Consider the following 57,671-nt stretch of genomic DNA (forward strand, 5'->3'; position numbering starts at 1 on the left):
GGGTGAACCGGCAGGGGTAACGGCTGGAGACATTATCCGTGTATTGGAAGGTCCGATTTCTCCGGTGGATTTCACTGAAGAAGACGATCCGGCGAAGCGTCAGCTATGGCTACGGATTCGTGACAGTATTGCAGAAGTGCTGGATTCCACTACGCTCAAGGACTTGATCACATACCAGGAACATGATGAATTGGATAACTACATGTTCTACATTTGAGGTGGATTGACATGAACAGAATTTATCTGGATCATGCCGCATCGACTCCTATGCATCCTGAGGCTGCGCAGACTATGATGGACATCATGACCGGCCAATTCGGCAACGCTTCAAGCGTTCATGCCTTTGGCCGAGATGCCAAGCGCACCGTCAGTGCTGCGCGGGATGCCGTTGCGGCCTCTTTGGGCTGCAAGCCCGAAGAAATCATATTTACAAGCGGAGGGACAGAAAGCGATAATCTGGCCCTGTTCGGGGCGGCTACGGCAGATGGCCGCACTTCGGGCCATATCATTACGACAGCCATTGAGCATCATGCGGTGCTTCATGCTTGCGCTGAACTCGAAAAAGCGGGTTACGAAGTGACCTATGTGCCAGTCAATAGCTTTGGGCGCGTCAATCCAGCGGATATAGAGGCTGCGATTCGGCCGAATACTTTTTTGATCAGCATGATGTATGCCAACAATGAGGTAGGCGTAATTCAACCGATCCATGAGGTGGGGCAGATTGCCGGAGAACATGGCATTGTATTTCATGTGGATGCGGTTCAAGCTTACGGACATATACAGATAGATTGCCAGAGCCTTCCGGTTGATTTGCTTAGCGTATCCGGTCATAAGATCAACGGCCCGCAAGGCGTTGGAGCTTTGTATATCCGTCAGGGTACACGTATCCAGCCTTTGATGCACGGGGGACTTCAGGAGAAAAAACGCCGTGCAGGGACGGAAAACATTGCCGGGATTGCAGGCTTGGCTAAAGCAGCTTCTCTTGCCAACACCTCTATAGAGGAACGTTGGACGCTCGATATGAATCTTCGCCAAACGCTACTCAAAGCACTGGAAGACACTTTGGGTCGAGACGCTTTTGTAATCAACGGCGACCCTGAGCATTTTTTACCGAATGTTCTGAATCTCAGCTTCCCGGCTATCGGTACGGAGACCATGCTGATGAATCTGGATATGGAAGGAATTGCAGCAGCCAGCGGTTCAGCTTGTACATCCGGGTCCTTGGAACTGTCGCATGTATTGCAGGCGATGGATCTTCCTGAAGATGTTTTGAAATCAGCGATTCGGTTTAGCTTCGGTTTGGGTAATACTACGGAAGAAATGGAATACACGGCCAAGAAAATTGAAACCATATGGAAGCGGCTGCGTACTAGGTACTAGGGATTTCTCCGCACTTTAATAAGAAGGGAGGGGCGGTTTTCCATTTCATTGCATGAACGGAACCAAGGTCTGACACGCATGAAGGAAAAGGCCCGCACCTCCGTTCGGATTGCAGAATGAGGAGGCACCCTATTATGAAGCTTCAGGATATGATCGGACTTGCCGTTTTTGATGTTGAGGACGGGAAGCAGATCGGTAAAATACACGATTTTATGGTGACGGCTGATTGGAAAATTACAGGGATCGAGTTGGAGGGCAAGGGCCTTTTTTCATCTCAAGTAAAAATGGTGGCTTGGGATGATATCGTCGCTTATGGCGAAGATGCAATTATGATTCGCAATCAGCAGGCTGTTCGTAAAACGGAGGCCAATGATATACAACATACGTATTTGCTTGGACCCGGTAAGCTGAAGGATTTATCCGTGCTTACAGAGGAAGGGCTTATGCTCGGACATATTTCGGACGTTTATTTTGACCAGGAAATGGGCAATAACATAATAGGCTTGGAAATCAGCGATGGTTTTGTATCGGATATTATAGAAGGGCGGAAATGGCTGCCCTGCACCGAAGAAATGTCCATCGGGGAGAATGCTGTTATGGTGCCCCCGTTAAGCGAGCAGCGTTTGGAAAAAGCCATATATTCTGTTAATGGATAGGGTGAGTTTATTGAGATGTCCGAATTGTAATTCCAAAGATATCGGCAAAATCGGCTCCCATCAATTTTATTGTTGGGGATGCTTCATCGAACTTCAAGTGAATGGTGAAAAAATGTCCGTCTACCAAGTGGAAGAGGACGGTACGCTTAGTTCACTGGACGACCTGTTCTTTGGAGATGACATGGCACAGCAGGACCTGCCGCAAATCCATGCTTCTTCCTAAGTTCACTCTGGAGTAGGGACAGGCAGTCCATCTAATGTGGTGTGGACTATACCGTTCGGCAGATGAACGGATAACAGATTGGACCATACTTGATGAATAACGAAGAGGGTGATTCCCGATGGCTATAATAGCCCGGGAGTCACCCTCTTTTTCATATAGATTCCTGTCTGGATAGATAGCATGCTGTTTATCTGTTTTTTTAAGCAGCAGCAGTGTTTTATAGCTTAAAGCGTTTGACCTCTTCCAGCAGCAGGTCTGCGTGCGAGTCGAGTTTGGCGGAAAGCTCGGCAATATTGTTCATGGAGTGCCCTTGCTCCTGTACGGAGGAAGCCACTTCCTCGGTGGAAGCTGCGCTTTGCTCAGAAACGGCGACTACGCTGGAAATGACATCGGAAATATGTCCGGCGTTTGTACGGAGATGACCAGCCGCAGCGGATACGTCCTCAATCTGGGTAAGCATATGCTGAGAAGCTCCTCGTATGGACTCGAACGCTTGTCTCGTAGCGGTAGCCGCACGTTCCTGTTCTACTGTTACAGCGAGAGCCTTCTTCATTTCCTCTGCGCTCCGCAGTCCCGCAACCTTGATTTCCTCCAGCTTGTGCATAATGCTGTCACTGGAGCTTCCTGCTTGTTCAGCCAGCTTGCGTACTTCCCCGGCAACGACGGCAAAGCCGCGTCCGTGTTCCCCGGCACGGGCTGCTTCAATGGAAGCATTTAGCGCAAGCAGATTTGTTTGGGCTGCAATATCATGGATGGCCCCCGCCAGCCGTTCAATATCCTGTGTTTTCAACGTGAGCGAGTCTACAGCTTCACCTACAGCGGTTGTGGTTTGTCTGGACTCGGCTGCAAGTTTCGCTTGACGCTCCGCTGTTTCGTACCCGGCCAGCACGGCAGAGTCCGTTTCCAGCACGGCGGCTTGGGTTCGCTTGACGCTTTCACCGATCTGGTCGATGGATCCAGTCATATTCGACAGCTTTTCAGAGCCGGAATATACAGCCTCGGCCTGATCACTTGCTCCTTGGGCAAGCTCCTGAACCGCACTGGATATTTGTGATGCAATGGTACCGGTATCCTTGGCGTGCTGGTGCATATCATGAGAAGCTGAGCTGACCTCGCCAGCCGTATCTGCCACTTTGCGCAGCAAATGAGAGAGATTATCCGACATGATATTAAAATCCGTACCCAAGCTGGCAATTTCATCTTTGCCCTTAATATCCACACGTGCTGTCATATCCCCTTCAGCCACCCGCTTGACGTTCGCTTGAAGCCTCCGAATCGGCTTGATAAAGCTGTTCGCCGCCCAAACCGCCAGCAACATAGCAACAACAAAGATGATAGCAACAGTAATGAGTAACTGATTGCGTGTAGAGTAATACTCCTGAAAAGCAATATTTTTTGAAATAGACAAACCTACGATCCAGCCTGTGCTGGGCATTTTCTTAAAATAAAGCTGGCGATCACTGCCATTGTAGCTATAGTCGGCTTTTCCCGAAGGGGCGCTGAGCAGTGCCGCTGTTGATGAACCCAACTCGGGCGTATCCTTGAGGTTTTTACCAGCCAGCTTGCTGTCCGGATGCGCGACGACAACTCCATTCTGGTCAATCAGAAATGCGTAGCCCAAACCGTTCAGGTTTATGTTTTTTATGATTTTTGTCATGTCGTTTAACATAATATCTTCACTGATCACCCCAGTGATAGAGCCATTGGAGTCCTTGAGAGGCTTTGCAATGGAAATGGTGAAGTCCTGGCTTCCTGCATCAATGTATGGTGAGGAATAATACAATTCCCCCTTGGTTTTGGCATCCTTGTACCACGGACGTGTGCGAGGATCGTAGCCCGCATCAGACCAGCCGGAGCCATCCCAGTAGGCTCCATCCTCAAATCCTGCATAAATGTTAGCGATACTTTGATCCTTATAGTTTTGAAAGGCCACCTTTAGAGAAGCTATTTTGGCATCAGAGGTAATATCACTGGATTGCAGTCCGGCAGCCAGTGTTTCGATAATTTTGGCGTTTCCGCGTGTCCATCCGTCGAGCTGGTTGACAGTCTCGGAGGCTTTGCTGTTCATAAGCTCTTGGGTATCATGGTTAGCCTGATTTTTAATGCTTGTCATGCTAATTACGGACAAAGGTCCTGCTGAAACGACAACAATGCAGGTAAAAAGGAGAATAAGTTTCATTTTCAAATTCATAAAAATACCCCCGATGGTTCAGAAATGTGAAAATTAAGGTAGTTCTTTTTATTTATATCGTCAGACGGAATCACTTTGTTAATCATTTTCAGCCGTTTTCATATTTCTTTACAATGGTTATTTTTGGGTGCCGTCAGATCTACAGGAAGGATTAAAGTAAAGGTACAGGCATATACTGAATAGAGGCTAGTCCGGTAAGGGGGCACGGTATGGAGCAATTAACGAAAAGCAGGCTGTTCCGATACGGAATATGGACACTGCTGGGACTCGTCATTCTATATTTTATCTGGTTGCTGCGGCCTTTGTTTTTGCACCTGTATGATTTTCTAAAAACGATTATTGCGCCATTTGCGGTGGCGATGATTATTTCCTATGTGCTTAATCCTGTGGTCAATATGCTGGGCGGACGCAAGGTACCTCGAAGTGTAGCCGTTCTGCTCATTTATGCCGTATTTTTGGGCAGCCTCGTCGTTATTCTGATGCACCTGATTCCGATGTTTATTGATCAACTGGATGAACTGAATGAGCACCTGCCCGAGCTGACCATGCATGCACAGGGATTAATGACGAATATGGACGGGAGTATTTTACCCCAAGGGGTACGCTCGGGCATGAATCAGTGGTTTTTTCAACTTGAAAACCGGATGGCTACAGGCATTGCCGCTTTTATGGACAACATCGGCGGGATGATCAATATGTTGTTCAATGTGTTCATTGTGCCGTTTCTCATTTTTTATATTTTAAAGGATTTCGATGTGTTTGAACGGGCCATTGTGTCTTATCTCCCGCGATCCCGCCGCAAGGCTATTGTAACGGTGCTCAAGGAAATTGATCAGGCGCTCGGTAACTATGTGCGCGGACAACTGCTGGTGTGCGTCATTATCGGGGTGATGGCCTATATCGGATATATGCTGATTGGCATGCCTTATGCGCTGCTGCTGGCAGGAGTGGTGGCTGTGTTCAATATTGTGCCTTATTTAGGCCCGTTTTTGGGGGCTGCTCCGGCGGTCGTTATGGCTTCTACGGTTTCTTTTAAAATGGTGCTGCTGGTCGTAGTCGTCAACACCTGTATTCAAGTGCTGGAAAGTAACGTCATTTCTCCCCAGGTGGTTGGACGAACCTTGCATCTACATCCGATTGCCATCATTTTCGCACTGCTGGTGGGCGGGGAAATAGCGGGAATAACCGGGTTGATTTTGGCGGTTCCGGTGATGGCGGTCTTGAAGGTGGCGCTCCAGCATTTTTTTGCTTATTACGTGAAGCGCAAAACGATCTGATTTCGTCCATATCCCCGTCTGAAATCGCGTTGACACGGCTAAATGACACGGATATACTGAATTGAGTATGTTTAAATGTGTTTATCCAGTAGGGAAAGCTCATTTCGGAGTGCGGGCTGAACCCGCCGGGATGCTCCCGTTACCAGTGAAAACAAGGCGATCGCTCGTCCGTTAATCAGATGTTGGGTGCGCAGCTTGCGCATGTAGCATTTCGTACAGAGGGGACGACGATAACCAGGGTGGTACCGCGATACAATCGTCCCTGATCCGTTCAGGGGCGTTTTTCTGTTTTTATGGCCTGTGCCAAGTACAAGTGACACCATAATTAGGAGGCTACTTATATGAAAGCTAGTGAAATCCGCTCCAAATGGCTGGAGTTTTTTGAAAGCAAGGGACATGTGATTGAACCAAGCGCACCGCTTGTTCCACATAAGGATCCTTCCCTGCTGTGGATTAATGCGGGGATGGCACCGCTTAAGCCTTATTTTGACGGACGTGTGAAGCCTGAAAATCCGCGTATCGCCAATTCGCAAAAATGTATTCGCACGAATGACATTGAAAATGTCGGCAAAACGCGCCGTCATCACACCTTTTTCGAAATGCTCGGTAATTTTTCAATTGGCGACTATTTTAAGGAAGAAGTCATTGTGTGGGCATGGGAGTTTCTGACTGATCCGAAGTGGATCGGCTTTGACCCGGAGCGTCTGGCTGTAACCGTGTATCCTGAGGATGAAGAGGCATACAAGCTGTGGAACGAAAAGGTAGGACTTCCTGCTGAACGTATTATCAAACTGGAAGATAACTTCTGGGATATTGGCGAAGGCCCTTGTGGACCTTGTACGGAAATTTTTTATGATCGCGGTGAAGCTTACGGCAGCGACATGACGGACCCTGAAATGTATCCGGGCGGGGAAAACGAGCGTTATCTGGAAGTATGGAACCTCGTATTTTCACAATTCAACCATAACAAGGATGGCAGCTACACGCCGCTTCCGAACAAAAATATTGATACAGGCGCCGGATTGGAGCGTTTTGCATCCATTTTGCAAAATGTGGATTCCAACTTCGATACGGATATTTTCCAACCGATTATTCAGAAAACAGCCGCTATGGCAGGGGTTAAATATAACGAAAATGTGGACAGCGATGTGGCACTCAAAGTGATTGCCGACCATGTTCGTACCGTAGCTTTTGCGATTGGTGACGGTGTGCTGCCTTCCAACGAAGGCCGTGGTTATGTTATCCGTCGTTTGCTGCGCCGTGCTGTACGTTACGGAAAAATGCTGGGTATGAACCGTCCATTTATGTTTGAACTGGTGGAAACGGTGGGAGATGTCATGGGCGTGTACTACCCTGAGGTAGTGGACAAGCGTGATTTCATCATCAAGGTAATCAAAACGGAAGAGGAACGCTTCCACGAAACACTGACAGATGGATTGACAATTTTGTCCGATATCAGTGCTCAGGCGAAAGCGGAAGGTCGCGATGTCATCAGTGGAGCGGACGCTTTTAAACTGTATGATACGTATGGTTTCCCATTCGATCTCACCGAGGATTATGCGGACGAGCAAGGCTTAAAAGTAGACCGTGAAGGCTTTGATGAAGCGATGCAGGAGCAACGGCAACGTGCGCGTGACGCTCATCAGGACAATGCCAGCATGAAGATTCAGGGTGGAGCCTTGTCTGACCTGGCGGTTAAAAGCGATTTTGTTGGATATAATGACCTCGTAACCGAGTCTAAAATTGTGGCTATTGTATATGAAGATGTGCTGGTGGACAGTGTTAGTGAAGGACAGACTTGTCAGGTCGTGCTGGACGTGACTCCTTTTTATGCTGAAAGCGGAGGACAGGTCAGTGACCATGGCTTGCTGCGCGGGGGTACGGTAATGGCGAAGGTCGAAGGGCTGTTCAAGGCACCGCAAGGCCAGCATGTACATCAGGTCGTCGTGGAAGCCGGTGAGCTGAACATTGGCGATACGGTGAAAGCGGAAGTGGACCAAGCATCTCGCGGTGAAATCGAAAAAAATCATACGGCTACGCATTTGCTTCACAAAGCTCTTAAGGAAGTACTGGGTGACCATGTCAATCAGGCAGGTTCACTGGTGGAGCCTGGGCGTCTGCGGTTTGACTTCTCCCATTTTGGAAGCATTACGCCGGAAGAACTGGCGGATATTGAGCTGCGTGTAAATCGCGCCATTTGGAGCCAGCTGGATGTAAATATTGAACTGAAACCGATTGATGAAGCCAAGGCTCTCGGAGCGATGGCGCTGTTCGGTGAAAAATATGGAGATATCGTACGTGTCGTCAAGGTAGGCGATTACAGCATTGAGCTGTGCGGCGGCTGTCATGTGAGCAACACCTCACAAATCGGACTGTTCAAGCTTGTCAGCGAGAGCGGCATCGGATCGGGTGTTCGCCGGATTGAAGCGGTGACCGGACGCTTTGGCTTTGAATATATGGAGGGCCAGTTGGAGTTGCTAAAAGTATCGGCAGGTCTGGTGAAGTCCAAGCTGTCCGAGGTGCCAAAACGCATCGAATCCTTGCAGCAGCAAATTAAAGACCTCAGTCGTGAAAATGAATCGCTGCAAAGCAAGCTGAGTGTTATTGAAGCGGGCCAGTTAACCGATCAGGTCGTACAAGCTGGCGGAGTACAACTGTTGGCTGCACGTGTACAGGCTTCCAGTATGGATGCGCTGCGTGCAATTGCCGATGAACTGAAAGGCAAGCTTCCGACTGCTGTGCTGGTGCTAGGGGCTGCGATGGACGACAAAGTTAATTTTGTCGTAGCTGTACCGGCAGAGCACACCAAGGCCGGGCTTCATGCAGGCAAGCTTGTGAAGGAAATTGCTGCGGTATGCGGCGGCGGCGGTGGCGGCCGTCCGGATATGGCGCAAGCCGGAGGCAAGGATGCCAGCAAGCTGGACGAAGCGCTCGTGCGTGCCCGTGAATTGGTAGTGGCGGCTTCTCAAAGATAAAGTTCGATAATTTTTGCGGAATTTTGGAAAAAACCGAACTTAGACATTTCCTTGAAGGGCTCTGCTTATGGTATGATGTATAAGAATAAGCTGGCATAAACATGTACACATGTTTTGTGGAAGCGAGGTGTCAACAGTGGATTCCATGGACAAAACGGTCAAATTTAATGTCAAGGCGGATGAGAAGGAAGCTTCTGCTCAGGAGATTTTGTTGACCGTATATGATGCTTTGGTAGAAAAAGAATACAATCCGATCAATCAGATTGTCGGGTATTTGTTGTCAGGTGATCCGGCTTATGTGCCACGGCATAATAATGCCAGAAGCTTGGTACGCAAAAAAGAACGCGATGAATTGATTGAAGAGCTGGTTCGTTTCTATCTGGCCAAGCACCGTTAGGAGACAGGCATGAAAGTAATGGGATTGGATTACGGGGACCGCCGAATCGGGGTCGCCGTAAGTGATGCCTTCGGCTGGACCGCCCAAGGATTGGAAGTCATAGAACGACGCGGTGACGACAGCGAGTTCGGTAAGATTGCAAATCTGGTCCGTGACAATGAGGTCGGCGAGGTTGTAGTAGGCTTGCCTAAAAACATGAACGGTACCGTGGGTCCACGCGGTGAGATTTGCATTGAGTTTGCGAACCGACTCAAGGAGTTACTGGGTTTACCCGTTCACCTTTGGGATGAACGGCTGACGACGCGTTCGGCAGAGCGCACGCTCCTGGAGGCCGACGTCAGCCGAAAAAAACGCAAGCAGGTGGTAGACAAACTGGCCGCAAGCCTGATCTTGCAAAACTATTTGGACGCACACAGTACAAGGTGAGGGGGATTTCGTAATGGCTGAAAATCAAGTGGGTATGGAAGAAGAGCCGGAAATTATTTACATTGCCGATGACGAGGGCAACGAGGAAGAGTTCGAGGTCATTATGAAGTTTGAGGTAGACGGTTCCGAAGCGAAGTACATGATGGTTGCGCCAGTGGACCCTGAAGCCGACGAGTCCGATGTGTACGCCTTCCGTTACGAGGAAGAAGGCGATGATATTAAATTGTTTGTGATCCAAGACGATGCCGAATGGGAAATCGTTGAAGAGACCTTTAATACATTTGTGGAAGAAGAGGACGAGGAAGACGGGAAATGACGAACTATTCACGTGAAGACCTGAGCTGGACCTCTGATTTGAAGGAAGCGTTCGGCGGCGATGTAGAGCTACAGGATGAACAGGGCCGTGCGGTACGCATGGAACTGGAAGCAGAGTTCAAGGTAGGAGAGCAACGGTACGCCGTATTGCGCAAACCTGGAGCTGCTGAAGGCGAGCATGAGTTGTATCATGTGAGCCCATCCCCGGAAGGTGATATTTCCATCACCACGATTGAGGATGACGATGAGTGGGAAGATATTTCCGAGCTGTATGATGAATGCACACTGCCGGAAGAGCTGTAAGGTCTGGATAACGAGGAGATCAAACCTGAAAGGGCGGACCAGTCCGCCCTTTTTGGCTGTGAAGGAGTTGGGTGGAATTGAAGCGAAGGACGACATTGGTTACGTTGCTTCTATTGTTTGTGATCATAGCAGGCGGAGCAACTCTATATATTTGGAATGCCATGCAGCCTGTCCAGACGAAGACGCAGCCGGTTGCATTTACAGTAGTGAAGGGAATGGGTACATCCGCTATAGCAGATACGCTGGAGCAAAAGGGACTCATACGTAATGCGCTCGTGTTTAAGGCCTATCTTAAATTCAAACAGCAAGGCAGTGCGTTTCAGGCCGGAAAATATGAGGCACAGCCTGGTGCTACCTTTGATCAGTTGATTGCCAAGCTATCGGCAGGGGACGTTGTGAAAGAGGAAATGATCCGTTTTACGATACCGGAAGGATTTACGATCAGACAGATGGCTGATAAGCTGCAAAAGGAAGGACTGGCGGACCAGAAGCAATTTTTGCAGCTGGCCAACGATCCGTCCGCTTTTGACGTCGCGCTGGTGCGGGACATTCCAAAGAAGGCGGGGCTTCGCTATGCGCTGGAAGGCTATCTTTTCCCGGAAACCTATGAGCTGAAAAAGGGCAGTACGACCAAAGATATTATACAGGCAATGCTGGAACAGACGCAAAAACGTCTGGAGACCGTTCCCGATTTGGACGCCAAGCTGAAACAGCGGGGGGAAACGCTGCATCAACTGCTGACCGTTGCTTCTCTGGTGGAGCGCGAGGTCGTTGTAGATAATGAACGGCCTGTCGTGGCTGGCGTTATTTATAACCGGCTCAAGCAGGATAAGAAGCTGGAAATTGACGCTACCGTTCAATATATGCTGGACAAGCAAAAGGAACGGCTGTACTACAAGGATTTGGCTGTAGAAAGCCCATATAATACGTATTTGCATCAGGGGCTTCCACCGGGGCCGATTGCAAGCCCCAGTCTGAAATCAGTGGTAGCGGCTTTACAGCCGAACGCTACGGATTATTTATTTTATGTGACCAAAAAAGACGGAACGCACGGACATTTGTTTGCCAAGACATATAAAGAACATTTGCATAATATACAGGTGAGCAACCGTAAGACAAATTAGGAGGTGAGCCTGTGGCTTACAAACCCGAACTATTGGTAACTGCCAGCTCTCCAGAGGATGCCCGTCAAATGCTGGAGGCTGGAGCAAGCGCATTGCTTATTGGAGATGACCGCTTTGGGATGCGGTTACCGGGACATTTTACACCGGACCAAATCCGTGAGGTTGTGGAAGAAGCTCGGAAGCATATGGCCCAGGTATATGTATCCATGACCAACTTGATGACGAACGAGCTATTGCCGTTCCTTCCCGAATACGTGCAGACGCTTGCCGGATGCGGTGTAGATGCCATTGAGTTTAATGATCCGGCCGTATTAATGGCGGTAAAGGAATATGCCCCTCATTTGAAGTTGTTCTGGAACGGTGAAATGATTTCCACCAACTTCGCAACCGCCAACTATTGGGGAGAGAAGGGCGCTTCGCGTGTCATTTTGGCCCGTGAGCTCAGTATGGACGAAATTACGGAAATGGTGCCCAAGCTGAACATGGAGGCGCAGGTTCAGGTACATGGCATGACCAATATTTATCATTCCAAGCGCAAGCTTGTACAAAGCTATATGCTGCATCAGGGACGCCCGGTGGAAGGTGATCTGGGCAGAGAGCGCGGCTTGTTTTTGATCGAAGCAGAGCGGCAGGAAGAGAAGTTTCCGATTTATGAGGATATCAACGGAACGCATATTATGAGCTCGGACGATTTTTGTATTATGGAGGACCTGCATATTTTGATGGAGGCAGGCGTGCACAGCTTTAAGATCGAGGGCTTGTTGAAGCCTACGGCTTATAACGCGGCGGTCGTTCGTGCTTATCGCAAGGCGATGGATACTTTTACAGCCGATCCGGACGCTTATGCTTATGATGAAAGCTGGCTGGATGAGGTTCGCCGTCTTCAAGATCCTGAACGGGAACTGTCCTTCGGATTTTTCTATAAAGAACAGGTTTATTAATTTGAAAAAGAGTACACAGAGGGGGGAACGTCATGGGAACGATGACCAAAACGAGAAAGTATATGGGCAAGCGGAATCGTCTGGATAAGCCGGAGCTGCTGGCTCCTGCCGGAAATCTGGAAAAGCTGAAGTTTGCTATTCACTATGGCGCGGATGCCGTGTACATTGGTGGACAAAAATACGGTCTGCGCTCCAATGCCGATAATTTCAGCTTTGAGGAAATGCGGGAAGGCGTAGAGTTCGCGAAAAAATATGGTGCCAAAGTTATTGTTGCTACCAACATTTATGCGCACAATGAGGATATTGCGGGGATTGAAGAATACCTGCGTAATTTGCACAAGGCGGGTATTCATGCAGTCATCGTCGCTGATCCTGCGATTGTATCTGTGGCATTACGTACGGTGCCGGAGCTGGAAGTGCATTTGAGCACCCAGCAATCGACGTTGAACTGGCAGGCGGTAAAGTTCTGGAAGAATGAAGGACTGCCGCGTGTGGTACTGGGCCGTGAGACCAGCCTGGAGGAAATTGAAGAAATTAAAAAGCATGTGGACATCGAAATCGAAGCCTTTGTCCATGGTGCGATGTGCTCTTCATTTTCCGGTCGTTGCGTGCTGTCCAATCACTTTACGGACCGAGATTCCAATCGTGGGGGCTGCTGCCAGTCCTGCCGCTGGAAGTACGATCTGTTTGAGGATGCCCGTCAAGACGAGGTGTGGATATCTGAAGAAGAGGCGCAGGATAGTAATGTGCTGAAGCAATTCCAGCTTGGCGTTAATCAGCTTCCACTGTTTGAGGAAAATGATAATGCTTTTTCCATGGGCTCTAAGGACCTTTGCTTGATTGAAAATGTCCCTGATCTGATTGACGTCGGTGTGGATAGCTTCAAAGTAGAGGGACGTATGAAGTCCATTCACTATGTGGCTACGGTTGTAAATGTCTATCGTCAAGCGATTGACTCCTATATGGCTGATCCTGAAAATTATGTGCTCAAGCCGGAATGGATTGATGAAATTAACAAGGCAGCCAATCGTCCGCTGAATACCGGCTTTTTCTATGATACACCGGATCATGAGGATCATATTTATGAACCGGAAGAAAAGGCTGCGCCTTATGATTTTGCCGGACTGGTTATGGACTACGATGCTGAAAGTAGTATAGCTACCATTCAACAGCGTAACCATTTTAAACCGGGACATGAAATTGAATTTTTTGGTCCGAACGGTACGTTTTTTAAACAAACGGTCGGAACGATCTGGGATGAAGAAGGTAACGAACTGGATGCTGCCCGCCACCCGCTTCAACGGATCAAAATGAAGGTAGATCAGCCTGTATCTTATTTTGACATGATGCGTAAAAAGAAGTAATTAAGTCTTAAGTCTTGGATAAAAAGATTCAAAAGCCTCTCCTATCGGTTGGAGGGGCTTTTTTTTGAATACTTTTCTAGGAAAAAAGTTTCACAAAATTTAGTGGGAGTTGAAAGGAAAGCTACATTCCTCGTCGAATAGTTCCGATAGATATTATATAGATAATAGATACATAACGGATACGTGGATCAGGAAACTAATTATAGGGTGGTAGGTGAGAGAGATGGGTTTTTTGAAAAAAGAGGGGAATACAACGAAGAAGCAAGCAAAAAAAACGGCTATCATTAAAGGTATCAAGGGCAGCAAGGCGACAACGGCTAAAGGAGACAAAGCAGCGGAGACGTCTTCGAAGGTTGTTCCCTGGTTAGCTAAGGCTACTCGTGTAGGCGCATACAATTTAAAGCGCTTACTCAAGCCGGAAAAGTACAGTAAGGATTTTATGCATCTGGTCAAAAACTATAATCCGGTTCGTTCGGTAGGTATGAAGCTGTTTTTGATCTTTTTTACAGCGATTATGTTGTTTGTGATCAGTCTGGGAATGATTTCATATTTTAAAGCCAAAAACACAATTGAACAAAATGCGGCTACCGCATACCAGCAAACGGTTCAACAAACGGCAGAGAAGCTGGATATCATTTTGGAACGCTTTCAGGATACCTCGACACAGGTGTTTTTTGATACTGAATTAAGTGATCAGCTACAAAAGGCGGCAAAGCAGGAGAAAAATTCGTTTGATTCATTTGTCGCTATGGGTGAAGTAAACAAGAAGTTAACGAATATTGCATTTACAAACAAGGAAATTGATTCGCTTTATCTGTATCCTGAACAGACGGATCTGGCTGCTATGGGCACAGGAACACAAAAGGATGTACGTCAGGAAGCATGGTTCAAGGATATTTTAAAAAATAAAGGGATCGTCTGGTTGCCTACACAGGAAAATGAAAATGGCAGCAAGACGTTTCGTCTGGCTCGTTCCATGAACAGCATGTCCGGCTTGGGCGGTACTTACGTTCTGGTCATGGATTTGAAGTCCAGTGCCGTGGATGATCAGTTGAAGAGTATTGATCTGGGTGCGGGCAGTATGATTAGCCTTATTACACAGGATGGCGTTTTTATAGGCTCTAACATTGAGGCTCTGGCTGGAGGGAAACAAAAGCTGGATTACGTTTCACAGCTTCAGGGTATTGAAGGAAATCAAATTTTGGAGCAGTCAGCAAATGGGAAAGTGCAAAATGTACTGGTCGTGCATAATACGCTGGGAACCTCCAAATGGATTCTCCTGGGTGTCGTACCTGTATCTGTGCTGGTTAAAGATGCCGAAGGGATTTTAACGACGACCTGGATTTTTGCTACAGTGGCGGCACTGATCGCGTTGTTCATCGGTTTGTGGATGGTGCGCCTTGTGGCTCTCCCTTTAACGCATTTAAAGGATCTGATGCTGGAAGGAGCCAAAGGCAATCTGCAAGTTCGTACCAACTACAACGCGCAGGATGAAATCGGGCAGTTGTCTGTAAGCTTTGATACGATGATGGAGCAGATTACTTTGCTGGTAGATCAGACGAATGTTTCAGCCCAAGAGGTGCTGGATACAGCGACGGAACTCAGTGATGCCTCGAAGAAGACAGCCATCTCAGCCAAGGAAATTGCAGCGGCTACTGAGGAAATTGCTCACGGATCCGCCAGCTTGGCGACAGAGGCTGAACGTGGCAGCGGACTGACCGGAAACATATCACAGCAAATGGAAACGGTTATAGCTTCCAACCATGAAATGAGCAAGGTCGCACAGGAGGTCGAGCAATCCAGTGAACAAGGAACGGTTCAGTTGAAAAACCTTCTGGGTAAGACCAAGGTTACGGAGGAAACAACGCATGCGCTTGTGAGCAAAGTAGACAAGCTGAAGGAGACGACCTCCGATGTCTTTAAGGTGCTGGATGTGCTACAGGATATTGCGAAGCAAACGAATATTTTATCGTTGAATGCTACGATTGAAGCGGCAAGGGCCGGAACGGCAGGTCGCGGATTTATGGTGGTGGCCAATGAGGTTCGCCAGTTGGCTGAACAATCACGTCAAGCCATTCGCACCGCGACGGGAATTATTAATAACATCGTCGGCGAGATGAATGAGACGGTTCAGGCGTTATCGGAGGTATATCCACTGTTCCGACAGCAGATGGGAGCCGTACAGGAGACGACGGACATTTTCCAATCGGTACAGCAGCAAATGGGAGAATTCGCGCTTCGATTGGGCACGGTTACCTCATCTATTCAGGAGCTGAGTGAATCGCAGGCGACCTTGTCGGAGGCGATGACCAGTGTGAGCGCGGTAGCAGAACAGTCCTCCGCCACTTCGCAGGAAGTCGCTTCCCTCAGCATCGAGCAGGCAAATATCGGGAATCAACTGGTAGGATTGTCTGATAAGCTGGAAGGAGTATCGACGAATTTGAAGGAGCAGCTTTCGCGGTTTACCGTGTAAAGCATGGGTCTTCATAAATTGTAGGAGCTTGCTCGCGTTTGCAGGATTATCTTGTTATATGAATTTATTGTTTACCCAGAAGCCCTTTCCTTAGCCAAGACCTTGCATAGCCTATACAGTACGTTAAAACAAAGGAGGCGTTCTTGTGGGGGAAATGGAAAGAGGCTTCGGAGGAGTGTGGACATCAATAGCTGCTATCCTGACACTGTTTATTTTGTTAGTGATCATCTTGAAAACATTTCTCTTATAACATTGTGGGCTCTACTGCGTTGTACTGGTAGAGCCTTATTTGTTTGCCTGAATGCCCTGCCCTTGAGTAATCTCCTACATATGCTGAAGTGTACTACACATCAAAGGAGGGATCGAGCCATGGGTGGATTTGAAGGTGGTTACGGCGGTTGGACTTCTACTGGTGCAATTTTGGTACTCTTTATTCTGTTGGTTATCATCACTAAAGCAATTTGGATTTAGTTCGTAAATAATCGTGAAGGCAATGTTTAATAACTAACCACTCGGCTTCCCAAGCTGGGTGGTTTTGCTTTTCAACAAAACGACATGCCATATAGCATACAGATTGGAAAAAACAATTACAGGACATACTACTGGAAAAAAGATGAAAGAAGGATGCGTGTGCCGAGGCGTGGCAGCAGTTTCATTCGAAAACGTCGAATTGTATATACGGCATTGAGCATTACGGCATTGCTACTCCTTTTGCTATTGCGGCTGGCCTGGATACAGGGGACGGCAGGTATCCACATGTCCGCTTACGGAGGGCATTCGCTCAAGGAAATGTCTGTACGACAGCGACAGGAGGGAATTGCAATCGACTCGGGGCGGGGGCAATTTACGGATCGGTACGGACGCTCGTTAACTGGGAGCGTGGCATGGACACCTGTGCTTTTTCCTGATGTAGATGGTAAAACAGCCCTGCACGGAGAACAGCTTGCCAAGCTGTTGCGGACAAACAAGAACGAGCTACTGTCTCGATGGAAGGGGCTGCAATCCCCGCTGTTATGGCGAGATGGGCGTGGAGAACCCCTGCAAATCAAGCCGGATGAAGCGGATAAACTGCTTAGCCTCGCACCTTCGCTGGTAGAGCTTGTACCGTATTCGACACGCTACACAAATTTACCCAATGGCAAGCAGTGGCTTGGCTTCCTGTATGAACGACCAGACCGACCGGGTCAACTGCCGACCGGGGCAGCCGGGCTGGAAAGAACGCTGGAGCCGCTGCTGAGCGGTGTCGGTGAAACGTTCGTTTCCCGGTTTGTAGATGCGCAGCGCCGTCCACTGGCTCATGTGCCGTTACGGGTCAGTTCGCCATCCAATGATCACTATCCTCTACAGGTTCAGACGACAATTGATCTTCCCTTACAGCAGCAGCTTGAAAAGCTGACGGAAACCAATCATCTGGCAGAAGGGGCGGTGGTTGTGCTGGATGCAGGGAACGCCGATGTACTGGCGATGGTGTCTCGTCCCTTTTATAACCCTGGTCGCGTCGATCCGCAGCAGACAACAGGCTGGTCTAATCGCGCCCTCAAGGCGGTGACGCCCGGCTCCATTTTCAAGCTTGTTACGGCGGCGGCTGCGCTTGAATCGGGGGTAGTCCAACCGAAGGAGCAATTCCATTGTCATGGGACCTATGGGGAGTATGGTTTGGCATGCTGGAAAAAAGAAGGACACGGCGCTCTGAACCTGGAGGAAGGGCTTGCCGTATCCTGTAATATTGTGTTCGCTCATCTGGGTGAACGGCTTAGCCCTGTCCAAATTCAGGCCACAGCCTCTGCGCTCGGATTGAACCGGACTGTCGGCTGGCAGGAGCGGAATCTTGCAGGCATGTCGCAGTTCAGTCCGTTGGATCACGAAGAAAAGGGAGCCGTATTCGGCTCCCTTACAAATGCGACTGATCCGGGTGTGCGCGTCCAGACAGCTATCGGCCAGCGAGACGTGCTGGTCACGCCCCTCCAAGCCGCCAATCTCATCGTGACATTGCTGCATAATGGTCAGGTGCATGCTCCACGGCTGGTGAAGCACATCAGCTATGCGGACGGCGGTACGTTGCTGGATCTGCCAGCTCACGCTTCTCCATCACCCGAAGGAAGCCATCCGATTCACGCTTCCACAGCTCGTACGCTTCGCGAAGCGATGGAAAAGGTCGTAGCCCACGGTACAGGTGCATCCTTGCGAGGCAAGTCGTGGCATCTGGCTGGAAAATCGGGCACAGCCCAGGCTCTAAAGGATGGTCAACCCGTGAATCACCAATGGTTTATCGGGTATGGCCCGGTGGAGCACCCTCGTTATGCCGTTGCCGTCTTGGTACAAAATGCGCCACAGCATTCTGCAAATCAGGCAACAGTATTGTTCGGTCAAGTGATGGACCTGTTAGCTCAATTTTCCTCGGTCCCACGAGAAGCTACACGATCTTCCTCCTGAATTTTGACGATAAAAGGAGGCTCCTCGAATTCTTCTGTCGGAAATCGAATCCATTGCTGCAAATAGCCTTGCTGCCATAATTCCTTCAGTAAAATGATCAGGATTGGAGACAGGATCAACCCGGCCAATCCGAAGATCGACAACGAGATAATGGCAAAGGAAAGCATCAGATAAGCGGATGAAACGCCGATGGAATTACCGGTGATTTTAGGTTCTGCAAGCTGGCGGACGATTACCGTAACAGCCATGACAATGAGTAGCCCTACAGCCAGGCCGGTGTTGCCCGTGATGAACAAATAGACTGCCCACGGAATAAAAATAACAGGTACACCCAGCAGGGGCAAAATATCAAACAAAGCCGCCACAAGAGCCAACGACAGGGCATTATCCACCTGCAAAATGAGTAAACCTATAAATACAAGAACGAAGGTAATTCCTACCAGTAAAGCTTGTGCCTTCAGAAAGGCTGAAATCGCTTTGAGTACATGATTTTTCAGAAAAAGATAAGCGGTTTTAAGCGTCTTGGGTGTTTTACTGCGAGCAATGCCCTTCCAGAGATTGATCTCCATACTTAAAAAGAAAGCTAAAATAATGGCAACTGCAAAGTTGCCCATAAAGACAGTGAAGGAGCTGAGAAACTGTATGAAAAAGGATAGCCCCAGCTGTGCCCATTTGGTGGCAATGGCGGTCGCAGTTTCAAAATAATCGTTAACACGTTCGGTTATCCCCGGCGGCAAAGCGGCAATTTTATCTTGGGAAAGATGAAGATACCGCGTGAATTCCGTTTGGATAATTTGGGTATACTGTGGGAGATTTTGCGCCACTTTCGTAAATTGCGTAACGAGAATCAGACCCAGTCCAAAAAAAATAGCGAGTAAAAGGATGACAAACAGTAAAACGGAGAGCGCGGAAGCGAAAGGCTTCTTCATACCTTTGCGGTTGAAATAACGGGCCACAGGTTCAATGCACCAAAACACAACGAACGACAGGAACACAGGAGCCGCGAGCTGATACAGCTTACTGGAGACGAACATAATTAAATACACGGTTAATACAATCAGGCCGATATCAAAAACGGTCCGCCAATATTTTTTGTACAATGGTAACATATGTATACAACGACTCCTTTAAGATTTTTACCTATTGTACACTAAATTGGATCTCTATGCTGCTTGTACAGGTACTCAAAGTAGAAAATCCAGATCAGCAGTATAACCGCCTTGAGCAGCGTTGGGTTAGACCCGTAGTTGATTGTTATGCTCAAGAAAGAATGCAGCAAAATCTCGGCACGCTTACGACTTTGTGATAACATATAAGTAAGTGAGTTTTCCTCAGAAGCCTGCTTGGTAGTCCAGAAATAGAAAAGTGGGGATAAAACGTGCAGACTTTGCTGTTATGGATGTTTTACATTTCAACTTTTTATGCTTTTATTCCGGCGCTGGTCAGTCGTATGTTTGGATTTCGGGTATTCCGGCGGGGCAAAAGTGAGCAAGAGTATGCGCTCACCTTCGATGATGGTCCTGATCCGGTGTATACCCCGCAGTTGCTTGATTTGCTGAAACGTTTTGATGCCAAGGCTACTTTTTTTGTTGTTGGCATGCATGCGGAAAAACACCCAGAGCTTTTGAAACGCATGCATGACGAAGGTCACTTGATCGGTATTCATAATTATGTGCACAAATCGAATTGGCTTATGCGGCCCGTCACGGTAAGAAGACAGATTGCCCGGACAGAGGCAGTGATTCGCCGGGTAACCGGGGAGGGAACGACCTTTTACCGCCCACCATGGGGCATTGTGAATTTCTTTGATATTTCCAACGCGAATGGTCGCCGAATCGTATTATGGTCCTCCATGTTTGGGGACTGGAAGGCAAGCATCGGAGCAAAACAGTTAGCTGAGCGGATGCTCAAAAAGCTGAGAGGTGGCGAGGTGATGCTGCTTCATGACTGTGGTACGACATTGGGGGCAGACGCAGGTGCTCCGCAAAATATGCTGATTGCGCTGGAGAAGCTGTTGGTGGTTGCCCAAGAACGGAAGCTGCGCAGCGTACGTGTCGATACCTTGTTTTGTCGTCAGTCTGCCAGCAGACCCGCTACGACCGAAATATCCAGTATGGGCTGGTTTAAAAAAACGTTGGTATTCGGATGGTTGCTGTATGAGCGGCTATTTCACGCCTTGTTCCGTCTGCGTCCGGTGCGCAAGGAGGACACGATCTTTTACTACCGTCGGAGTATCTATCATGGGCCAAATGTGAACATGGAGAACGGCAGGTGGCTGGAAAAAGGGGACGCCATCGTCGAGCTGCATTTTGATAATAAAATGCTGTTTCAATTAGGCACAACCGCCAAGTCTATGGTACATTTGGCTATTCAACTGATTCGGATTGTGAAACGACAGCTTCCTGATCTAGCCTACCGGATTGCAGATGACCCCAAAATGAACGGTATTAAGGCCGTTTATGCAGTGAGTATGATTAACAGGGGCCCAGAGAAACTGGGTTTTCAGATACGAGATCTTCCCAAGGGACTGTTCAGGATAGTGTCAACCATATATTTAAAGCTGTTATTTAGTGTTATCCATCCTTCCGGCCCAGAGCAGTTGCATGAAAAAAGGGACGTAATGGTGCCAAAGATGATTGTGATGCCGATTGATACTCTGTTTGACCGTTTTTGGACAGGAGATTCATACCATACGGGTCAAGGCCAAATCACAACCGACTCACGGGACGCTGCTCCTGTTCTCCACAGCGGAGTGACCCAGGATGCTAACGCTATTCAGGAAACAGTCAGAGCCTCACAAGCAGCGGATACAAGATCAAGTAGTTGAAATTAATGCTAAAAAGCCTCCCAACCCCTGTGATCAGGGTGTTCGGGAGGCTTTTGTTTATTCGTTTTTAAAACATATCATGATAAAGATTAGATTTTCATAATACCGCCGTTGCTTGCATTGGTCACCAGCTTGGAGTAACGTGCCAGGTAACCTGTTTTAACTTTCGGCTCGAAGCCTTTCCAATTTGCGCGACGATGTTCAAATTCTTCGTCACTAATTTGCAGTTCAATCGTGCGATTGTTCAGATCCAGCTCGATAATATCGCCGTCCTCAACAAAAGCAATAGGGCCGCCTTCTGCTGCTTCGGGGGAAATGTGACCGATGGAGATACCACGAGATGCGCCTGAGAAGCGTCCGTCTGTAATCAGGCCGACCTTGGCACCTAGTCCCATACCAACGATTTGTGAAGTTGGAGCGAGCATTTCAGGCATACCTGGTCCACCTTTAGGACCTTCATAACGGATAACAACAACATGGCCTTCTGCGATTTTACCGTTTGCGATGCCAGCCAGCGCATCTTCCTGTGAATCAAAACAGATGGCAGGGCCTTTGTGATAACCACCAACAGACGGATCAACTGCACCGACTTTAATGATGGAGCCTTGCGGTGCCAGGTTACCAAACAATACTGCCAAACCGCCGCGTTCGGAATAAGGGTTGTCCAGCTTGTGGATAACATTGGTATCCAGGATTTCCTGACCCTCTACGTTTTCACGGATTGTTTTTCCGGTTACAGTAATACAATCACCATGCAGCGCGCCCGGCTTCTTCAACAGTTCATTCAGCACTGCGCTGACGCCGCCTGCATTATGAACATCTTCGATATGGTAGTCGGAAGCAGGTGCCAATTTGGACAAATGAGGTACGCGGTTCGCCACTTCATTAATCCGTTCGATAGGGTAGTCTACTTCAGCTTCATGAGCCAGTGCCAATGTGTGCAATACTGTATTGGTAGAGCCACCCATTGCCATGTCCAGCGCAAATGCGTTATCAATAGCTTCTTTAGTCACGATATCACGCGGTTTCAGGTCCAGCTTGATTAATTCCATCAATTGACGTGCAGATTGTTTGACGAATTCTTTACGTTCTTCCGCTACTGCGAGAATGGTGCCGTTACCAGGCATAGCCAGACCCATCGCTTCTGCGAGACAGTTCATGGAGTTCGCTGTGAACATACCTGAGCAAGAGCCGCAAGTTGGACAGCCGTATTGTTCTAATTCCAGCAGGCTTTGATCGTCGATTTTACCAGCCTGATATGCACCTACACCTTCGAAGACGGAGGTCAGGGAGATCGAGCGTCCATTTTTGTCTTTACCAGCTTTCATGGGGCCGCCGCTGACGAAAATAGTCGGGATGTTCACGCGCAATGCGCCCATCATCATGCCGGGTGTGATTTTATCACAGTTTGGAATGCAGACCATGCCGTCAAACCAGTGAGCAGAAACAACAGTTTCCAGGGAGTCGGCAATAATTTCGCGGCTTGGCAGAGAATAACGCATACCAATGTGTCCCATGGCAATGCCGTCATCTACACCAATGGTGTTAAACTCAAAAGGTACGCCGCCTGCCTCACGAATGGCTTGCTTGACAATTTTGCCGAATTCCTGCAAATGGACGTGGCCCGGTACGATGTCGATATACGAGTTACATACCGCGATAAATGGTTTGTCAAAATCTTCTTCTTTAACGCCCGCTGCGCGCAGCAAGCTGCGGTGAGGAGCGCGGTCAAAGCCTTTTTTAATCATATCGGAACGCATTTTCGTCTTAGCTGTCATGATGCTGGTTTCCCCCCAAAGTTCAAAAATGGTATGGCGTTCGAAAACGCCGAAATAGCGCAGATGTTTTCTAAAGAGTCTATCATACATGTGCGCATATTTCTACATATATAGAAAGTAATCGATTGGATTTTTGTGATGTCGGCCAAATATGAAAAAGCCCACTCCGCAATAAAGCGGGATGGGCTTGAGCTTGCTTTTATAGTGTTGAAGGGTGTTTTATGTGGTACTGCACACTAATTTCTGCCGCCTTTGCGTCCAATGTCCCTGTAAAAATCTTTGTCATGGGACTCAGCCGTAGCATCGCCGCCGCGTTTACCAATTTCCTGATAAAATTCTTTATCATGGGAGTTAGCGGTGGCTTGCCCGCCTTTTTTACCAATCTCCTTATAAAATTCCTTATTGTGCTTCTTGGATGTAGCTTCTCCCCCCATACGACCTGCCTCTTCGCGACTCATTTTACCCTGATCCTGATTACGTGCCATGACAAATCACTCCTTTATGAAAAGTTGTTTTTTGTTGCGCGCATCCATTACTTACCACATCACGCCTTGATGAAACAGGCCCTTTGCTAAGTAAAGAGGGTCAGAGTCCGCCTGATTTTTCGTCTGATAGCGGATTGTCGCGTGCAGATACTTGAATCAGAATGGACATAAAAAGTTATGCGGATCGTTTAAAAAGGTAAGGAGACGGTTTAAGCATCCAGTCGACCCGTGGCTCGATTAAAGGATGTGTTGCATTCCGCACCCAAGGCAGAGTCAGCAGACAGCACAGACCCGCAGCACACGCTACAATCAGCATCACTTCTACTGGAGTGTCTATATAATCGTAAATTCCCTGGGCAACAGTGGTGCGGACAATCAGACCATGAAGTAAAAAGACGTATAATGTCCGCCGCCCCATTTCAGTTATACGTCCAGTGACGGCTGGAACAAAGCTCAGAAACGCGATAGCCGCTATGAATTGCACTCCGTAAATGCCAATGCGGTAAATCCCCGCATACCATTCGGTATGGCCCAGCTCACCATAAGTCATGCTGCCATACAGCCAGCCTGCCGGAATGCCGTAGTACGACGTTCCCGCCAGTACCATAAGCAGAAGGGATACAATGCCTGCGATCACACGAACTGGAATCGTGAAGAAGTGGCGAACATCGGCATAATGCAGATGATACCCTGCTACGAAAAAGGGCAAATAAACAAAGGTTCTGCTTATGCTGAGCCAAATGCCATCCACTGGTAGATACCCGACAAGGATACCCAGCAGCACGGAGATACCTATTTGGACAACAGGCGGCATTCCATGGAAAGCAAGCATCAGCAGTCTCCAGCAAATATGACTGGCAAGGAACCAGAGCAGCAAATAAGGTGCAAAAAAAGAATGATGAATATGAGGGACATGGAAGAGCGCAGCATCCAATATCGAATAGAGGGTTTGGAAAATAAGATATTGCATACCGATCTGAAGCAAGACTTTCCGGCCTGCGTGCCCAGCTAACGATGTTTTGGCAAAGTACCCTGTAACGAGCACGAACAACGGCATATGAAACATGAATATCCAGCTAAACCATTGTTGGGCGATGTGAAGCGAGCCGACCAATGGCTCCAGAGCATTGCCTGCAAATACGCATATGATCAGCATAAAGCGCAAATTGAGAAAGAAGCTTTCCCCTTGTATGTCATGGCTTGTCGTCATGTAATTCCCTCCGAACGGCACTCAGCCGAGTAAACTCTGTATAAAATAATCCTTACAAGGAACAAGGTACGATACTCTGAGCCTTATCATTGTGATTTTATTCACAATAGTAAGCGCTATCATGTCCTTATTATGTGGCGGAAGCTTGAACAGGGGGAAAAGACCGGGCTAATGTCTGGAAATGTCTTCTTATTTGACCCTGTGTGCGCAACGATGGTACCCTAACAAGGCTATAGATAAGCTGATTTGCGCAGCAAAAAAAATTCATACACAAGTCATGAATCATGAGGTACGAAATACGAAAGGAACATTTAAAATGAGAAGAAGAACGAGAAGATCATACAGCTCATATGGGACACGCGGTCCCCGGAAAATATGGAAAATTCTTTTGGGTATCCTGATTGTCATTGTGCTTATCGCAGGCTGGGGGGCATGGAAGGTATTTACGCCCTATCAGCCTGACAACACGGCCACTGCCGCATTAGCAGAAGCAGCCGATGCTGTGAAGGTGAACGAACAGGAGCATTGGGTTGGTTTTGAGCCTGCAAAAAGAAACGGTACCGGAGTTATTTTGTACCCGGGTGCGTTGGTGAAGCCTGAAAGTTATGCTCCTTTGGCCCGCCGTCTGGCGGAAAAGGGTCATCATGTGATCATTGCAAAAATGCCGCTGAATCTTGCATTGATTTCCCCGGATTTGGCGGGTGAGGTACTGAAAGCATATCCGAAAGAAACTTTTGTGATTGGAGGCCATTCGTTAGGTGGTGTTATAGCTGCCCGCTATGCGGCTGCACATCCCGATCAGGTCAAGGGCGTATTTTTCCTTGCTTCCTACCCAGACAATAAGGGTAATTTGAAGGATAAAAATCTGCCGGTCATTTCCCTGCTTGGAAGTGATGATGGAGTTATTAAAATGGATAGTGTTCAGAGTGGAAGAGCTTATCTACCAGCCAATACGCTGTATTTTACAGTTGAGGGCGGCAATCATGCCCAATTCGGCAGCTACGGAGCCCAAAAGGGGGATAACCCGGCGAAAATTAGCCCAGCCGAGCAATGGAATCAGACGGTTTCAGCTTTGCAGGACTGGATGAAAGAGAGTGTAGATTCAGCTCCAAAAAAACAGTAATGAGGAGGCGGGCTGCATGTCTGAGTTAGTCGTTCAGGGACAGCGGTTTCCATGCCGTGGTATTTTATTGGACAAGGATGGCACACTGTTGGATTTTATTCAGTTGTGGGGTCCCTGGGCCCGTTCTATACTGGATATGCTGGAACAGCATCTTGCCGTGGCAGGTACAGATTTTACGGTGGAAAAAGGGAGCATTCTGGGTACGATCCACGACCTTGAGGGGCGTGTGATCGGCTATGATCCTTCCGGCCTGCTGGCGATGGGGACAGTGGATGAAAGTACGGGCGTACTGGCTTGGCAGCTTTATACTACCGGTGTACCATGGAATGAAGCAGTGAGGCTGGTTCGGGATTTTAACAAAACGGCGATGGCTGATGTGCGGCGACATCGGGCAGCGAAGGTGTTTCCGGGCTTACGGACGCTACTGGAGCAAAGCCGCCGTGCCGGATTGAAGCTGGCGGTCGTGACCTCTGACAGTACAGAGGCTGCGCAGGAGCACCTGGAGTGGATGGGGCTGACGTCATATTTTGACGAGGTCATCGGACACGACAGGGTTACATACGGTAAGCCGGACCCGGAAATGGCTGAAAAAGCTTGCTCCTTGCTGGGACTGTCACCAGCGGATGTAGTTGTCATCGGAGACAGCAACGGGGATATGCAGATGGGCAAGCGTGCCGGGGTGCGGCGGGCCATCGGATTTGCGCCAGAGCCGGAACGTTCCGGTCATTTGCTGGATGCGGACATCATCGTCCGCGGATATGAAGAGCTGGAGGTGCGTGAAACATGGACAAAATAAAAACGTTGGCTGATTGGATACAGCAATCACAAAACATTGTTTTTTTCGGCGGGGCGGGTACGTCGACGGAGAGCGGTATCCCGGATTTTCGTTCGGCGGCTGGTCTGTATCAGAGTGAGGAAAAATTGCCCTATCCCCCAGAGGTTATGCTTAGCCGTTCCTTTTTTGTGAAGCATCCTGAAGTGTTCTTCGGCTTCTACCGTAGCAAAATGCTGCATCCGGATGCAGAGCCGAACGGCTGCCATCGTTTCCTTGCGTCACTGGAACAGCAAGGCCGCCTCAAAGCAGTCGTGACACAAAACATTGACGGCTTGCATCAGGCCGCAGGCAGTGTGAATGTGCTGGAACTTCACGGCTCGGTGCACCGCAATCATTGTATGGAATGCGGGCGCTTTTACAGTTTGAACGAAGTGATGGACAGCTCCGAGGTAGTGCCCAAATGTCCGGTAGACGGGGGAATTATCAAACCGGATGTCGTTTTATACGAGGAAGAGCTGGATCAAGATACGCTTGTCCGGTCCATTCAAGCCATTTCGCAGGCCGATCTGCTATTAATCGGCGGAACCTCGCTGACGGTGCATCCTGCGGCGGGTTTAATTACTTATTTTCACGGCAAGCATACCGTGCTGCTTAATACAGACCCTACCTCGTATGATCACAAGGCGGATCTCCTGATGACCGATCCCATCGGCAAGGTTATGGCAGAACTCGGCAATCAATTAGGTTTGTAATCGTTTTCTTGTCAACGGACGGATAAAAGCGCTATGATGTTGTTGAATGGACATAACAATGTTTCGAGAGAGGCTGGGATAGCATGGTTTATTTGGCTGGCGATGATCGTTATGAAAGTATGAAATATAACCGCACAGGGAGATCGGGCCTTAAGCTTCCTGCCATTTCACTGGGCTTGTGGCACAATTTTGGCGGGATTAACAATGCGGAGAACGGCCGTAACATGGTTACCCGCTCCTTTGATCTGGGGATTACGCATTTTGATCTGGCGAATAACTATGGTCCTCCTGCCGGTTCGGCAGAAGAATTTTTTGGACAAGTGTTGGCTAGTGATTTGAAGCCGTACCGGGATGAGATGATCATTTCGACCAAGGCGGGTTACTATATGTGGCCGGGGCCTTATGGTGAATGGGGCTCACGCAAGTATGTGATATCCAGTCTGGATCAGAGCTTGAAGCGGTTGGGGCTGGATTATGTCGACATATTCTACTCCCACCGTTTTGATCCTGATACGCCGCTGGAGGAAACAATGCAGGCTCTGGATCATATCGTACGTTCCGGCAAAGCGTTGTACGTGGGCGTGTCTAATTATAGCGCGGAGCAAACGGCAGAAGCCGCTCGTATTTTGAAGGAGCTGGGAACACCGATGCTGATTCATCAGCCAAAATACTCTCTGCTCGACCGCTGGATTGAAAACGGATTGCAGGATGTACTGGACGAAAATGGGATCGGCAGTATTGCCTTTTGCCCACTGGCTCAGGGATTGCTGACCAATAAATATTTGAACGGAATTCCCGAGGATTCTCGGGCGGCGAGTACGTCTGTTTTCTTAAATGAGAACCATGTGACGCCAGAAACGCTCCGTAAGGTGCGCGCCTTGAATCAGATGGCGGCTGCACGCGGACAAAGCTTGGCTCAATTTTCACTTGCCTGGTCTCTACGTGGCGGTCGCTTAACCTCTGCTCTGATTGGGGCAAGCCGTGTGAGTCAAATTGAAGAAAACGTTGCTGCCTTGTCCAATCTGGACTTTTCACAGGAAGAACTGGATCGGATTGATTCGATTCTGAATGCCGGGAACGGACAGGACGGCGGCACAGCCTAAAGGACCTAAAATATTCCATCATCATCGGTATAACGTGCATGTTCTCATATCCGAAATACACGCAACAGCCCGCATCGTTGAAGGATGCGGGCTGTTTGCCATGTTCCGAACCATAAGGATTGGTCGTTGCTCATGCTGCAACGGAAGATCAATCCCCGAACGGAGCAGGCAGAATAAATGAACGATTAAAGTCTGCTAAGGTTGCGGATATTGCTGAACCTTGCTTCGATACTGAGTTGGCGACTGACCGCAGAAGCGCTTGAATTGACGTGAGAAATACAAAGCGTCGGTCAATCCCACCGAAGCGGCCACCTGCTCCACCGAAAGCTCTGGACGCTCGCGCAGCAGTTGGCGAGACTTGTCAATTCGTAGCTTGAGCAGATAGGTAACAGGGGAGACGCCTGTTTCCTTCTTGAATATGCGTGACAAATACGCACGGTTATAACCAAGTCCTTCGGACATTTGTTCGATAGAAACGGGATGCGCATATTGAGTGGACATATATTGGACCATCTGCTTGACCGTCCGCCGAATTTGCGAATCCGCCCCGGACGGGTCAGACCAGTCGCTTAAATGATTACCGGCTTCCCCCATGATCAGATACAGGTAGCCAAGGGCTGCAAGATGTGAGCTGGATTTTCGGCTGTAAAAGGCTAACTGCATCTGCTCCAAATAGCCGGGGATCAGGCTCTCACTGGAAGCGTGGAAGACAGGCTGATGCACGTGTAGCCCTGCTTCCTGCACCATCTGTTCGGTATGCTGTCCCGTAAATGCAGACCAGCGGTACCGCCACGGTTCCTCTTCATCGGAGGTGTAGCTTACAAGCTGACCGGGATGGATCAGGAAAAAATCGTTTTTTTCAAGCTGATATGCGTGCTGCTCTGTTCGGAAGATACCTTTTCCCGATTCCACGAAATGGAGTAGATAGTAATCATAGAGCTTTGGCCCAACAGCATGACCGGGTTTGGTTTGGCTCTCCCCGGCAAAAAGCACGTGCAGTGGGCTATTTTCATAAAAGACCGGATTGGAGGCCACAGCATAACTATATGAATGCGTTTGCAAATATGGTCATCCTTCCTAGATTTGTGAATGGTTTAATAGATGCGGTATACTTACATTGTACATATCCAAGTCACATTTATCCATAGCTTTAACACATGGATGCATTACATTATTTAACGCTTTCATTTATACTGAAATCATAAGAAGTGTCAACCTGATTAAGTTTGTTACAGGGAAGTCAGGGGGGCCTTTACTAACGGTGATGAGGTGGATGCGGATATGAACACTACTGAAATAAAGAAACGTTTTATCGACAAATATGGTGAAAGCAGCCATGAGCTGCGGATATTTCATGCTCCCGGGCGTGTTAATTTGATTGGGGAGCATATTGACTACAACGGTGGTTATGTACTCCCGGCTGCACTGGAATTCGGTACAACGTTGATTCTTCGTGCACGAAATGATGATGAAATTCATTTTGCTTCGACAAACCTGTCATATGAAGTGTCCATACCGCGTGGAGAAATAGGTAACAACAAAACGGACAAATGGGTGGACTATCCAGTGGGTGTGATGGTGGAGCTGGCTAAAAAGGAAGTTTATCCGTCTAGCGGATACGACCTGCTCTATCATGGAGAAATACCGAATGGTGCCGGATTGTCTTCATCTGCTTCCATTGAGGTCGTAACAGGCTACGCGTTGCTCACTGCCGAAAAGCAGGCAACAGACACGGTTGAAATTGCGCTGTTGTCCCAGCGGGCAGAAAACAATTATGTAGGCGTCAATTGCGGCATTATGGATCAGTTCGCCGTAGCCAACGGTGCGGCCGATCATGCGATTCTGCTGATGTGCGATACGCTGGAGTACCGCAAGGTGCCTTTTCGTACGGGCGTTTATAAGCTGGTCATCGGCAATACGAACAAACGTCGTGGGCTGGTAGACTCAGCCTATAACGAGCGTCGCAGCCAATGCGCCGAGGCGTTGTCGATATTGCAGCAGCAGGAGCCGTCGCTGGAATATCTCGCTCAGCTGGATGAAGCCCGCTTCGGTAAGCTCCAGCATTATATTGCGGATGAAACAGTACGCCGCCGGGCACAGCATGTGGTGGAGGAAAACGCTCGTGTGCTGGCTTCTGTCGATGCCCTTGCGGCGAATGATCTTGCAGCCTTTGGACAGTTGATGAACGCTTCACATGATTCGCTACGCGATCTGTATGAGGTTAGCTGTACAGAGTTGGATGTAATGGTGGAAGAAGCAAGACGTATTCCCGGTACGCTGGGATCGCGTATGACGGGAGCAGGATTTGGGGGCTGTACGGTTTCACTGGTTCATGAGGACGATGTGGAACGGTTTGTGAAGGAAGTCGGCGAAGCTTATCAGACCCGGACAGGGCTGGAAGCCAGCTTTTATGTATGTAAGGCGGGAGACGGAGTTAAAGAACAGAAGGAGGACGAATAACATGGCCATTTTAGTAACAGGCGGAGCCGGATATATCGGTTCACATACCGTAGCAGAACTGTTGGATCGGGGAGAAGAAGTTGTGGTGCTGGACAATTTGCAGACCGGGCACAAGGCAGCACTGCTCGGAGGCAAGCTGTATGAAGGTGATCTGAGAGATAAAGAACTGCTGTCCAGACTGTTTTCCGAAAATAGTATCGACGCGGTTATCCATTTTGCAGCCAACTCGCTGGTTGGGGAAAGTATGCAAAATCCGGGTAAATATTATGACAACAACGTATTCGGCGCGTTGAGCTTGCTGGAGGCCATGAAGGATGCTGGTGTGCGCAGGATCGTATTTTCCTCCACTGCGGCTACCTACGGCGAACCGGAAAAGGTCCCGATTGAAGAGGGAGACCGTACGGACCCAACGAATGTTTATGGTGAAACGAAGCTGATGATGGAGCGCATGATGTCGTGGTTTGATAAAGTATTGGGCATCAAATATGTGTCCTTGCGGTACTTTAATGCGGCTGGTGCGCATGAGAGCGGCAAAATCGGTGAGGATCATCGCCCGGAAAGTCATCTGATTCCGCTGGTACTTCAGACAGCACTGAAACAGCGCCCGCACATCGCGGTGTTTGGTGAGGACTATGCTACACCTGATGGAACGTGCATCCGGGATTACATTCATGTGAGCGATCTGGCAGATGCCCATGTGCGTGCGGTGAATTATTTGCGCGAAGGCCATGACAGCAACGTGTTTAATCTGGGTAACGGACAGGGCTTCTCGGTGAAGGAAGTTATCGAGACGGCACGCAAGGTCACTGGGCTCGACATTCCAGTCGTTACAGAGCCACGTCGCGCAGGTGATCCGGCAGTATTGGTTGCCTCTTCTGACAAGGCACGTTCGGTGCTGGGCTGGAGTCCGGCACGTACCCAACTGGAGGACATTATCAGCGGAGCTTGGGGCTGGCATCAGTCGCACCCTCAGGGCTACGGCGACGAATAGACGGGAGACGGTGACATAATGAGCGAGAGTCAATCCGCAGCTAGAGGCCAAGACCGGGACCATTCCCGGCCTGTGGCCCATGACATCGACGAAACTGTACAGCAATCCGCTCTGTATGCGATTGAGCAGTTGGTTGCATTCGCACAAAACCGGGGATTGATCGGTCCGCAAGACACAGATTACAGTCGTAATCTGCTGCTGGAGCAGTTCGGGTTTTCGGAGCCTTACTCCGGCGGGGAGGCAGGGGGCATCACAGCCCCCGAAGTTCTCCAGCCTGTGCTTAATATATTAATTGATTATGGGTATGCGATTGGACTCATATCGGAAAACACAGATACGTACCGTGATTTGTTGGATTCCAAAATCATGGGCCTGCTGATGGCAAGACCGTCTGAAGTCATCCGTGACTTTCGCCAAACGGAGGCTGAACGCGGCATAGAGGCTGCGACAAATGCTTTTTATGAACTGTCCATCGACTCGAATTACATCCGAATGGACCGCGTTGCCAGCAATGTGTACTGGAACCAGCAGACACCGTACGGAGATATGGAAATCACGATTAATCTGTCCAAGCCGGAGAAAAGTCCGAAGGAAATCGCAATGGCGAAGCTTCTTCCGCCGCCAGTTTATCCAAAATGTCAATTATGCCGTGAAAACGTTGGGTATGCCGGAAGGGTGAATCATCCGTCCCGCCAAAACTTGCGTATCATTCCGCTGGAATTGAACGGGGAACCGTGGTTCTTCCAATATTCGCCCTATGTGTACTACAACGAGCATTGCATCGTATTCCATCACGATCATGTGCCGATGAAGCTTACGAAGGATACACTGCGGCGGTTACTGGCATTTACGAAAGCGTTTCCGCATTATTTTATCGGTTCCAATGCCGATCTGCCGATTGTCGGGGGCTCTATTCTGACTCACGATCATTTTCAAGGTGGACGTCATACGTTCCCCATTGAAAAAGCGGAGGTGGACGTTGTGTACCGCAATGAAGCCTTCCCGCAAGTTATAGCAGGTATTGTGAACTGGCCGATGTCAGTGATCCGCTTTACTTCAACGGATGTCGAAGCGTTGCTGGAGGCGGGAAATGCCGCTTTTGAAGCCTGGAAGGCATACAGCGATCCCGCAGTGGATGTCCTCTCTCATACGGAGCAGGACGGAGAAGCGGTGCCGCATAATACAGTCACACCGATTGTACGCCGGGATGCGGAAGGAAAGTACCAGATGGATCTGGTGCTGCGCAACAACCGGACAAGTGATGAGTACCCGGAAGGTATTTTTCATCCTCATCGCGAGATGCATCATATCAAGAAGGAAAATATCGGTCTGATCGAGGTTATGGGACTTGCGATTTTGCCGGGTCGGCTTAAGGATGAACTGGATGGTATTGCAGATATTTTATGCGGTAACGACGAGTTGGCTATAGCTATGCAGCAGGAAGGGCATCCGCTATTCAAGCATGCGGACTGGATTTACCAGTTAAACACCCGATTCGGTCGCCTGCCTGACAAGGAGACGGCTGTTCGCACTGTACAAAATGAAGTTGGACTGAAGTTCAGTGAAATTTTGGAGCATGCAGGAGTGTACAAGCGTGATTCGGAAGGTCAGCAAGCGTTTGGACGTTTTATACAGCAACTGGGTTATACAACAGGGGAATAAAATAATTGCAGGCAGCGCATAATACTGTGCGAGAACCCTCCCGAGATATGACATGGAACCATGCTCCTTAAGGAACATGGTTTTTTTTCTGAAAAAGAAGCAAATTTGTTTCCTGTAACTGAGAAGGTTATAATAGAGTAGTTTCTTAACATTAAACTTTGAAAAATATTGGAGGCGAACGTTTGCGATGAAAGCATTCGAATTTTATAATCCTACTCAATTGATCTTCGGTAAAGGGCAATTAGAGGCTCTCAAGCGTGAAGTTCCTAAATACGGTAAACGTGTACTGCTTGTATATGGCGGCGGCAGTATTAAGCGCAGCGGCTTGTATGATAATGTAATAAGTCTGCTTAAAGAGATTGGAGCAGAGGTAACGGAACTGGCTGGTGTAGAACCAAATCCTCGCTTGTCTACAGTACATAAAGGCGTGGAATTGTGTAAAATACATCAAATCGACCTCGTACTGGCTGTTGGCGGCGGTAGTGTGCTGGATTGCTCCAAAGCGATTGCTGTCGGGGCGAAATATGATGGCGACATGTGGGATTTTGCAGAGCGTAAAGCAGCTCCACAGGCAGCATTGCCTTTAGGTACAGTTCTGACGATGGCAGCTACCGGTTCCGAAATGAACGCAGGTTCTGTCATTACGAACGAAGAAACACAGGAAAAACTGGGATGGGGCAGCGTATTTGCGTTTCCTGCGTTTTCCATTCTTGATCCGGTGAACACGTATTCTCTGCCACAAAATCAAACGGTGTACGGAATCGTGGATATGATGTCACATACGCTGGAGCATTACTTCCATTTGGAATCTAACACTCCGGTTCAGCTTGGCTGGTGTGAAACGATTTTGCGTACAGTTATTGATGCGGCTCCGGGCCTGGTCAACGATCTGGAAAACTACGAGCTGCGTGAAACGATGATGTACTGTGGTACGATGGCGCTGAATGGCTTCCTGAACATGGGGCTGACAGGTGACTGGGCAACTCATAATATCGAGCATGCGGTGTCTGCTGTTTATGATATTCCACATGGCGGAGGACTGGCGATTTTGTTCCCGAACTGGATGAAGCACAATCTGCATGTGAAGCCTGAACGCTTCAAGCAATTGGCTGTGAATGTGTTCCATGTGAACCCGGAAGGCAAGAGTGACGAAGAAGTAGCGCTGGAAGGTATTCAGGCGTTGCGTGATTTCTGGAACTCGATTGGTGCGCCAAGCCGTCTGGCTGATTACGATATTGATGATTCCAAAATCGACGTTATGGCTGATAAAGCTGTGAAATTCGGTTCTTTTGGTGGCTTTAACAAGCTGAATCGCGAAGATGTAGTGGAAATATACAAAGCATCCCTGTAATTCAGTTTTTAGATAATTGTAAGCGCGTTTGTACGTCCTTAGACGTATGGACGTGCTTTTTTGGGTTTGATTTGGAATTTAAGAGGAAAATTTTGAAACTTTTTAAGGTTGAATACGTAAACATAGTTATAGGCTGGAAACCAGACTGAAAAGGTACATGGAAGGAGGAGCCGCATGGAAACCATATTTTGGTGGTTATTGGCAGGGGGCGCTATCTTTACTGTGGTCAGTGTGTTGATCGGGGATGTACTTGGTGGCTGGCTGGATGGATTGGAGCTGCCGGGCCTCGATTGGTTCAGACCCGTCGTTTTACTTGGAGCGATGACTGCTTTTGGCGGGGCTGGTGTGTTGCTGACGAAATATACCGGGCTGAGCATGGGCTGGGTCGTTGTGTTTGCTTTTGCGATTGCATTTGTGATCGGAGTGCTTGTGTTTTTTGCATTTATCAAGCCCATGACGAACTCGGAGGTGTCCAGCGGCTTCTCGATGCGTGAGCTGGCCGGAAGGATCGGTGAGGTCACCGTTCCGGTACCTGAGGTTGGTTACGGGGAGGTTATGATCCGCTTGGGTGCAGGCAACACCATACATACAGCATCGAGCTTTGATCACAAACCGCTAGCTGCGGGAACCCGTATCGTCGTGGTTGAGGTCGCAGAGGGTGTCGTCCGCGTAGCGTATCTGGACACGTAGACGGCGCATTCGCTTAACTTGAAGGGAGCGTGAACGGGAGTGTCAAGTTTGCAGGATATTGTGTTGGTCCCGGGGATTGTCGTCATCGTTATCGTCATATTAGGAATTGCTTTTTGGGCCCGTTACAAAACGGTAGGACCGGATGAAGGAATGATCGTTACGGGTTCATTTTTGGGAAATAAAAATATTTCCGAGGATGATTCCGGTCGTAAAATCAAAATTGTGCGCGGCGGGGGTGCCTTTATATGGCCTATTTTTCAGCAGTCCGAATTTATTTCTTTATTGTCCCACAAACTGGATGTAACAACACCGGAAGTGTATACGGAGCAAGGAGTTCCCGTGATTGCGGACGGTGTGGCGATCATCAAGGTCGGCAGCTCCATTGAGGATGTAGCAACAGCAGCGGAGCAGTTCATCGGGAAGCCGCTGGAGGCCCTCAGGGGAGAAGCTCAGGAAGTGCTGGAGGGCCATTTGCGTGCGATCCTCGGCTCGATGACAGTGGAGGAAGTATATCGTAATCGAGATCGGTTTGCGCAGGAAGTACAGGGCGTGGCTGCTCGCGATCTGAAAAAGATGGGTCTGCAAATTGTCTCGTTCACGATTAAAGATGTGCGTGATAAGCACGGATATCTGGATGCGCTTGGTAAGCCGAGAATTGCCGCTGTGAAACGGGATGCGGAAATTGCCGAAGCCGAGGCGGTTCGGGATGCCCGGATTCAAAAGGCGCGTGCGGAGCAGGAAGGGCAGAAGGCTGAACTGTTGCGTGATACAAACATTGCCGAGGCAGCCAAGGAGAAGGAACTGAAAGTGGCTTCGTTTAAAAAGGAGCAGGATACAGCCAAGGCGGAAGCCGATCAGGCTTATCACATTCAGGAGGCCCGTGCCAAGCAGACTGCCGTCGAGGAGCAGATGAAGGTCGAACTGGTGCGCAAGGAGCGAGAAATTGATCTTCAAACCAAGGAAATTCAGGTGCGTGAGAAACAATATGATGCGGAAGTGAAGAAGAAGGCGGAAGCGGATCGGTATGCGGTAGAGCAAGCCGCGGAGGCGGATAAATCGCGTAAAATGCGTGAGGCGGAATCGCTGCAATACTCGATTGAGACACAGGCTAAAGCGTCAGCTGAACAAAAAAGGCTGGATGGGCAAGCCGAAGCGGATGCGGAACGCGCCAAAGGTACAGCGGATGCTGACGTCATCCGTTTGCGTGGGCTGGCGGAAGCCGAGGCCAAGGAAAAGCTGGCGGAGGCGTTCCAGAAGTTTGGTGAGGCAGCTATACTCGATATTATCGTGAAAATGCTGCCTGAACTGGCCGGCCGGATTGCTGAGCCAATTGCGTCCATTGATAAATTAACGGTTGTGGATACAGGCAAGGGAGAAGGAGCAGCGCGTGTCAGCAATTATGTCACAGAGCTAATGGCTACGGCTCCAGAGATGCTCAAGAGTGTGTCCGGTATTGATGTAGAGCAGTTAATTAAGGGGCTGACCACGGGGAAAAAGAGTCTTCATTCCGTATCGTCCTCCAGTGAAACGGATAAGCTGCACATTCATGCCCCGGTTGAGGTTGCGCCGCGGGATAAAGAATAGCCGCAGGGCTTACAGGACCAGATACCCCTTAACAGAAAGAACGCTTTTCATCACAGCTTTTCCCGGTTATTGTGATGAAAAGCGTTTTCTTTTTATTGACCTTTAGCGGAATATTTGGTACTTTAACGTGGATTCCTCTGAGCTTCATGCTCTAATTCTTAGGATCAAGGTTCAGATAAAAAGAGGTGCGGATGTGAGCAGCCTACAAGTGGCGAAAGCGCTGAATAACAATGTGATTATCGGGATGCATCCCGAGCATGATGAGGTTGTTGTGATTGGAAAAGGAATCGGTTTCAATCGCAAAAACGGCGATCTTATACCGTTGGATTCAGTTGAAAAATTATTTATATTGAAAAGCCATGAGGAGCAGGAGCAATACAAGCGATTGCTTCCCGAGCTGGATGAAAAGCTCATTGAGGTCATTGGTGAGGTGCTTCACCATGTTCAGCTTCAAGCGAAGAAGCCTCTGAATGAGCACATATTGATTGCTTTAACCGATCACATCGCCTTTTCCATTAATCGTCAGAAACAGGGCATTACGATCCATAATCCGTTTTTGTATGAAACGAGAGAAATTTACCCTCAGGAATACAAGATGGCTGAACAGGCAGTCTCTTTGATCAAGGACAAGATGGGTATGGATCTGGGAGAAGATGAAATCGGATTCGTGGCCTTGCATATTTACAGTGCCATGACGAACCAGCATATTTCCGAGGTCAGGAAGGATTCTCGATTGATTGCTGATATGGTACAGGTAGTAGAGACTACGCTGGATTATCGCATTCCTCTCCAATCCCTGGATTACTCACGTCTGCTGACTCATCTGAGGTTTGCGATTGAACGTGTACGTCGGGGAGAGATTGTGCAGGAGATTTACCGATTGGACAAGCTTTTGAATGAAGAGTATCCGGAAATGTATATGTTAGCCTGGAAGCTCACGAAGATTATGGAGAAAAGGCTTCGCAAATCCGTATATCCGGCTGAGGTTAGCTATTTGACGATGCATTTACAGCGGTTGTCCCAACGCAAAGAGCAGGGAGATCAACGTTAGAACAGCTAGAATCGAAAAAAGTATTGCCTCACTTTTGGCAGAATGCTATAATAAATTTCGTAATGAGCAAGACAACAATTGAATATCTAACGTGTTACTGATTCGATCAGGCATGAGTTGTTTTAAGTTATGATTGTTTACAGCCTACCGGGGTAAGCTATATCCCAAGGTTGTGTTCAAACATACTTAAATCGGCTCATGCCTTTTTTGTTGTTTTGCCTCTGTATTCTAATTTTCAGAGAAGGAAGTGGAACGTATGTTTAAAAAGCTTTTCGGTGTTTTACAGCGTGTCGGCAAAGCTTTAATGCTTCCTGTAGCCATTTTGCCGGCAGCGGGACTTTTATTGGGAATCGGCAACATGTTGGTCAATCCCGATTTTCTCCAGTACATTCCGGCATTAAATGCGGGCTGGGTTCAATCGGTAGCGACGATCATGATGAATGCCGGACAAATTGTTTTTGATAATCTGGCACTGTTGTTTGCAGTCGGCGTAGCCGTCGGTCTGGCAGGCGGTGAAGGTGTAGCAGGTTTGGCTGCGATCATCGGTTACCTTGTCATGAACATTACATTGGGTACAGCTGTGGGTGTTACACCGGGTCTGATCGCTCAAAAAATACCGGGCTATGCGAACGTGCTGGGGATTCCAACGCTGCAAACCGGGGTGTTCGGCGGGATTATCATCGGTATACTGGCCGCGGCCATGTACAATCGCTTTTTCAAAATTGAGCTTCCTTCGTATCTGGGCTTTTTCGCAGGTAAGCGCTTCGTTCCAATTGCAACAGCAGTATCTTCGTTGTTAATTGGACTATTGTTGGTCATTGTATGGCCTCCCGTACAATCTGGACTGAACGTCGTGTCTCACTTCATGGTTGATTCCAACCCGACACTGGCCGCTTTCATTTTTGGGGTCATTGAACGCTCACTTATTCCTTTCGGATTGCATCACATTTGGTATTCACCGTTCTGGTTTGAGTTCGGCGAGTACGTGAACAAGGCAGGTCAAACGATTCATGGTGACCAGCAAATCTTCTTTAACCAGCTTCGTGATGGAGTTACATTGACAGCAAGTACGTTCCAAGTGGGTAAATTCCCGTTCATGATGTTCGGTTTGCCAGCCGCAGCGCTTGCAATGTATCATGAAGCAAGACCGGAACACAAAAAATATGTAGCAGGTATTATGGGTTCAGCAGCTTTGACCTCGTTCTTGACAGGGATTACGGAGCCACTGGAATTTTCCTTCCTGTTCGTAGCTCCACTGCTGTTCGCGGTGCATGCTGTGTTTGCAGGGCTGTCGTTTATGACCATGCAAATTTTAAATGTTAAAATTGGTATGACCTTCTCCGGTGGATTTATCGACTTCCTGATTTTCGGAATTATTCCGAATCGTACGTCTTGGTGGTACGTCATCATCGTCGGTCTGATTTTGGCGGTTATTTACTACTTCGGATTCCGATTCATCATACGGAAGTTTAACCTGAAAACACCAGGGCGTGAAGAAGCTACAGAAAATGTTGAAGGAGCCGCAGTCGGTACCACAGACGAGCTTCCAGGCAATATTTTGGCAGCTTTCGGCGGGGCGTCCAATATCAAGCATTTGGATGCTTGTATCACACGTCTTCGTATTGAAGTTAACGAGAAGTCCAACGTTGACAAGGCTCGTCTGAAACAGCTTGGCGCAGCGGGTGTACTCGAAGTCGGCAACAACGTACAAGCCATTTTCGGTACACGTTCCGACACGATTAAAACGCAAATGGCTGATATTATGGCGGGACGCACACCTGCTCCGGCCTCGGCTCAACCTGCTCCGCAAGAAGAGAAGGAAGCTGGTGAAGAAAAACAGACCATCATCGTTGAAGATATCGTGATGCCTGTTAACGGAGAATTGGTTGATATTTCGACTGTTCCTGATCCGGTATTTGCAGAACGTATGACAGGAGACGGCTTTGCTGTCGTGCCAAATGATGGAACGATTGTGTCACCTGTATATGGTAAAGTATTCAATGTATTCCCAAGCAAGCATGCCATTGGTATCCAATCTGACAGCGGTAAGGAAGTGCTTGTTCATATCGGGGTGAACACAGTAAAGCTTAAAGGCCAAGGATTTGACGTTTTGGTGAACGAAGGCGATCTTGTGTCAGCCGGTCAACCGATTATGAAAGTAGACCTGGAATACGTGAAGGCAAACGCAAAATCCATCATCTCACCAGTCATTTTTACCAACCTTCCAGAAGGTTCTTCGGTAACTTTAAACAAAACTGGAGTATTGAAGGCTGGCGAAGATGGTATAATTACGATAAAATAAATTCTATGTGTTTCGGATTCGTTATGAGGCGGCTTAGGTCGCCTCACATCGACCCGGTTTCACTACACGTATACTGCGTGTAAACAAATATTATCCATTAGGAAAGTGGGAGGAACAATTATGCAAACAACTTTTAGAATTACAGATGAAGACGGTATCCATGCACGTCCTGCAACTGCGCTGGTAAATACAGCTAACAAATTCAGCGGTGCTGAATCTTTTGCCGAAGCTAACGGTAAAAAAGTAACTTTGAAATCCATTCTGGGTGTATTGTCTCTTGGTCTGGAACAAGGCGATACCATCAACATCATCTGTGAAGGCGCTGAAGCTGCTGACGCTCTTAAAGCTCTTGAAAATGTAATCGTTAACGAAGGGCTGGGCGAAATTCATGCTTAAAATTTCCGGGATTGCCGCTTCGGCAGGCATCGCCATTGCCCGGGCGTTTATCTTGGAGCATCCGAATTACGCTGTAGAGAGACGCGCGGTTGGTGATGCTGAAGCTGAAATTGCAAGATTGGATGCGGCTTTAGTAGAATCTCAAACTGAATTGGAAGCGATTAAGGAGAAAACTTTACAGGAACTGGGCGAGAAAAAAGCAGAGATTTTTGCTTCTCACCTGTTGATCCTGAATGATCCTGAACTGATCGATCCGGTTAAAGCTAAGATCAGAGACGAGCAGCTTAATGCTGACTATGCTCTGAACGAAGTAGCTACACAGTTTATTTCCATGTTCGAAAACATGAAAAGTGCTTATTTGCAAGAACGCGCATCGGACATGCGTGATGTAACCAAGCGGATCCTGAATCACCTGCTTGGTGTTCATTTTGTCAGTCCTGCAGAAATTGCCGAAGAAACGATTGTACTTGCAGAAGATTTGACACCTTCCGACACAGCTCAGCTGAATCGCGAATTTGTTAAAGGTTTTGCAACCAACATCGGCGGACGTACTTCGCACTCGGCTATTATGGCTCGTTCACTTGAAATTCCTGCGGTTGTAGGAACGAAAAATATATTGTCCCAAGCTAAAAGCGGCGATTTGATTATCGTCGATGGTCTGGATGGTCACGTATTTGTGAACCCTTCCGAAGAGATCGTTGCGGAATACCAGGCTAAACAGGTGGCATACGACAAGCAACGCGAAGAGTGGCGCAAGCTGCGCGGCGAAGCTACAATTTCCGTCGATGGTGTGCATGTCGAACTGGCAGCCAATATCGGTACGCCTAACGATGTAGCTGGCGTTTTGGATAACGGTGGCGAAGGCGTTGGCCTGTATCGTACTGAATTCTTGTATATGGGACGCGATAAGCTTCCATCCGAAGAAGTACAGTACACAGCATACAAAACCGTTCTGGAAAGAATGGAAGGCAAACCGGTTGTAGTCCGCACGTTGGACATCGGTGGCGACAAAGAGCTTCCTTATCTGGATCTGCCGAAGGAAATGAATCCATTCCTCGGATTCCGTGCTATTCGTCTGTGTCTGGATCGTCAGGATATTTTCCGTACTCAATTGCGTGCTTTGCTGCGGGCAAGTGTACACGGTAACCTGCGGATCATGTTCCCAATGATTGCTACACTGAACGAATTCCGTGAATCCAAAGCTGTGTTGCTGGAGGAAAAGGAAAAGTTGGTAGCCGAGGGTGTAGCTGTATCTGAAGAAATTCAGTTGGGCATCATGGTAGAAATTCCTTCTACAGCAGTATTGGCTGACCAATTCGCAAAAGAGGTTGATTTCTTCAGTATCGGTACGAACGATCTGATTCAGTACACAATGGCAGCGGATCGTATGAACGAGCGGGTTTCTTACCTGTATCAACCATATAACCCATCCATTCTGCGTCTGGTGAAAATGGTTATTGATGCCGCTCACCGTGAAGGACGTTGGGCAGGTATGTGCGGCGAAATGGCAGGGGATACAACAGCAATTCCATTGCTGCTGGGTCTGGGACTCGATGAGTTCAGCATGAGCGCTACTTCCATTCTGCCAGCACGCAGTCAAATTTCGAAATTGTCCCGCGCGGACATGGAGAAACTGGCTGCAAAAGCTTTGGACATGCAAACAGCCGAGCAGGTTGTTGAATTGGTTCAAAGCATTGAAGGCTAAGGAAGGGTATTACATTTTCAAAGGTTATATCTTTTTCCAACAAAAATTGCTGTCTACATACAGCGGCCGGTATCTAACAGATACCGGCTTTTTTGTATACCATAGAGTTGGAGTTTGCTTTTAGCTGCATGAGCAATTCAATATCGGCTTGCGAGCTGCGGTTGCTTCGTCCAGTCGCGTGACCGGAGTGGTATATGGAGCATTTAGCACCAATTCAGGCGTTTCCTCCGCTTCCCGCGAAATTTGAATCATGGTGTCGATGAAGGCATCAAGCGTCTCCTTGCTTTCCGTTTCTGTCGGCTCGATCATGATACATTCCTCTACATTCAGCGGGAAATAAATCGTAGGCGGATGGTAGCCGAAATCGAGCAATCGCTTGGCAACATCAAGCGTACGCACTCCGAATTTCTTCAAGCCGCGCCCGGACATCACAAATTCGTGCTTGCAATACCCCGGATAAGGGATGTCAAAATGCGGAGCCAATCGGTGCATCATATAATTGGCATTCAGTACGGCACATTCGGATACCCGCTTCAAGCCGTCAGGACCATAGCTGCGGATATAGGCATAGGCACGAACGAGAATGCCGAAGTTGCCGTAAAAGGCCTTGACCCGTCCGATAGAATCTCCCTGTTCTCGGTCCCAGTGGTACGTTCCCTGTGGATCACGCACGACAAGCGGCTTGGGCAAATATGGAATGAGCCGTTGCTTTACCCCGACAGGTCCCGCGCCGGGCCCGCCTCCGCCATGTGGGGTACTCATCGTTTTGTGCAAATTGAGATGCACCACGTCAAAGCCCATATCCCCGGGGCGGGTGATCCCCATAATGGCGTTGGAGTTCGCGCCGTCATAGTAGAGCAGGCCACCTGCTTTATGCACAATCGCGGCAATGTCAGCGATTTGCTTCTCGAACAGCCCGAGCGTGTTCGGGTTGGTCAGCATAAGCGCAGCGGTGTCATTGCCTACGGCTTGACGCAGCGCGTCCAGATCCACCAGCCCCTGCGGTGTGGAGGGGAGGGTGATCGTTTCGAAGCCTGCCACAGCGGCGCTGGCGGGGTTCGTTCCGTGCGAGGAATCCGGCACGAGCACCTTGGTACGCCGCTCACCACGCGCTTCGTGGTAGGAGCGGATCATCATCAGCCCGGTCCATTCGCCATGGGCGCCCGCGGCGGGCTGAAGGGTGACGGCATCCATGCCGGTTAACGCGGCCAGATCGCTTTGAAGCGTATGGAGCAGTGCCATGGCTCCCTGGATGCTGTCCTCTGGCTGGTACGGATGGATTTTGGCGAAGCCTGCATAACGGGCGACATCCTCGTTTACCTTGGGGTTGTATTTCATCGTACAGGAGCCGAGCGGATAAAATCCGTTGTCCACGCCAAAATTGCGCCGTGACAGTGCGGTATAATGTCGAATTACGTCTACTTCGTATACCTCGGGCAATGCCGCAGGCTCGCTACGCTGCGCATAATCCGGCAAAAGCTCTGCCACCGGACGGCGGGGAACATCGCATTCGGGCAGGGAATAGGCGATACGGCCCGGTCTGCTCAATTCAAAAATGAGCGCCTGATCATGCTCTTTCATCTGATTTCGACTGGATTCGACTTCTGGATTCGGTATACCCTGATCTTGTCCGGTGGTGTGTGTCATAGCAATCCCCCCAAGATGTGTACGAATTGATCGATCTCTTCCTTTGTTCGTTGCTCTGTCACGGCAATCAGCATGTGACCTGCATATTCCTCATAATCCCGGCCCAAATCGTAGCCGCCGATAAATCCGGCAGCAAGCAATCCGGCTTGCAGTTTATTCATATCGGTACCCTCAGGTAACCGCAGGGTAAACTCGTTAAAGGTGGGTGCAGTAAAGGAGGCAGTCACGCCCTTCAAGCCGAGTAGTTGCTCCAATGCGTAACGGCTTTTGTGCAAGTTTAGCTCGGCTACTTCCGCGATGCCCTGTCTACCCATGACGGACAAATACACAGAGGCGGATAAGGCGAGCAACGCCTGATTGGAGCATATGTTAGAGGTGGCCTTTTCCCGGCGGATATGCTGCTCCCGTGCCTGTAAGGTCAGCACGAAGCCGCGTTTACCGTTGCGATCTGTGGTCTGGCCCACTATACGTCCGGGGATACGGCGCATATGCGCCTGAGAAACGGCAAAGTAACCACAGGTTGGGCCCCCGAGGGAGGAGGAGATGCCGAGCGGCTGCGCGTCTCCTACGACAATATCCGCGCCCTGCTTACCAGGTGCTTCCAGCAAGCCCAGCGCCAGCGGATTGGCGCTGACAACCATAAGACCCTTGTGGGCATGGACCAGGTCAGCCATCGGCTTCAGATTTTCCACGGCCCCGAAAAAATTAGGGCTTTGGACCAAAACAGCCGCCGTCTGTTCCGATATGGCTGCCGCTAATGCTTTCACGTCGGTTATACCGTTTACACAGTCGATCTCCACGACATCCAAATCCAGCCCGCGTGCATAGGCGGCCAACACCTGACGTGACTCCGGATGGACGGTCCGCGATACGATAAGCTGCTTGCGGCGGGTGGCAGCGGCAGCTAATGAGCCTGCTTCTGCCAGCGCAGTCGCTCCATCATACATGCTGGCATTGGCTACAGCCATGCCTGTTAATTCGCATATATACGATTGGAATTCGAAGATGGCTTGCAGCTCGCCCTGGCTTACCTCCGGCTGATAAGGAGTGTAGGCCGTATAAAATTCCGAGCGCGAAGTGATATGCTGGATGACAGACGGAATATGATGATCGTAAATCCCTGCGCCGAGAAAGCTGGCGTGCGTGTCTGTATTGGCATTTTGCCCGGCCAGTCCTGATAAGTGGCGGGTTAAGGCTCTTTCGTCTAACCGAGAAGACAGGGGCAGCTCCCCCTTATACCGGATCGCCTCAGGAATATCGCTGAATAAATCGTCGATGGACGATGCGCCGACCACGCGCAGCATTTCAGCTTGATCCTGCTCGGTCATAGGAAGATAACGATGCTGTTTCATTGGGTCTGGCTCCTTTCAACCAACAAGATCGTAAAAACGTAAAATGATTAACAAATGATTAATAAACGATTGCCAACTGGGCAGCGGTTAGTAACTTATCACGATAGTTATAGTAAGACGAGCGTTTAAATCAGTGTGGACGTTTATAAAAGGGTGTGGCTACCACCTCGGCGCGCAGGCGCTTGCCACGAATCTCGACCTCCAGCGGCGTGGATAGGGAACTAAAACGACTGTCCACCAGAGCCAAACCCAGATTACGTTTTAAGGTGGGCGACTGGGTTCCAGTTGTGACCTCGCCAATTTGCTGTCCTTCCGCGAACACGGGGTAATGGGCACGCGGGATGCCACGGTCAAGCATTTCCAGTCCGATCAGCTTGCGTGGAATACCTTGTTCTTTCTGACGTTGCAGGGCCTCTCTGCCGATAAAATCTCCCTTATTCAGCTTGACAAAGAAGCCTAAACCAGCTTCCAGTGGCGAAATGGTAGCGGACAACTCCTGTCCGTACAGCGGTAGCCGCGCCTCGAAGCGCAGCGTATCCCGGGCTCCAAGTCCGGCGGGAACCAGACCATACGGCTCACCGATGCGAAGCAATCCGTCCCACACTGCCGGTGCATCCGCTGCGGGCACATAAAATTCAAAACCATCTTCCCCCGTGTAACCGGTGCGGGAGACGAGTGCTTTTGCCCCGAACAATTGCACATCCTCATTGAATCGGAAGGATGCCAGCTTCGTAATGTCCGTGTCTGTCATTGCTGCGGCAATACGAGCAGCTTCAGGTCCTTGCAATGCCAGCAGTGCTACCGCATCTGATACGTTTTCCAGATGAACGGATGCAGGAGCATGACGAAGCAGCCAATCCCAATCCTTGTCAATGTTGGAGGCATTCACAACGAGCATGTAACGCTCCGGCCCTTTACAGTAAACAAGCAGGTCGTCTACTACACCTCCATCCGGGTAACACAGGAGCGAGTATTGGGCTTGACCTGGCTCCAACTGACTGACATCGTTCGTCGTCACCTGTTGCAGAAATGCTTCGGCTTCCTGGCCCTCGACCAAGAATTCACCCATATGCGATACATCGAATAATCCTGCACGTTGCCGGACGGCCTCATGTTCCTTTTGAATGCCACTGAACTGTACAGGCAGCTCCCAGCCGCCAAAATCAATGCAACGAACCCCCGACAGTGTGCTGTAGGATGAATGCAGCGGCGTTTTTCGCAAGTTAGTCATTTTTCCACTCCTATCCGGTGTGATCGGCTAAACAAAAAGACAGGCCGAAAAAAACGTATGGACGGCAGTCCACACACTTTTTTTCAGCTCTGTCCTTGATACCTGAGAGTTACCCCGGTGCGTACCAGGTTTCCCCTTGGGTGATCCGCCTGTATGGCGAATGCTCTCCAGAGATGCGTCCGGCAGAGGTCCTTTTGCCTGAGAGATTCACCTGCGGTGCAGGTTTACTCCTTCGGCGCTACCCTTGGATCAGCTATACGTCATCCGGTGCTGCCGGTTGGTTACAGCTTGATCCGACTCGCTTGCTGCCTTGTTTTACAGGTGGCAACAGCGATGCGAGTGTTGGCAGTCTCTCCCTCCACGTTCATCCGCGTTTACAATTATTAGGTGTTTCCAAAAGCACTTGTTATAACCCATTAATACGCAAATTTATTCGAAATGTCAACAAAAATGTCATGAAAAACATTATTAAAAACATTTTATTCATAAATAAGGATATGTAAGCGTTTGTTATAATCTGTCGTATTTTTAGTTAGAAAGATATATGGAGTAATGTGAAATATTTTTGTTAGTATTATTGACATCATAGTTCTAGTTGTCATAATCTTAACCTGTCATAGATGGGTAGGCGAAACGATGTAATCCATATGAAAGCGAGGCGGAGCAGGATGAGTGAAGTGAAGCAGCAATTGTGGTACACGGAAGAACATGAATGGGTTCAGCGCACAGAGGATGGAACGGTACGAATCGGTATTACGGACTTTGCACAGCATCAACTGGGCGATATCGTTTTTGTGGAGCTGCCTGGAGAGGGAGCAGCGATTGAGCAGGGGGCGGAGATTGGTACTATTGAATCGGTAAAGACAGTATCCGACCTGTTCGCTCCAGTAACGGGAACGGTGTTGAAGGTGAATGAAGCGCTGGAAATTACACCTGAGCTGGTAAACGAATCGCCCTACCAAAAAGGCTGGATGATCGAAGTGGAGCTTGGAGGAGATGTAGAGGAAGCATTAAGCAAGCTGCTGTCTGCGGATCAGTACGAGCAGTTGACTGCCAATGAGTAATAATGGGGCAATGTAGATTGGATAATTGAATAAGGGCGGCGTTTGTCCGCTCGATTTTGTATAAAAATAGTCGCGATGAATTGGCATAGCGGCTATTTTTGCTGTCTTTTTTTACAAACGTAATTACGTTCTTTTCTCTTGTTTAGAGGATAGACCTCATACATAAATTGTACCGATGACAGGATGGTTTTTCGACTAAATACTCGTGTTACAGGCCATATTAAGAGGAATTATGCAGAATGATTTCGCGCCTGTTTATCTTAAATTTAAATGTTGTCATCAACGTTCATGACGAAAGTACGTTTTCATTTCGTTGATGAAGATAGCGTTGTCATTTAGTATGAATTTTAAGAAAAGGTAGTGATGCTTATTACCTGAGTATTTTGCAGCAATCCCAAGAGCGATTTCAAATTAGCAATAGATAGATCGAAACGGTTTAGTTCGTCTATCTATTGTACTTTCGAGCGTTGGGAATCGAATGATGCAAAATGCTGACCTATAAGGAGGATATGAATATGAGCACAGTGGACACAAAGTCCAGTTCAAACGGAGGAGCGCGCGTTGCCGTACAGCGTTTTGGTCGTTTTCTCAGTGGTATGGTTATGCCCAATATGGGGGCCTTTATCGCGTGGGGATTGATCACGGCACTCTTTATTCCGACCGGATGGTTCCCAAATGAGGGGTTTGCACAACTGGTTGATCCGATGAAAAATTATTTGCTGCCGCTGCTGATCGGTTATACGGGTGGCACAATGATTCACGGACAGCGCGGAGGTGTGATCGGGGCCATTATGACGATGGGTGTCATTGTCGGGTCGGACATTCCGATGTTCCTCGGCGCGATGGTAGCTGGTCCGCTAGCTGCATGGATATTGAAGAAATTCGACAAAGCGATTGACGGCAAAGTTAAATCAGGCTTTGAAATGCTGGTCAATAACTTCTCGGCAGGGATTATCGGGGCGATTTTAGCGTTGCTTGCCCATGTGGCAATCGGCCCGGTAGTACAAATCATCAGTCAAGTGTTGTCAGCAGGGGTACAGTTCCTCGTGAACGCAGGGCTGTTGCCGCTCGTCAATCTCATTATTGAGCCCGGAAAAGTATTGTTTTTAAACAACGCGCTGAACCACGGAGTATTGAGTCCGATTGCGCTGGAGGAAGCTTCAAGAACAGGCAAATCCGTTTTGTTCATGCTGGAATCCAACCCTGGACCGGGGCTCGGTATTTTGCTGGCTTACTGCCTGTTTGGTAAAGGTTCTGCGAAGTCGTCGGCTCCCGGTGCGGTCATCATTCACTTTTTCGGCGGGATTCATGAAATTTATTTCCCTTATATTTTGATGAAGCCGATTCTGATTCTTGCTGCTATAGCAGGGGGCATGGTGGGAACGTTCTGTTTCATGCTGACAGGTGCCGGACTGGTTGCAGCTCCTTCACCGGGCAGTATCATTGCTTATTTCCTGATGACGCCAAAAGGTGGATATTTGCCAATGCTGAGCGGTGTGATCGCTGCTGCGGTCGTATCGTTTGCTGTTGCTGCTGTGTTACTCAAGACAGGTAAGCAAAAAGAAGAGGATCTTGAGGAAGCGGCATCCCGCATGAAGGATATGAAAACTCAAAGCAAGGGTGCAAGCGAAAACGCTACTGTAACGGAAGATAACCGCGAAGCTGATCGTGCTGCGGAGATTGCCGAAGTTCAAACGGTCAAGGATAAATCAGATGTGAACAAGATCGTCTTTTCCTGTGATGCAGGTATGGGCTCAAGCGCTATGGGCGCCTCGATTTTACGCAAAAAAATGAAGCAGGCGGGTGTGGACGTTACAGTAACGAACACGGCAATCAGTGAGATTCCGCAGGATGCAGATATTGTCATTACGCAAAAAACGTTGACAGACCGGGCTAAAACGGTAGCTCCGAATGCCGAGCACATTTCCATTGACAATTTCCTGAAGAGCCCTGAATACGAAGCGCTGGTGGAACGTCTGAAATCCGATTCTTAATCCACCGTAGTAGTCAGGCCGCCTGTGTGCAGTAGGTATGTTCTGCGGAGGGGATGAGCTTGGGAAGGAACGGTATGCGCTTATGAATATTACGAAACGACAACGTGACATCGTGGAATATCTTCTGGAGCAGTCCAAAGAGGTAACTGCCGGGGAAATTGCCGAGAAGATCAATGTCAGCACAAGGACAGTTCACCGGGAACTCAGTGCAGTCGAGCATTGGTTAGCGGCTCATGAGGTAAAGCTGGAGAAAAAATCAGGGATTGGAATCTATGTGGATGCCGACTCAGATCAGCTTGTATGTCTGCGGGAGCAATTGATGCATACGAAGTCGGACGAATATTCGGCTGAGGAAAGAAAGATCGTGGTTCTCTGTATGCTGCTGGATACACAGGAGCCGATCAAGCTGCTGGCGCTGGCTTCTGATTTGAAGGTTACGGTAACTACTGTCAGTCATGATCTGGACGAATTGCAAGACTGGATCGGGGAACGGGGACTCGTGCTTGTGCGCAGACGCGGGTACGGCGTCGAGATTACAGGCAGGGAGACAGACAAAAGACGGGCGATTTCCGAGCTGGCTCTCGAAAATTTGGACGAATCGGATCTGTTTTCCAGCCGAGAAGAACCCCGCCCCTTAACGCGTGTCGCCGATAAGCTGCTGGAGATGATTGGCAGAGAGAACCTGCTGACCGTGGAAAATGCCCTCTGGCAGCCCCATGAGAAATGGCTGGAAAACATGGTGGAAAGCAAATATATGGAGCTGCTGATTCAAATTTGCGTTTCGTTGGCACGTTTGCGACTCGGATACGTTGTGGATCATCGTCTCTCGTATTCGAAAACGGATTCGGATGAGAATGTCGTGCTGCGTACAGCTATGGTGGAACGCATATGCACAGAGTTGTCAGAGGCGCTGGATATTGAATTTCCGGAGCCGGAACGATCTTATTTCAGAATGCTGTTTCGTGATGCCGAGGATCATTCTACCCGGCTACTGCCGTTGGATGATCTCGTACTGTTGGAGTCGGTTCATGAGTTGATTCGTCGCGTGGAGGAAGAGACAGGCACGCCATTGGCAGAGGATCGGGTTCTGCGTGAAGGACTGATTGCACATATGGCTCCGGTACTCAAACGTCTGAAGGAAGGCAGATCCATCCGTAATCCCCTGCTTCAGCAAATCCGCAAGGATTACGGCAGCTTGTTCGACTCGGTGAAGAAGGCTGCGGCGGACATGACAGAAATGGAAGTGCCGGATGAAGAAATCGGATTTCTCGTCATGCATTTCGGCGCTTCGCTGGAGCGGCTACGGCAATTGCGGCGGGAGGTGCGTGCCATCGTCGTCTGCACGAGCGGCATTGGATCATCCAGGCTGCTGGCTACAAGGCTCGCCAAGGAGCTGCCACAGATCAAAATCGTGGATAGGGCCTCATGGTACGAGGCAGCGCGGATTCCGAAAGAGGATTATGATCTGATCATTTCGACGGTGGAGCTACCGCTTGAACCGGATCGTTACCTCAAGATCAGCCCGTTGCTGACGCAGGAGGAGAGTGACCGCCTGCGTCATTTTATCCAGCATATTACACTCAAGCATCCCCATAATCAGCAGCAGGAACAGGCCGTTCAGCCCGGTCAGGGCATGGAGTGGCTCACTGGGCTGCGGAAAAGTCTCGAGGAAATTGTACACATTGTGCAGCAATTTCAAGTGTATCCGCTGGAAAATCAGGGGATGGATATACGGGCTACCGTACAGGCTATCTGCATGCTGGAGGCGGGGCGGGGAAACGTCACAGAGCCTACTGCCATTGCTGCACAGCTCATGGAGAGAGAGAGCCAAGGGAGTCAGGTTATCCCTGATACCTCCATTGCTTTAGTCCATACGCGTAGCCACTATATCCGCCAGCCTTCGCTTACCTTGTATAAGCTGGCAGAGCCACTGCTGGGGGATGCAGGCGAACAGGTAGATTGCGTGCTGCTTATGCTGGGACCTCGCGAGCTGCCGAGAGAAAGCTTGGAGGTATTGAGCGAGATTAGTGCATTACTGTTGCAGGAAGACATGGTTACGCTACTGAAACACGGCAGCCGTGAGCATATCGCCAATTATATATCGAGTGAACTGGCTGAATTTTTTCACAGTAAATTAGGGACAGGGAGGAACCTACCGTGAGCATTATGACGATAGACAAAGTAAAAATGAACGCAACCGCCAAAAACAAATACGAGGCGATTCGCATGGCTGGACAAATCCTGCTGGATGCCGGACATATTACAAGTGAGTACATTGACAAGATGCTGGAACGCGAGGAGATCGTGTCTACCTATATCGGGAACGGGCTGGCTATTCCTCATGGCACGAAGGAATCCAAGACGTTCATTCAATCGACAGGAATCTCGATCATTCAGTTCCCGCAAGGTGTGGATTTTGGGGAAGAAAAAGCATACATGGTGATCGGCATCGCAGCACAAGGCGGCGATCATATGGAGATTTTGACGAGTATCGCTGTGGTGTGTGCGGAGGAAGAAAATATGGAGAAACTTCGCAACGCAGTGACCCCTCAGGAAATTATGGATCTGTTCGAAAGCGAGATGGAACTATGAGAGCCGTCCACTTTGGAGCAGGGAATATCGGTCGCGGCTTTATCGGATTGATTCTGTCGCGTGCAGGCTATGAGGTTGTCTTTTCGGATGTTAACGACACCCTTGTATCCGAGTTACGCCGCCGCAAGCAATACACTGTAGAGCTGGCGAATGATACCAAGGATACGGAGATGGTCACGAATGTAACCGCGATTGATGGCAAAGATGCAGCGGCTGTAGCAGACGCGGTAGACCACGCTGATCTGGTAACGACTGCGGTGGGTGTCAGCATCCTCAAGCATATCGCGACAGGCATTGCCGAGGGGATTAAGAGGCGGGTAGAGCGTGGCGCAGCGCCGCTACATGTGATCGCCTGCGAAAATGCAATCGGAGGCAGCGCCCAACTGAAAGAGCATGTTTTTGCGCTACTGGATGAGGCGACTCGTGCCAAGGCAGAGGCTTCGGTGTATTTTCCAAATGCTGCTGTAGACCGGATTGTGCCGATCCAGCATCATGAGGACCCGTTGCATGTCCAGGTAGAGCCCTTTTACGAGTGGGTGGTGGATCGTTCGCAAATGGCCCCTGACCATGAAGAGATTGAAGGTATCCTATACGTGCAGGATCTGGAGCCTTATATTGAACGCAAGCTGTTTACGGTGAATACGGGGCATTGTGTGGCGGCCTATCTTGGTTATAACGCGGGTTATGCTACCATTCAGGAAGCCATGAAGGATAACAAGGTGGTGGATTCGATACAAGGGGCACTGGAGGAAACAGGGGCGGTGCTTGTGAAGCGCTTCGGTTTGGATCAGGGGGAGCATAAGAAGTACATCTCCAAAATTTTGGATCGGTTCCGCAACCCTAATCTGACAGACGAGGTCACTCGGGTCGGACGTTCACCGTTACGGAAGCTGTCTCCCAATGACCGTCTTGTACGTCCGGCACTGCAAGCGGAGGATTATGGCATCCCGACGGATCATCTGGCGTTAGGAATGGCTGCTGCCTGTAAATTTGATATTGCGGAGGACCCCGAGGCAGTCGAGCTCCAGCAGGTGATCCGCAGCGAAGGACTGGGAGTGGCGCTCACACGCTATACATCCATACCGGCAGATCACCCGCTACACCGGCAGGTAATGGAGCAATATGATATTATAAGTTCATAAAACAACGAAATAATGCGCGTTATTTTCGATAATCCTCTTGAAGACAAAACATCCACATCAACATTAACGTGTTCTGTAGGGATGTGCTTCAAGAGGATTTTTATATGCGTGATTTACATCACATAACAACCTGTCTAAATTGGTTATATTGATAATGATTATCATTATCTACAAAACGGAGTCATCATCATATCTATTTAGGGAGGATTACAGTGAAACCGATCTATGTTACCTTAGGGTTTCTATTTTTGGCGCTTGGAGTGATTGGCGTGGTGGTACCGTTGCTGCCGACTACGCCGTTTTTGCTACTGGCAGCCTTTTTCTTTATGCGGGGGTCTGAACGGATTCACCAATGGTTTTCGAATACCTCTTTGTACCATAAGCATCTGGAAAGCTTCGTCCAAACGAGATCGTTGAAGCTGTCCACGAAAATCACGACTCTGGGATTGGCGTCAGCTATGCTCATTACCGGCTTTATTTTAACCCCCCCAGTGTGGGCCAAAGTGATTATCGCGTTGGTCATCCTCTTCAAATATTATTACTTTATATTCCGGGTCGGAACGGTGAGAGGCACTACAGGGGAAACTCCATCCCCGACTCCATCTGTAGCTGCACTTGCTGATACCACGAAGAAAAGGTCTAAAATGGTCGACAGCCGTCTGCTCGGTCTGGTGGAGCATTCCCGAAAATATATCGTTTTGAGTGTGCTTGTGCAGTGGATCGGTCTTTTGGGCAGTATAGCCGCTGTTTTGTCCATGTCCTTTGTTTTGCAACAGGCATGGATGGGACAAGTTACCCGTAAGCTGATTCTATCTGTGACGGCCATTGTCATTGCTGCGATTGTAGTCCGATGCTTGTGCAATTATGCAGCCAGTATGCTGTCCTATCGGGCCTCCGTGAATGCCAAAAAAACGCTGCGCTCGCAAATTTACGGCAAGCTGCTGAAGCTGGGGCCGGCGTATACGGATCATACCTCCACGTCGGGGGTTATTCAGGTTGCTGTCGAAGGAGTGGAGCAGCTTGAAACCTATTTTGGCAGATACATGCCCCAGTTATTTTACAGTCTGCTTGCACCCGTAACGTTGTTTATCACACTATCCTTTGTCAGCTTCAAGGCTGCTATTATTCTGTTGATCTGCGTTCCGCTGATTCCGGTGTCGATTATAGTCATTATGAGAATGGCTAAAAAGCTGTTTCGAAAATATTGGGGCAGCTATGTCAATCTGGGGCACAGCTTTTTGGAAAATGTACAGGGCCTGACCACGCTTAAAATATACGGGACAGACCAGGAGAAACATCAGGAAATGAACACGGCGGCCGAGGATTTTCGCAAAATGACAATGAAAGTACTGACCATGCAACTTAACTCGGTGGCAGTCATGGACCTTATCGCATTTGGCGGTGCCGCTGCTGGTGTTCTGGTCGCAGTGAGCGAATATTCGGCTGGTCATATCGGCTTGGCGGGAGCGCTGATTATTGTGCTGCTATCGGCGGAGTTTTTCATCCCGTTGCGCCTGCTGGGCTCTTACTTTCATATCGCCATGAACGGGATGGCAGCGAGTGACAAAATATTTCAAATTCTGAGTACAGAGGAACTGGTACAAGGAAAAGAAAGCATCGAGACTACCGATATTCGACTGGATCAGGTGAATTTTGCCTACGACGAAAGGGACACCCTGCGAAATATATCTATGGAAATTCCTCAGGGCAGTTTTGTTTCCATTGTCGGGGAATCTGGCTCTGGTAAAAGTACAGTAGCCGGATTAATCGTTGGTCATCATGAGGGTTATCAAGGAAGTCTGACCGTTGGAGGAACCGAGCTTGCCGCCATTTCAGAAGAAAGCCGCATGCGGCATATGACTTGGATCGGTTTCAACAGCTATATTTTCAAGGGTACGGTCGCAGCTAATTTGAAAATGGGCAATGAGCACGCGGATGAGGAACAAATGCTGGAAGCCTTGCGACAAGTAAAGCTGTATGACTTTGTTCTCTCACAGGGAGGGCTGGAAGTAGAGCTGGAGGAGCAAGGAGCGAACCTGTCAGGAGGACAACGCCAACGGATAGCGCTGGCAAGAGCGCTGCTGCATGATAGTAGCGTGTACATTTTTGATGAGGCTACCTCTAACATAGACAGTGAGAGCGAGGAAGGTATTATGGAGGTTATACATGCGTTGGCAGGCAGAAAAACCATTATTCTCATCTCGCATAGACTGGAAAATGTTGCCCAATCCGACCGTATTTATGTGCTGCAAAACGGCTTGGTGGCAGAATCGGGAACGCATCATGAGCTGTTGAGCCAGCAGGGACATTATGCGGAGATGTATCTCAGTCAACACCGGGTAGAGCAGTTTGTAAAAGGGGGTGCTGTATATGCGTAGACACGGATTACGGATCATGGCCCAATTACTGGTACTGGCCGGGCCTCTTTTACCAGTGCTACTCATAACGATTGTTACAGGAGTGCTTGGATTTGCTTGTGCTATTGGCATTATTGTCTATGGAGCCCTTGCCCTGCTTACAGCAACGGGCATCACGACAGGCTACAGTATGACGTTTCTGCTCACGGCCATCGTGATTTGTGCTGTACTGCGTGGGGTGTTCCGTTATGGCGAGCAAATGAGTGGTCATTACCTCGCCTTCAAACTGCTGGCTGTGCTGCGTGACAAGGTGCTTCAAGCCCTGCGCAGACTGGCCCCAGCCAAGCTCGAAGGCAAGGACAAAGGAAATCTGATCTCGCTGATTACGAGTGATATTGAGCTGCTGGAAGTGTTTTATGCACACACGATAGCGCCTGTTATGATCGGCATCATCATTTCACTGCTAATGGTATTCTTTATCGGTTCTCATGAGCCTCTATTAGGCTGGCTCGCTGCGCTTGCTTACATCACAGTCGGCCTGTTCATTCCCTTGTTAACGTCACGTATGGGCAGACGGCAGGGTATGGAATACCGGAGCAGCTTCGGTAAGCTGAGCAGTTATTTTCTGGACAGCCTGCGTGGCATGAAAGAAATCGTGCAATACGGACACGGGGAACAACGACTGACAGAAATTAACCGTCGTACGGATCAATTGGATGCCAAGCAGAAGAGCTTGAAGCATCATGAAGGTATCACAAGAGCGATAACGGATGCGGCGGTCGTGGGATTTTCATTTCTGATGCTGCTGGCTGGATTGTATGGTATGTCCAAGTTGCAGGTCAGCTTTACAGGGATGCTTGTTTCTGTCATTGCCCTGTTTAGCTCGTTTGGCCCAGTAGTTGCGCTTAGCAATTTATCCAACAATCTGCTTCAAACGCTGGCGAGCGGGGAACGAGTGCTGAGTCTGCTGGAGGAAACCCCGGAGGTCGAGGAAAATTTCGGGGGAATGAGTGTTGCCTTTACCGGGGCGCAGGTGGACAAGATAACTTTTGCGTATGAGGGTCAGACGGTGCTGGATAATGTAAGTCTTACCATCCCGCACAAGCGGATTACAGGTATTCAGGGGAAAAGCGGCTCCGGCAAGTCCACTTTGCTCAAGCTGCTGATGCGATTCAGGGACCCGCAGCAGGGCGGGATTTTGCTGTCTGGACATGATTTGAAGGAAATCGGAACGAAGCATTTGAGAGGTCTGCAAAGCTATGTGGATCAGGATACGTTCCTGTTTGATGATACGATTGCGGCCAATATTAAAATTGGAAAACCTGATGCTACGCATAAGCAGGTTGTGGAAGCAGCCCGCAGGGCGTCGGTGCATGATTTTATTATGACCTTGCCTCAAGGATATGACAGCCGTGTCGGAGAATTGGGGGACAGGCTGTCCGGTGGTGAACGTCAGCGGCTGGGGCTGGCCAGAGCCTTCGTTCATGATGCTCCGCTCCTGCTGCTCGATGAGCCTACCAGCAATTTGGACAGCCTGAACGAAGCGATCATCTTAAAATCGTTAAAAGA

General features: G+C 49.0%; 48 protein-coding genes and 2 riboswitches (2 of these 50 running past the window's edge). Of the genes, 38 read left to right on the top strand and 10 right to left on the bottom strand.

The window, feature by feature from the left end; all coding sequences use genetic code 11:
• The 4 genes from cymR to ACWXW9_RS10920 all read left to right on the top strand — a co-directional run.
• Nucleotides 1-217, top strand: partial view of a cysteine metabolism transcriptional regulator CymR gene (gene cymR, locus ACWXW9_RS10905; RefSeq protein WP_014282941.1) — the 3' portion only. The gene continues 203 nt to the left of window position 1, outside the view; only the last 217 of its 420 coding nucleotides appear in the window; its start codon lies off the left edge, out of view; its stop codon occupies nt 215-217.
• Between the two features lie 11 nt (nt 218-228).
• A complete protein-coding gene (locus ACWXW9_RS10910) occupies nt 229-1,380 on the top strand; it encodes a cysteine desulfurase family protein (RefSeq protein WP_494929408.1) in 1,152 nt (383 codons plus the stop codon).
• A gap of 134 nt (nt 1,381-1,514) precedes the next feature.
• Complete coding sequence (locus ACWXW9_RS10915; protein WP_134913167.1) at nt 1,515-2,036, top strand: PRC-barrel domain-containing protein; 522 nt, start codon at nt 1,515-1,517, stop codon at nt 2,034-2,036.
• A 10-nt stretch (nt 2,037-2,046) separates the two neighbouring features.
• Nucleotides 2,047-2,259 carry a YrzR-like zinc ribbon domain gene (locus tag ACWXW9_RS10920; RefSeq protein WP_025682187.1) on the top strand — a complete coding sequence of 71 codons (213 nt, stop codon included), beginning with the start codon at nt 2,047-2,049 and terminating at the stop codon, nt 2,257-2,259.
• A gap of 217 nt (nt 2,260-2,476) precedes the next feature.
• Here the strand turns inward: ACWXW9_RS10920 and ACWXW9_RS10925 are convergent, their stop codons facing one another.
• On the bottom strand, nt 2,477-4,450 hold the full coding sequence (locus ACWXW9_RS10925) for a methyl-accepting chemotaxis protein (protein WP_494929409.1): 1,974 nt from the start codon (nt 4,448-4,450) through the stop codon (nt 2,477-2,479).
• Between the two features lie 209 nt (nt 4,451-4,659).
• Between ACWXW9_RS10925 and ACWXW9_RS10930 the strand changes: the two genes are divergently transcribed.
• Entirely contained in the window at nt 4,660-5,727 is a 1,068-nt protein-coding gene (locus ACWXW9_RS10930; protein ID WP_044648689.1) for an AI-2E family transporter, read from the top strand.
• Between the two features lie 71 nt (nt 5,728-5,798).
• On the opposite strand, the gene ACWXW9_RS10935 is transcribed toward ACWXW9_RS10930, so the two are convergent.
• Nucleotides 5,799-6,050: a hypothetical protein gene (locus ACWXW9_RS10935; RefSeq protein WP_494929410.1), complete on the bottom strand. Its 252-nt coding sequence runs from the start codon at nt 6,048-6,050 to the stop codon at nt 5,799-5,801.
• A gap of 18 nt (nt 6,051-6,068) precedes the next feature.
• Here ACWXW9_RS10935 and alaS point away from each other — a divergent pair, with 18 nt between their 5' ends.
• The 11 genes from alaS (at nt 6,069) to ACWXW9_RS10990 (ending at nt 18,478) form a co-directional block, all read left to right on the top strand.
• Complete coding sequence (alaS, locus tag ACWXW9_RS10940; RefSeq protein WP_494929411.1) at nt 6,069-8,702, top strand: alanine--tRNA ligase; 2,634 nt, start codon at nt 6,069-6,071, stop codon at nt 8,700-8,702.
• A gap of 136 nt (nt 8,703-8,838) precedes the next feature.
• A complete protein-coding gene (locus ACWXW9_RS10945; RefSeq protein ID WP_007431624.1) occupies nt 8,839-9,099 on the top strand; it encodes an IreB family regulatory phosphoprotein in 261 nt (86 codons plus the stop codon).
• A gap of 9 nt (nt 9,100-9,108) precedes the next feature.
• Complete coding sequence (ruvX, locus tag ACWXW9_RS10950) at nt 9,109-9,525, top strand: Holliday junction resolvase RuvX (RefSeq protein WP_014282932.1); 417 nt, start codon at nt 9,109-9,111, stop codon at nt 9,523-9,525.
• A 13-nt stretch (nt 9,526-9,538) separates the two neighbouring features.
• The gene (locus ACWXW9_RS10955) at nt 9,539-9,841 is read left to right on the top strand and encodes a DUF1292 domain-containing protein (RefSeq protein WP_025682191.1); all 303 of its coding nucleotides are present in this window, start codon (nt 9,539-9,541) and stop codon (nt 9,839-9,841) included.
• Nucleotides 9,838-10,143: a DUF1292 domain-containing protein gene (locus tag ACWXW9_RS10960; protein ID WP_014282931.1), complete on the top strand. Its 306-nt coding sequence runs from the start codon at nt 9,838-9,840 to the stop codon at nt 10,141-10,143. Before ACWXW9_RS10955 ends, ACWXW9_RS10960 begins: the two co-directional genes overlap by 4 nt.
• 95 nt (nt 10,144-10,238) lie before the next feature.
• On the top strand, nt 10,239-11,267 hold the full coding sequence (gene mltG, locus ACWXW9_RS10965) for an endolytic transglycosylase MltG (protein ID WP_494929489.1): 1,029 nt from the start codon (nt 10,239-10,241) through the stop codon (nt 11,265-11,267).
• An 11-nt stretch (nt 11,268-11,278) separates the two neighbouring features.
• Nucleotides 11,279-12,208 (top strand): peptidase U32 family protein, encoded by a 930-nt coding sequence (locus ACWXW9_RS10970; RefSeq protein WP_494929412.1) that lies wholly within the window; start codon nt 11,279-11,281, stop codon nt 12,206-12,208.
• Between the two features lie 32 nt (nt 12,209-12,240).
• Nucleotides 12,241-13,572 (top strand): peptidase U32 family protein, encoded by a 1,332-nt coding sequence (locus tag ACWXW9_RS10975; RefSeq protein WP_494929413.1) that lies wholly within the window; start codon nt 12,241-12,243, stop codon nt 13,570-13,572.
• A gap of 223 nt (nt 13,573-13,795) precedes the next feature.
• A complete protein-coding gene (locus tag ACWXW9_RS10980; RefSeq protein WP_494929414.1) occupies nt 13,796-16,045 on the top strand; it encodes a methyl-accepting chemotaxis protein in 2,250 nt (749 codons plus the stop codon).
• A gap of 369 nt (nt 16,046-16,414) precedes the next feature.
• Nucleotides 16,415-16,516 (top strand): sporulation protein YjcZ, encoded by a 102-nt coding sequence (locus tag ACWXW9_RS10985; protein ID WP_082067271.1) that lies wholly within the window; start codon nt 16,415-16,417, stop codon nt 16,514-16,516.
• 153 nt (nt 16,517-16,669) lie between these two features.
• Nucleotides 16,670-18,478, top strand: a complete 1,809-nt coding sequence (locus ACWXW9_RS10990; RefSeq protein WP_494929415.1) for a peptidoglycan D,D-transpeptidase FtsI family protein — start codon at nt 16,670-16,672, stop codon at nt 18,476-18,478.
• On the opposite strand, the gene ACWXW9_RS10995 is transcribed toward ACWXW9_RS10990, so the two are convergent.
• Entirely contained in the window at nt 18,433-19,587 is a 1,155-nt protein-coding gene (locus ACWXW9_RS10995; protein ID WP_494929416.1) for an AI-2E family transporter, read from the bottom strand. The two genes, ACWXW9_RS10990 and ACWXW9_RS10995, sit on opposite strands and share 46 nt — an antisense overlap.
• 269 nt (nt 19,588-19,856) lie before the next feature.
• On the opposite strand from ACWXW9_RS10995, the gene ACWXW9_RS11000 reads away from it, so the two are divergent.
• Nucleotides 19,857-21,305, top strand: coding sequence for a polysaccharide deacetylase family protein (locus ACWXW9_RS11000; RefSeq protein ID WP_494929417.1), 1,449 nt, complete (start codon nt 19,857-19,859; stop codon nt 21,303-21,305).
• Nucleotides 21,306-21,394: 89 nt separating this feature from the next.
• Here ACWXW9_RS11000 and ilvD read toward each other — a convergent pair whose 3' ends face one another.
• From ilvD to ACWXW9_RS11015, 3 genes are all read right to left on the bottom strand, one after another.
• Complete coding sequence (ilvD, locus tag ACWXW9_RS11005) at nt 21,395-23,083, bottom strand: dihydroxy-acid dehydratase (RefSeq protein ID WP_187644804.1); 1,689 nt, start codon at nt 23,081-23,083, stop codon at nt 21,395-21,397.
• 236 nt (nt 23,084-23,319) lie between these two features.
• Nucleotides 23,320-23,568: a KGG domain-containing protein gene (locus ACWXW9_RS11010; RefSeq protein ID WP_494929418.1), complete on the bottom strand. Its 249-nt coding sequence runs from the start codon at nt 23,566-23,568 to the stop codon at nt 23,320-23,322.
• Nucleotides 23,569-23,743: 175 nt separating this feature from the next.
• On the bottom strand, nt 23,744-24,778 hold the full coding sequence (locus tag ACWXW9_RS11015; RefSeq protein WP_494929419.1) for an acyltransferase family protein: 1,035 nt from the start codon (nt 24,776-24,778) through the stop codon (nt 23,744-23,746).
• A gap of 316 nt (nt 24,779-25,094) precedes the next feature.
• On the opposite strand from ACWXW9_RS11015, the gene ACWXW9_RS11020 reads away from it, so the two are divergent.
• From ACWXW9_RS11020 to mgrA, 4 genes are all read left to right on the top strand, one after another.
• Nucleotides 25,095-25,901 (top strand): alpha/beta fold hydrolase, encoded by an 807-nt coding sequence (locus ACWXW9_RS11020; RefSeq protein ID WP_494929490.1) that lies wholly within the window; start codon nt 25,095-25,097, stop codon nt 25,899-25,901.
• A gap of 16 nt (nt 25,902-25,917) precedes the next feature.
• Nucleotides 25,918-26,697, top strand: a complete 780-nt coding sequence (locus ACWXW9_RS11025; RefSeq protein ID WP_494929420.1) for an HAD family hydrolase — start codon at nt 25,918-25,920, stop codon at nt 26,695-26,697.
• Nucleotides 26,685-27,428 carry an NAD-dependent protein deacylase gene (locus ACWXW9_RS11030; RefSeq protein WP_494929421.1) on the top strand — a complete coding sequence of 248 codons (744 nt, stop codon included), beginning with the start codon at nt 26,685-26,687 and terminating at the stop codon, nt 27,426-27,428. Before ACWXW9_RS11025 ends, ACWXW9_RS11030 begins: the two co-directional genes overlap by 13 nt.
• Nucleotides 27,429-27,511: 83 nt before the next feature.
• Nucleotides 27,512-28,531: an L-glyceraldehyde 3-phosphate reductase gene (gene mgrA / locus ACWXW9_RS11035; RefSeq protein WP_494929422.1), complete on the top strand. Its 1,020-nt coding sequence runs from the start codon at nt 27,512-27,514 to the stop codon at nt 28,529-28,531.
• Nucleotides 28,532-28,726: 195 nt separating this feature from the next.
• Here the strand turns inward: mgrA and ACWXW9_RS11040 are convergent, their stop codons facing one another.
• Nucleotides 28,727-29,593 carry a helix-turn-helix domain-containing protein gene (locus ACWXW9_RS11040; protein ID WP_494929423.1) on the bottom strand — a complete coding sequence of 289 codons (867 nt, stop codon included), beginning with the start codon at nt 29,591-29,593 and terminating at the stop codon, nt 28,727-28,729.
• 219 nt (nt 29,594-29,812) lie between these two features.
• On the opposite strand from ACWXW9_RS11040, the gene ACWXW9_RS11045 reads away from it, so the two are divergent.
• The 10 genes from ACWXW9_RS11045 to ptsP all read left to right on the top strand — a co-directional run bounded on the left by ACWXW9_RS11045 (nt 29,813) and on the right by ptsP (nt 42,723).
• A complete protein-coding gene (locus ACWXW9_RS11045) occupies nt 29,813-30,991 on the top strand; it encodes a galactokinase (RefSeq protein ID WP_494929424.1) in 1,179 nt (392 codons plus the stop codon).
• A gap of 1 nt (nt 30,992) precedes the next feature.
• Nucleotides 30,993-31,982: a UDP-glucose 4-epimerase GalE gene (gene galE, locus ACWXW9_RS11050; protein ID WP_494929425.1), complete on the top strand. Its 990-nt coding sequence runs from the start codon at nt 30,993-30,995 to the stop codon at nt 31,980-31,982.
• 18 nt (nt 31,983-32,000) lie between these two features.
• The gene (locus ACWXW9_RS11055; RefSeq protein WP_494929426.1) at nt 32,001-33,644 is read left to right on the top strand and encodes a UDP-glucose--hexose-1-phosphate uridylyltransferase; all 1,644 of its coding nucleotides are present in this window, start codon (nt 32,001-32,003) and stop codon (nt 33,642-33,644) included.
• Nucleotides 33,645-33,831: 187 nt separating this feature from the next.
• Nucleotides 33,832-34,995: an iron-containing alcohol dehydrogenase gene (locus ACWXW9_RS11060; protein WP_494929427.1), complete on the top strand. Its 1,164-nt coding sequence runs from the start codon at nt 33,832-33,834 to the stop codon at nt 34,993-34,995.
• Between the two features lie 174 nt (nt 34,996-35,169).
• Complete coding sequence (locus ACWXW9_RS11065; RefSeq protein WP_494929428.1) at nt 35,170-35,685, top strand: NfeD family membrane protein; 516 nt, start codon at nt 35,170-35,172, stop codon at nt 35,683-35,685.
• A gap of 48 nt (nt 35,686-35,733) precedes the next feature.
• Entirely contained in the window at nt 35,734-37,269 is a 1,536-nt protein-coding gene (floT, locus tag ACWXW9_RS11070; protein ID WP_494929491.1) for a flotillin lipid rafts scaffold protein FloT, read from the top strand.
• 193 nt (nt 37,270-37,462) lie between these two features.
• Nucleotides 37,463-38,320 carry a glucose PTS transporter transcription antiterminator GlcT gene (gene glcT / locus ACWXW9_RS11075; protein WP_494929429.1) on the top strand — a complete coding sequence of 286 codons (858 nt, stop codon included), beginning with the start codon at nt 37,463-37,465 and terminating at the stop codon, nt 38,318-38,320.
• Between the two features lie 256 nt (nt 38,321-38,576).
• Entirely contained in the window at nt 38,577-40,622 is a 2,046-nt protein-coding gene (gene ptsG, locus ACWXW9_RS11080) for a glucose-specific PTS transporter subunit IIBC (RefSeq protein WP_494929430.1), read from the top strand.
• A gap of 120 nt (nt 40,623-40,742) precedes the next feature.
• Complete coding sequence (locus ACWXW9_RS11085) at nt 40,743-41,018, top strand: HPr family phosphocarrier protein (protein WP_014282905.1); 276 nt, start codon at nt 40,743-40,745, stop codon at nt 41,016-41,018.
• Entirely contained in the window at nt 41,011-42,723 is a 1,713-nt protein-coding gene (ptsP, locus tag ACWXW9_RS11090) for a phosphoenolpyruvate--protein phosphotransferase (RefSeq protein WP_494929431.1), read from the top strand. Before ACWXW9_RS11085 ends, ptsP begins: the two co-directional genes overlap by 8 nt.
• Before the next feature lie 120 nt (nt 42,724-42,843).
• Here the strand turns inward: ptsP and gcvPB are convergent, their stop codons facing one another.
• The 3 genes from gcvPB to gcvT all read right to left on the bottom strand — a co-directional run bounded on the left by gcvPB (nt 42,844) and on the right by gcvT (nt 46,953).
• Entirely contained in the window at nt 42,844-44,370 is a 1,527-nt protein-coding gene (gene gcvPB, locus ACWXW9_RS11095; protein ID WP_494929432.1) for an aminomethyl-transferring glycine dehydrogenase subunit GcvPB, read from the bottom strand.
• Nucleotides 44,367-45,722, bottom strand: coding sequence for an aminomethyl-transferring glycine dehydrogenase subunit GcvPA (gene gcvPA, locus ACWXW9_RS11100; protein WP_494929433.1), 1,356 nt, complete (start codon nt 45,720-45,722; stop codon nt 44,367-44,369). The genes gcvPB and gcvPA overlap by 4 nt, the downstream gene beginning before the upstream one ends.
• Before the next feature lie 130 nt (nt 45,723-45,852).
• Nucleotides 45,853-46,953: a glycine cleavage system aminomethyltransferase GcvT gene (gene gcvT, locus ACWXW9_RS11105; RefSeq protein WP_494929434.1), complete on the bottom strand. Its 1,101-nt coding sequence runs from the start codon at nt 46,951-46,953 to the stop codon at nt 45,853-45,855.
• Between the two features lie 79 nt (nt 46,954-47,032).
• Nucleotides 47,033-47,129, bottom strand: a riboswitch (glycine riboswitch).
• Nucleotides 47,130-47,321, bottom strand: a riboswitch (glycine riboswitch).
• A gap of 300 nt (nt 47,322-47,621) precedes the next feature.
• Between gcvT and gcvH the strand changes: the two genes are divergently transcribed.
• From gcvH to ACWXW9_RS11140, 7 genes are all read left to right on the top strand, one after another.
• Entirely contained in the window at nt 47,622-48,017 is a 396-nt protein-coding gene (gene gcvH / locus ACWXW9_RS11110) for a glycine cleavage system protein GcvH (protein ID WP_494929435.1), read from the top strand.
• 515 nt (nt 48,018-48,532) lie between these two features.
• A complete protein-coding gene (locus tag ACWXW9_RS11115; RefSeq protein ID WP_494929436.1) occupies nt 48,533-50,011 on the top strand; it encodes a PTS mannitol transporter subunit IIBC in 1,479 nt (492 codons plus the stop codon).
• Between the two features lie 82 nt (nt 50,012-50,093).
• Nucleotides 50,094-52,172, top strand: coding sequence for a BglG family transcription antiterminator (locus ACWXW9_RS11120; protein WP_494929437.1), 2,079 nt, complete (start codon nt 50,094-50,096; stop codon nt 52,170-52,172).
• Nucleotides 52,169-52,603 (top strand): PTS mannitol transporter subunit IIA, encoded by a 435-nt coding sequence (locus tag ACWXW9_RS11125; protein ID WP_494929438.1) that lies wholly within the window; start codon nt 52,169-52,171, stop codon nt 52,601-52,603. The genes ACWXW9_RS11120 and ACWXW9_RS11125 overlap by 4 nt, the downstream gene beginning before the upstream one ends.
• Nucleotides 52,600-53,745 carry a mannitol-1-phosphate 5-dehydrogenase gene (locus tag ACWXW9_RS11130; protein ID WP_494929439.1) on the top strand — a complete coding sequence of 382 codons (1,146 nt, stop codon included), beginning with the start codon at nt 52,600-52,602 and terminating at the stop codon, nt 53,743-53,745. Before ACWXW9_RS11125 ends, ACWXW9_RS11130 begins: the two co-directional genes overlap by 4 nt.
• Before the next feature lie 212 nt (nt 53,746-53,957).
• Nucleotides 53,958-56,123 carry a DUF454 family protein gene (locus ACWXW9_RS11135; protein WP_494929440.1) on the top strand — a complete coding sequence of 722 codons (2,166 nt, stop codon included), beginning with the start codon at nt 53,958-53,960 and terminating at the stop codon, nt 56,121-56,123.
• Nucleotides 56,116-57,671, top strand: partial view of an amino acid ABC transporter ATP-binding/permease protein gene (locus ACWXW9_RS11140; RefSeq protein ID WP_494929441.1) — the 5' portion only. The gene runs 100 nt beyond the window's last position; 1,556 of the gene's 1,656 nt are visible here — the first part of the coding sequence; it begins with the start codon at nt 56,116-56,118; its stop codon lies beyond the right edge, outside the window. Before ACWXW9_RS11135 ends, ACWXW9_RS11140 begins: the two co-directional genes overlap by 8 nt.

The sequence above is a fragment of the Paenibacillus sp. LT-B23 genome, from assembly GCF_059417685.1.

Excerpts from the sequence above, each read along its gene's own strand:
- ACWXW9_RS10910 (WP_494929408.1), top strand. The coding sequence starts at position 229 with ATGAACAGAATTTATCTGGATCATGCCGCATCGACTCCTATGCATCCT.
- ACWXW9_RS10915 (WP_134913167.1), top strand. The coding sequence starts at position 1,515 with ATGAAGCTTCAGGATATGATCGGACTTGCCGTTTTTGATGTTGAGGAC.
- ACWXW9_RS10925 (WP_494929409.1), bottom strand. The coding sequence starts at position 4,450 with ATGAATTTGAAAATGAAACTTATTCTCCTTTTTACCTGCATTGTTGTC.
- ACWXW9_RS10930 (WP_044648689.1), top strand. The coding sequence starts at position 4,660 with ATGGAGCAATTAACGAAAAGCAGGCTGTTCCGATACGGAATATGGACA.
- ACWXW9_RS10935 (WP_494929410.1), bottom strand. The coding sequence starts at position 6,050 with ATGGTGTCACTTGTACTTGGCACAGGCCATAAAAACAGAAAAACGCCC.
- alaS (WP_494929411.1), top strand. The coding sequence starts at position 6,069 with ATGAAAGCTAGTGAAATCCGCTCCAAATGGCTGGAGTTTTTTGAAAGC.
- ruvX (WP_014282932.1), top strand. The coding sequence starts at position 9,109 with ATGAAAGTAATGGGATTGGATTACGGGGACCGCCGAATCGGGGTCGCC.
- ACWXW9_RS10955 (WP_025682191.1), top strand. The coding sequence starts at position 9,539 with ATGGCTGAAAATCAAGTGGGTATGGAAGAAGAGCCGGAAATTATTTAC.
- ACWXW9_RS10960 (WP_014282931.1), top strand. The coding sequence starts at position 9,838 with ATGACGAACTATTCACGTGAAGACCTGAGCTGGACCTCTGATTTGAAG.
- ACWXW9_RS10975 (WP_494929413.1), top strand. The coding sequence starts at position 12,241 with ATGGGAACGATGACCAAAACGAGAAAGTATATGGGCAAGCGGAATCGT.
- ACWXW9_RS10980 (WP_494929414.1), top strand. The coding sequence starts at position 13,796 with ATGGGTTTTTTGAAAAAAGAGGGGAATACAACGAAGAAGCAAGCAAAA.
- ACWXW9_RS10985 (WP_082067271.1), top strand. The coding sequence starts at position 16,415 with ATGGGTGGATTTGAAGGTGGTTACGGCGGTTGGACTTCTACTGGTGCA.
- ACWXW9_RS10990 (WP_494929415.1), top strand. The coding sequence starts at position 16,670 with ATGCGTGTGCCGAGGCGTGGCAGCAGTTTCATTCGAAAACGTCGAATT.
- ACWXW9_RS10995 (WP_494929416.1), bottom strand. The coding sequence starts at position 19,587 with ATGTTACCATTGTACAAAAAATATTGGCGGACCGTTTTTGATATCGGC.
- ilvD (WP_187644804.1), bottom strand. The coding sequence starts at position 23,083 with ATGACAGCTAAGACGAAAATGCGTTCCGATATGATTAAAAAAGGCTTT.
- ACWXW9_RS11010 (WP_494929418.1), bottom strand. The coding sequence starts at position 23,568 with ATGGCACGTAATCAGGATCAGGGTAAAATGAGTCGCGAAGAGGCAGGT.
- ACWXW9_RS11015 (WP_494929419.1), bottom strand. The coding sequence starts at position 24,778 with ATGACGACAAGCCATGACATACAAGGGGAAAGCTTCTTTCTCAATTTG.
- ACWXW9_RS11020 (WP_494929490.1), top strand. The coding sequence starts at position 25,095 with ATGAGAAGAAGAACGAGAAGATCATACAGCTCATATGGGACACGCGGT.
- ACWXW9_RS11025 (WP_494929420.1), top strand. The coding sequence starts at position 25,918 with ATGTCTGAGTTAGTCGTTCAGGGACAGCGGTTTCCATGCCGTGGTATT.
- ACWXW9_RS11030 (WP_494929421.1), top strand. The coding sequence starts at position 26,685 with ATGGACAAAATAAAAACGTTGGCTGATTGGATACAGCAATCACAAAAC.
- mgrA (WP_494929422.1), top strand. The coding sequence starts at position 27,512 with ATGGTTTATTTGGCTGGCGATGATCGTTATGAAAGTATGAAATATAAC.
- ACWXW9_RS11045 (WP_494929424.1), top strand. The coding sequence starts at position 29,813 with ATGAACACTACTGAAATAAAGAAACGTTTTATCGACAAATATGGTGAA.
- galE (WP_494929425.1), top strand. The coding sequence starts at position 30,993 with ATGGCCATTTTAGTAACAGGCGGAGCCGGATATATCGGTTCACATACC.
- ACWXW9_RS11055 (WP_494929426.1), top strand. The coding sequence starts at position 32,001 with ATGAGCGAGAGTCAATCCGCAGCTAGAGGCCAAGACCGGGACCATTCC.
- ACWXW9_RS11060 (WP_494929427.1), top strand. The coding sequence starts at position 33,832 with ATGAAAGCATTCGAATTTTATAATCCTACTCAATTGATCTTCGGTAAA.
- ACWXW9_RS11065 (WP_494929428.1), top strand. The coding sequence starts at position 35,170 with ATGGAAACCATATTTTGGTGGTTATTGGCAGGGGGCGCTATCTTTACT.
- ptsG (WP_494929430.1), top strand. The coding sequence starts at position 38,577 with ATGTTTAAAAAGCTTTTCGGTGTTTTACAGCGTGTCGGCAAAGCTTTA.
- ACWXW9_RS11085 (WP_014282905.1), top strand. The coding sequence starts at position 40,743 with ATGCAAACAACTTTTAGAATTACAGATGAAGACGGTATCCATGCACGT.
- ptsP (WP_494929431.1), top strand. The coding sequence starts at position 41,011 with ATGCTTAAAATTTCCGGGATTGCCGCTTCGGCAGGCATCGCCATTGCC.
- gcvPB (WP_494929432.1), bottom strand. The coding sequence starts at position 44,370 with ATGACACACACCACCGGACAAGATCAGGGTATACCGAATCCAGAAGTC.
- gcvPA (WP_494929433.1), bottom strand. The coding sequence starts at position 45,722 with ATGAAACAGCATCGTTATCTTCCTATGACCGAGCAGGATCAAGCTGAA.
- gcvT (WP_494929434.1), bottom strand. The coding sequence starts at position 46,953 with ATGACTAACTTGCGAAAAACGCCGCTGCATTCATCCTACAGCACACTG.
- gcvH (WP_494929435.1), top strand. The coding sequence starts at position 47,622 with ATGAGTGAAGTGAAGCAGCAATTGTGGTACACGGAAGAACATGAATGG.
- ACWXW9_RS11115 (WP_494929436.1), top strand. The coding sequence starts at position 48,533 with ATGAGCACAGTGGACACAAAGTCCAGTTCAAACGGAGGAGCGCGCGTT.
- ACWXW9_RS11120 (WP_494929437.1), top strand. The coding sequence starts at position 50,094 with ATGAATATTACGAAACGACAACGTGACATCGTGGAATATCTTCTGGAG.
- ACWXW9_RS11130 (WP_494929439.1), top strand. The coding sequence starts at position 52,600 with ATGAGAGCCGTCCACTTTGGAGCAGGGAATATCGGTCGCGGCTTTATC.